The sequence below is a fragment of the Pseudomonas sp. genome (assembly GCF_030150285.1).
Taxonomy (GTDB): Bacteria; Pseudomonadota; Gammaproteobacteria; order Pseudomonadales; family Pseudomonadaceae; genus Aquipseudomonas.
Genome location: NZ_JASLGE010000086.1, coordinates 1 through 57,671 on the forward strand (window position 1 = coordinate 1; position 57,671 = coordinate 57,671).

Annotated in this window: 52 protein-coding genes, 1 other RNA gene and 3 pseudogenes (1 of these 56 running past the window's edge); 27 read left to right on the forward strand and 29 right to left on the reverse strand. The window is 53.8% G+C overall.

The features are described 5' to 3' along the window. Both Q1W15_RS20340 and Q1W15_RS20345 read right to left on the reverse strand, forming a co-directional pair. A pseudogene (locus Q1W15_RS20340) lies at positions 1 to 1,392 on the reverse strand (hypothetical protein); the annotation flags it as partial. A gap of 160 nt (positions 1,393 to 1,552) precedes the next feature. Further along, entirely contained in the window at positions 1,553 to 2,269 is a 717-nt protein-coding gene (locus Q1W15_RS20345; protein WP_300731473.1) for an alpha/beta family hydrolase, read from the reverse strand. A 73-nt stretch (positions 2,270 to 2,342) separates the two neighbouring features. Here Q1W15_RS20345 and ccoN (Q1W15_RS20350) point away from each other — a divergent pair, with 73 nt between their 5' ends. The 16 genes and pseudogenes from ccoN (Q1W15_RS20350) (at position 2,343) to fnr (ending at position 17,903) form a co-directional block, all read left to right on the forward strand. Beyond that, the gene (ccoN, locus tag Q1W15_RS20350; protein WP_300731476.1) at positions 2,343 to 3,767 is read left to right on the forward strand and encodes a cytochrome-c oxidase, cbb3-type subunit I; all 1,425 of its coding nucleotides are present in this window, start codon (positions 2,343 to 2,345) and stop codon (positions 3,765 to 3,767) included. Between the two features lie 10 nt (positions 3,768 to 3,777). Continuing rightward, on the forward strand, positions 3,778 to 4,386 hold the full coding sequence (gene ccoO / locus Q1W15_RS20355) for a cytochrome-c oxidase, cbb3-type subunit II (protein WP_300731479.1): 609 nt from the start codon (positions 3,778 to 3,780) through the stop codon (positions 4,384 to 4,386). Positions 4,387 to 4,398: 12 nt separating this feature from the next. Further along, the gene (locus Q1W15_RS20360) at positions 4,399 to 4,590 is read left to right on the forward strand and encodes a cbb3-type cytochrome c oxidase subunit 3 (protein WP_300731618.1); all 192 of its coding nucleotides are present in this window, start codon (positions 4,399 to 4,401) and stop codon (positions 4,588 to 4,590) included. Continuing rightward, the gene (gene ccoP, locus Q1W15_RS20365; RefSeq protein WP_300731481.1) at positions 4,587 to 5,525 is read left to right on the forward strand and encodes a cytochrome-c oxidase, cbb3-type subunit III; all 939 of its coding nucleotides are present in this window, start codon (positions 4,587 to 4,589) and stop codon (positions 5,523 to 5,525) included. Before Q1W15_RS20360 ends, ccoP (Q1W15_RS20365) begins: the two co-directional genes overlap by 4 nt. Positions 5,526 to 6,005: 480 nt before the next feature. Then, a complete protein-coding gene (gene ccoN, locus Q1W15_RS20370) occupies positions 6,006 to 7,448 on the forward strand; it encodes a cytochrome-c oxidase, cbb3-type subunit I (protein WP_300731484.1) in 1,443 nt (480 codons plus the stop codon). After that, positions 7,448 to 8,059: a cytochrome-c oxidase, cbb3-type subunit II gene (gene ccoO, locus Q1W15_RS20375; protein WP_300731487.1), complete on the forward strand. Its 612-nt coding sequence runs from the start codon at positions 7,448 to 7,450 to the stop codon at positions 8,057 to 8,059. The genes ccoN (Q1W15_RS20370) and ccoO (Q1W15_RS20375) overlap by 1 nt, the downstream gene beginning before the upstream one ends. A 6-nt stretch (positions 8,060 to 8,065) precedes the next feature. Continuing rightward, a complete protein-coding gene (locus Q1W15_RS20380; RefSeq protein ID WP_300731490.1) occupies positions 8,066 to 8,257 on the forward strand; it encodes a cbb3-type cytochrome c oxidase subunit 3 in 192 nt (63 codons plus the stop codon). Continuing rightward, positions 8,254 to 9,234 (forward strand): cytochrome-c oxidase, cbb3-type subunit III, encoded by a 981-nt coding sequence (gene ccoP / locus Q1W15_RS20385; protein WP_300731492.1) that lies wholly within the window; start codon positions 8,254 to 8,256, stop codon positions 9,232 to 9,234. Before Q1W15_RS20380 ends, ccoP (Q1W15_RS20385) begins: the two co-directional genes overlap by 4 nt. A 206-nt stretch (positions 9,235 to 9,440) precedes the next feature. After that, positions 9,441 to 9,852, forward strand: a pseudogene (locus tag Q1W15_RS20390) (type II toxin-antitoxin system VapC family toxin). A gap of 217 nt (positions 9,853 to 10,069) precedes the next feature. Continuing rightward, complete coding sequence (ccoG, locus tag Q1W15_RS20395; RefSeq protein WP_300731495.1) at positions 10,070 to 11,485, forward strand: cytochrome c oxidase accessory protein CcoG; 1,416 nt, start codon at positions 10,070 to 10,072, stop codon at positions 11,483 to 11,485. A 12-nt stretch (positions 11,486 to 11,497) separates the two neighbouring features. Continuing rightward, a complete protein-coding gene (locus Q1W15_RS20400) occupies positions 11,498 to 12,040 on the forward strand; it encodes a FixH family protein (RefSeq protein WP_300731498.1) in 543 nt (180 codons plus the stop codon). A 105-nt stretch (positions 12,041 to 12,145) separates the two neighbouring features. Continuing rightward, positions 12,146 to 14,596, forward strand: coding sequence for a heavy metal translocating P-type ATPase (locus Q1W15_RS20405; RefSeq protein WP_300731501.1), 2,451 nt, complete (start codon positions 12,146 to 12,148; stop codon positions 14,594 to 14,596). A 20-nt stretch (positions 14,597 to 14,616) separates the two neighbouring features. Continuing rightward, entirely contained in the window at positions 14,617 to 14,847 is a 231-nt protein-coding gene (gene ccoS / locus Q1W15_RS20410) for a cbb3-type cytochrome oxidase assembly protein CcoS (protein ID WP_300731503.1), read from the forward strand. After that, positions 14,840 to 15,523: a sulfite exporter TauE/SafE family protein gene (locus Q1W15_RS20415; RefSeq protein WP_300731506.1), complete on the forward strand. Its 684-nt coding sequence runs from the start codon at positions 14,840 to 14,842 to the stop codon at positions 15,521 to 15,523. The genes ccoS and Q1W15_RS20415 overlap by 8 nt, the downstream gene beginning before the upstream one ends. A 96-nt stretch (positions 15,524 to 15,619) precedes the next feature. Beyond that, entirely contained in the window at positions 15,620 to 17,002 is a 1,383-nt protein-coding gene (gene hemN / locus Q1W15_RS20420) for an oxygen-independent coproporphyrinogen III oxidase (protein ID WP_300731509.1), read from the forward strand. 166 nt (positions 17,003 to 17,168) lie between these two features. Beyond that, a complete protein-coding gene (fnr, locus tag Q1W15_RS20425; protein WP_300731511.1) occupies positions 17,169 to 17,903 on the forward strand; it encodes a fumarate/nitrate reduction transcriptional regulator Fnr in 735 nt (244 codons plus the stop codon). A 55-nt stretch (positions 17,904 to 17,958) separates the two neighbouring features. On the opposite strand, the gene recR is transcribed toward fnr, so the two are convergent. From recR to Q1W15_RS20445, 4 genes are all read right to left on the reverse strand, one after another. Beyond that, on the reverse strand, positions 17,959 to 18,561 hold the full coding sequence (gene recR, locus Q1W15_RS20430) for a recombination mediator RecR (protein WP_300731514.1): 603 nt from the start codon (positions 18,559 to 18,561) through the stop codon (positions 17,959 to 17,961). Between the two features lie 118 nt (positions 18,562 to 18,679). Further along, a complete protein-coding gene (locus Q1W15_RS20435; RefSeq protein WP_016780291.1) occupies positions 18,680 to 19,018 on the reverse strand; it encodes a YbaB/EbfC family nucleoid-associated protein in 339 nt (112 codons plus the stop codon). Between the two features lie 77 nt (positions 19,019 to 19,095). Then, positions 19,096 to 21,141, reverse strand: coding sequence for a DNA polymerase III subunit gamma/tau (dnaX, locus tag Q1W15_RS20440; RefSeq protein ID WP_300731521.1), 2,046 nt, complete (start codon positions 21,139 to 21,141; stop codon positions 19,096 to 19,098). A gap of 236 nt (positions 21,142 to 21,377) precedes the next feature. Beyond that, positions 21,378 to 21,770 (reverse strand): hypothetical protein, encoded by a 393-nt coding sequence (locus Q1W15_RS20445; RefSeq protein WP_300731526.1) that lies wholly within the window; start codon positions 21,768 to 21,770, stop codon positions 21,378 to 21,380. A 475-nt stretch (positions 21,771 to 22,245) separates the two neighbouring features. On the opposite strand from Q1W15_RS20445, the gene Q1W15_RS20450 reads away from it, so the two are divergent. From Q1W15_RS20450 to Q1W15_RS20470, 5 genes are all read left to right on the forward strand, one after another. Further along, the gene (locus Q1W15_RS20450; protein WP_300731528.1) at positions 22,246 to 23,544 is read left to right on the forward strand and encodes a site-specific integrase; all 1,299 of its coding nucleotides are present in this window, start codon (positions 22,246 to 22,248) and stop codon (positions 23,542 to 23,544) included. 202 nt (positions 23,545 to 23,746) lie between these two features. Next, the gene (locus tag Q1W15_RS20455; RefSeq protein ID WP_300731531.1) at positions 23,747 to 24,631 is read left to right on the forward strand and encodes a hypothetical protein; all 885 of its coding nucleotides are present in this window, start codon (positions 23,747 to 23,749) and stop codon (positions 24,629 to 24,631) included. A gap of 982 nt (positions 24,632 to 25,613) precedes the next feature. Then, positions 25,614 to 25,853, forward strand: a complete 240-nt coding sequence (locus Q1W15_RS20460; protein ID WP_300731533.1) for a hypothetical protein — start codon at positions 25,614 to 25,616, stop codon at positions 25,851 to 25,853. Positions 25,854 to 25,977: 124 nt separating this feature from the next. After that, positions 25,978 to 26,142, forward strand: a complete 165-nt coding sequence (locus Q1W15_RS20465) for a hypothetical protein (RefSeq protein WP_300731536.1) — start codon at positions 25,978 to 25,980, stop codon at positions 26,140 to 26,142. After that, a complete protein-coding gene (locus tag Q1W15_RS20470) occupies positions 26,142 to 26,627 on the forward strand; it encodes a hypothetical protein (RefSeq protein WP_300731539.1) in 486 nt (161 codons plus the stop codon). The genes Q1W15_RS20465 and Q1W15_RS20470 overlap by 1 nt, the downstream gene beginning before the upstream one ends. 182 nt (positions 26,628 to 26,809) lie before the next feature. On the opposite strand, the gene Q1W15_RS20475 is transcribed toward Q1W15_RS20470, so the two are convergent. Continuing rightward, the gene (locus Q1W15_RS20475) at positions 26,810 to 27,265 is read right to left on the reverse strand and encodes a hypothetical protein (protein ID WP_300731542.1); all 456 of its coding nucleotides are present in this window, start codon (positions 27,263 to 27,265) and stop codon (positions 26,810 to 26,812) included. A gap of 162 nt (positions 27,266 to 27,427) precedes the next feature. Between Q1W15_RS20475 and Q1W15_RS20480 the strand changes: the two genes are divergently transcribed. Together Q1W15_RS20480 and Q1W15_RS20485 are read left to right on the forward strand one after the other, a co-directional pair. Continuing rightward, entirely contained in the window at positions 27,428 to 27,658 is a 231-nt protein-coding gene (locus Q1W15_RS20480; protein WP_300731621.1) for a helix-turn-helix transcriptional regulator, read from the forward strand. A 267-nt stretch (positions 27,659 to 27,925) separates the two neighbouring features. Further along, the gene (locus tag Q1W15_RS20485) at positions 27,926 to 28,567 is read left to right on the forward strand and encodes a recombinase family protein (RefSeq protein ID WP_300731545.1); all 642 of its coding nucleotides are present in this window, start codon (positions 27,926 to 27,928) and stop codon (positions 28,565 to 28,567) included. Between the two features lie 335 nt (positions 28,568 to 28,902). On the opposite strand, the gene Q1W15_RS20490 is transcribed toward Q1W15_RS20485, so the two are convergent. From Q1W15_RS20490 to Q1W15_RS20520, 7 genes are all read right to left on the reverse strand, one after another. Further along, the gene (locus Q1W15_RS20490; protein ID WP_300731548.1) at positions 28,903 to 29,643 is read right to left on the reverse strand and encodes a macro domain-containing protein; all 741 of its coding nucleotides are present in this window, start codon (positions 29,641 to 29,643) and stop codon (positions 28,903 to 28,905) included. Between the two features lie 132 nt (positions 29,644 to 29,775). Beyond that, on the reverse strand, positions 29,776 to 30,339 hold the full coding sequence (locus Q1W15_RS20495; RefSeq protein ID WP_300731551.1) for a TIR domain-containing protein: 564 nt from the start codon (positions 30,337 to 30,339) through the stop codon (positions 29,776 to 29,778). Positions 30,340 to 30,797: 458 nt separating this feature from the next. Then, positions 30,798 to 30,894: signal recognition particle sRNA small type (gene ffs / locus Q1W15_RS20500), an RNA gene on the reverse strand. Positions 30,895 to 31,175: 281 nt separating this feature from the next. Continuing rightward, a complete protein-coding gene (ligA, locus tag Q1W15_RS20505; RefSeq protein ID WP_300731554.1) occupies positions 31,176 to 33,533 on the reverse strand; it encodes an NAD-dependent DNA ligase LigA in 2,358 nt (785 codons plus the stop codon). A gap of 100 nt (positions 33,534 to 33,633) precedes the next feature. Continuing rightward, positions 33,634 to 34,518: a cell division protein ZipA gene (gene zipA, locus Q1W15_RS20510; RefSeq protein WP_300731556.1), complete on the reverse strand. Its 885-nt coding sequence runs from the start codon at positions 34,516 to 34,518 to the stop codon at positions 33,634 to 33,636. Positions 34,519 to 34,772: 254 nt separating this feature from the next. After that, positions 34,773 to 38,261, reverse strand: a complete 3,489-nt coding sequence (smc, locus tag Q1W15_RS20515; protein ID WP_300731559.1) for a chromosome segregation protein SMC — start codon at positions 38,259 to 38,261, stop codon at positions 34,773 to 34,775. 2 nt (positions 38,262 to 38,263) lie between these two features. Next, on the reverse strand, positions 38,264 to 38,923 hold the full coding sequence (locus Q1W15_RS20520; RefSeq protein WP_300731562.1) for a GntR family transcriptional regulator: 660 nt from the start codon (positions 38,921 to 38,923) through the stop codon (positions 38,264 to 38,266). Positions 38,924 to 39,453: 530 nt separating this feature from the next. Here Q1W15_RS20520 and guaD point away from each other — a divergent pair. Continuing rightward, the gene (gene guaD, locus Q1W15_RS20525) at positions 39,454 to 40,752 is read left to right on the forward strand and encodes a guanine deaminase (protein WP_300731565.1); all 1,299 of its coding nucleotides are present in this window, start codon (positions 39,454 to 39,456) and stop codon (positions 40,750 to 40,752) included. A 101-nt stretch (positions 40,753 to 40,853) separates the two neighbouring features. On the opposite strand, the gene Q1W15_RS20530 is transcribed toward guaD, so the two are convergent. Next, positions 40,854 to 41,621: a GntR family transcriptional regulator gene (locus Q1W15_RS20530; protein WP_300731567.1), complete on the reverse strand. Its 768-nt coding sequence runs from the start codon at positions 41,619 to 41,621 to the stop codon at positions 40,854 to 40,856. A 237-nt stretch (positions 41,622 to 41,858) separates the two neighbouring features. On the opposite strand from Q1W15_RS20530, the gene Q1W15_RS20535 reads away from it, so the two are divergent. Then, the gene (locus tag Q1W15_RS20535) at positions 41,859 to 43,049 is read left to right on the forward strand and encodes a benzoate/H(+) symporter BenE family transporter (protein WP_300731570.1); all 1,191 of its coding nucleotides are present in this window, start codon (positions 41,859 to 41,861) and stop codon (positions 43,047 to 43,049) included. A gap of 53 nt (positions 43,050 to 43,102) precedes the next feature. Here Q1W15_RS20535 and pyrF read toward each other — a convergent pair whose 3' ends face one another. Continuing rightward, the gene (gene pyrF / locus Q1W15_RS20540; protein ID WP_300731623.1) at positions 43,103 to 43,801 is read right to left on the reverse strand and encodes an orotidine-5'-phosphate decarboxylase; all 699 of its coding nucleotides are present in this window, start codon (positions 43,799 to 43,801) and stop codon (positions 43,103 to 43,105) included. Positions 43,802 to 43,999: 198 nt separating this feature from the next. On the opposite strand from pyrF, the gene Q1W15_RS20545 reads away from it, so the two are divergent. Further along, positions 44,000 to 44,167, forward strand: coding sequence for a DUF2897 family protein (locus tag Q1W15_RS20545; protein WP_300731572.1), 168 nt, complete (start codon positions 44,000 to 44,002; stop codon positions 44,165 to 44,167). 229 nt (positions 44,168 to 44,396) lie between these two features. On the opposite strand, the gene Q1W15_RS20550 is transcribed toward Q1W15_RS20545, so the two are convergent. The 13 genes and pseudogenes from Q1W15_RS20550 to rfaH form a co-directional block, all read right to left on the reverse strand. Next, entirely contained in the window at positions 44,397 to 44,726 is a 330-nt protein-coding gene (locus Q1W15_RS20550) for a helix-hairpin-helix domain-containing protein (RefSeq protein ID WP_300731575.1), read from the reverse strand. Positions 44,727 to 44,835: 109 nt separating this feature from the next. Then, positions 44,836 to 46,833, reverse strand: coding sequence for a nucleoside-diphosphate sugar epimerase/dehydratase (locus tag Q1W15_RS20555; protein ID WP_300731578.1), 1,998 nt, complete (start codon positions 46,831 to 46,833; stop codon positions 44,836 to 44,838). An 80-nt stretch (positions 46,834 to 46,913) separates the two neighbouring features. Continuing rightward, positions 46,914 to 48,092 carry a DegT/DnrJ/EryC1/StrS aminotransferase family protein gene (locus tag Q1W15_RS20560; RefSeq protein ID WP_300731580.1) on the reverse strand — a complete coding sequence of 393 codons (1,179 nt, stop codon included), beginning with the start codon at positions 48,090 to 48,092 and terminating at the stop codon, positions 46,914 to 46,916. An 89-nt stretch (positions 48,093 to 48,181) separates the two neighbouring features. Further along, complete coding sequence (locus Q1W15_RS20565; RefSeq protein ID WP_300731626.1) at positions 48,182 to 48,835, reverse strand: acetyltransferase; 654 nt, start codon at positions 48,833 to 48,835, stop codon at positions 48,182 to 48,184. Further along, positions 48,812 to 49,402, reverse strand: a pseudogene (locus Q1W15_RS20570) (sugar transferase); the annotation flags it as partial. The gene Q1W15_RS20565 and the pseudogene Q1W15_RS20570, both read right to left, overlap by 24 nt. Beyond that, a complete protein-coding gene (locus Q1W15_RS20575) occupies positions 49,395 to 50,534 on the reverse strand; it encodes a glycosyltransferase family 4 protein (RefSeq protein ID WP_300731583.1) in 1,140 nt (379 codons plus the stop codon). The pseudogene Q1W15_RS20570 and the gene Q1W15_RS20575, both read right to left, overlap by 8 nt. Positions 50,535 to 50,565: 31 nt before the next feature. After that, positions 50,566 to 51,657, reverse strand: coding sequence for an EpsG family protein (locus Q1W15_RS20580; protein ID WP_300731586.1), 1,092 nt, complete (start codon positions 51,655 to 51,657; stop codon positions 50,566 to 50,568). Between the two features lie 11 nt (positions 51,658 to 51,668). Beyond that, positions 51,669 to 52,682: a UDP-glucose 4-epimerase GalE gene (galE, locus tag Q1W15_RS20585; RefSeq protein ID WP_300731589.1), complete on the reverse strand. Its 1,014-nt coding sequence runs from the start codon at positions 52,680 to 52,682 to the stop codon at positions 51,669 to 51,671. 33 nt (positions 52,683 to 52,715) lie between these two features. Next, a complete protein-coding gene (locus tag Q1W15_RS20590; RefSeq protein WP_300731592.1) occupies positions 52,716 to 53,447 on the reverse strand; it encodes a glycosyltransferase in 732 nt (243 codons plus the stop codon). A 142-nt stretch (positions 53,448 to 53,589) separates the two neighbouring features. Further along, positions 53,590 to 54,846, reverse strand: a complete 1,257-nt coding sequence (locus Q1W15_RS20595; RefSeq protein ID WP_300731595.1) for an O-antigen translocase — start codon at positions 54,844 to 54,846, stop codon at positions 53,590 to 53,592. 143 nt (positions 54,847 to 54,989) lie between these two features. Next, positions 54,990 to 55,550, reverse strand: coding sequence for a dTDP-4-dehydrorhamnose 3,5-epimerase (rfbC, locus tag Q1W15_RS20600; protein WP_300731597.1), 561 nt, complete (start codon positions 55,548 to 55,550; stop codon positions 54,990 to 54,992). Next, on the reverse strand, positions 55,547 to 56,440 hold the full coding sequence (rfbA, locus tag Q1W15_RS20605; RefSeq protein WP_300731600.1) for a glucose-1-phosphate thymidylyltransferase RfbA: 894 nt from the start codon (positions 56,438 to 56,440) through the stop codon (positions 55,547 to 55,549). Before rfbA ends, rfbC begins: the two co-directional genes overlap by 4 nt. Positions 56,441 to 56,594: 154 nt before the next feature. Continuing rightward, positions 56,595 to 57,122, reverse strand: a complete 528-nt coding sequence (rfaH, locus tag Q1W15_RS20610) for a transcription/translation regulatory transformer protein RfaH (RefSeq protein WP_300731603.1) — start codon at positions 57,120 to 57,122, stop codon at positions 56,595 to 56,597. Between the two features lie 331 nt (positions 57,123 to 57,453). On the opposite strand from rfaH, the gene Q1W15_RS20615 reads away from it, so the two are divergent. Then, positions 57,454 to 57,671 carry the 5' portion of a hypothetical protein gene (locus Q1W15_RS20615; RefSeq protein ID WP_300731606.1) on the forward strand. The gene runs 202 nt beyond the window's last position, so only the first 218 of its 420 coding nucleotides appear in the window; the start codon lies at positions 57,454 to 57,456; its stop codon lies beyond the right edge, outside the window.

The window sequence follows — 57,671 nt, forward strand, 5'->3', positions numbered from 1 at the left end:
AAACGTGCCATTACCCGACAGCTCGCCCATGGATAACCGATGGAACGCCTCGGAACGGCTGAAATCGACACGCCCACCGGCCAGCACCAATGACTCGACATTGCTGTCGCCTTTGACATCCCACGTGACGTCTTTATCGAGCTGGAGCTTTTCAACATCGCTCATCTGACCGGTAAAGCGCGTGCCATTTTGCAGCCGGACATTGACCAGTGCGCCTTCAGGAATGGTCAGGTTGCCGTTCAGGAAACTGCCATCCACCACCAGGTCCAGTTCGCTGTCGGACTGCAAGTCCAGCAACTCACCCTTGCCGTTATTGGAAGATAGGGTAGAGCCGTTACTGACGTTGATAGTGGCTTGGGCACCGGAATCCACTTTGATCGCAGGGCCGTTTGTGCTGCCGACATAAGCGCCATCAATCTCGACGGTGTTATCGCGGCCGCTGATATTCAACGCGGCAGCGTTTTCAGACTGAATCGAGCCGCCCTTGACCAACAGGCTGCCGCCACTGAGCTGTGCGCCGACTGCACCGGCACCGTGGGCTTTGACGTGAGTGTTGTTCAGTTCGACTCGGCCGCCATGGTCCACCATAGCGCCCGCAGCACCTTCACCGAAGGTCTCGATAAAACTGTCGGTGAGTTTCACGAGCGCGTTTGAGCCAGAGGCGTATGCGCCATGCGCCTGCTTTCCAAGAGTGGTAATCGATGAGCCCGCACTTAAAAAAATAGACGTCCCGCTCAACGCTTGAGCCCCATACGCGCGCTCACCTTCGGTGGACACCGCGCTGGCGCTTAAGTCTATAAAAGCACCCTGGTCAAATGCCGGGTGCCTCCATGCCTGTAACCCGACAGCTTCCTTGCCCAACGTTTTGATCTGAAGGCCAGCCCCGTTCACACGCCCCATATAACTCCAGATGCCAGCGCTGCCTTCGCCCTTGGTCATGATAGAGCCCGAGCCAAGGCTGACCTCGCCGCTACCGGCAAAAACCCCAGCGGCAAAATCCCCGCTGGTCGCAACATCGATTTTTTCAACATTGGCTTTACCGCCATAGGTCGCCACCAGCCCGATGCTGCCGTCTCCTGTCGTGCTGATTGAAAGTTCACCCGAGGAATTGAATTCACTGCCAAACCCATGTACCTGCACACCATGGGCGCTTAGACCAGATGTCGTCACAGCCATATCCGATGACTGGATTTTGCCCCCTGAGTCTGCATACATGGCAGAGACGCCGTAGCCTGTCGTCTCAATCAACTGACCAGTGACACTGGCCTCTGCACCATTTTGTGCAACGACCCGATCAGCATCGGCAGCCTGCACTTGCACACTTTGAAACATCAAGGCCTGAGCGACCGCCAGTACAAGAAGGGACTGCTGCGTTGTAGGAAATTGAGGCATAGCGATTATTTCTCTTATTGCGATGGCTTCCTACGGTCCTCAACGATATTGCTGAGCCCGCCTACAGAAAGGGCTAACAGCATGGAAATAATCGGCCTTTCAACATAGAGGGCTTGTCTCTCAACGCCGTAGGACTGAACCTTTTTTATGCAGCGCTACTTCAAACAAGGCACAGCCCACTCGTCTGCGCGGTGAGCCACGCTGCAACCCTGGCGGCCGCAACATCCAGATGCTGCTCGTGGGTAAACCCTGAAGCCTTCAAGGGTTTCAAATCGTGATCCCCCGTCACCATCCAGCACAGCTCAATAGTGGCTGCCAACGTATACGTCTCAACCGTACCGCGATTGCCCAAGGCATCGCGTTCGCCTTGCACAATCAGCGTCGGCGTTGTTAATTCGGCCAGATGCGCCACACGGGGCTTTTGCGGTTTACCGCTCGCGTAAAACGGGTACCCCAAACACACCAGCCAGTCCGCACCCAATTCATCCGCCACCAGGCTGGCCATGCGCCCGCCCATTGATTTGCCTCCCACAGCCAATGGCCCAGCGACATGCCGTCGCACCTCGGCATACACCGCGCGCCAGCTGTCGAGCAGTTGGGGTTGCGGATTGGGTGGCCTTTTGCGGCCATCGAGACGGCGCTGAGCCATATAGGGAAATTCGAAGCGCAGCACGTTAACCCCGCGCGCGGCAAGGCGCTCAGCCATGGCGGTCATCCATTCACTGTCCATCGGCGCACCTGCGCCGTGGGCCAGGATCAAGGTCCCGTCACCCGTGTTTTCTGGCCTCGGTACCGCACCATTCCACACCCACCCCCGGTCCCGTACGCACTGCGCCCATTGATCCCCGTCAATACCGACCGTCGCCGCTACGCCCATGCTTGCCTCGCTTTTAGTCTGCCAATAACTCCAGGCGTACGTTTGTATTCGCCTGAACCGTGGATGGGGAACCATGAACACTTCTATAAGTACCGCCTACAACTATAAGGTGGTCCGCCAATTTGCCATTATGACGGTGGTTTGGGGCATCGTCGGTATGGGGCTCGGCGTTTTTCTCGCTGCGCAGTTGGTCTGGCCAGAACTCAATTTCGATTTACCCTGGACCAGTTTTGGGCGCCTGCGCCCACTGCACACCAACGCCGTGATTTTCGCTTTCGGCGGCTGCGCACTGTTTGCCGCCTCGTTCTACGCGGTGCAACGCACCTGCCAGGCGACATTGTTCGCCCCTAAAATTGCCACGTTCACGTTCTGGGGCTGGCAATTGGTGATTGTGCTAGCGGCTATCAGCTTGCCGCTGGGCTACACCAGCTCCAAGGAATACGCCGAGCTGGAATGGCCGATCGACATTTTGATCACCATCGTTTGGGTCGCCTACGCCATCGTGTTTTTCGGCACGATCATGAAGCGCAAGACCAAACATATTTACGTGGGTAACTGGTTCTTCGGCGCATTTATCGTGACCGTGGCCATTTTGCACATCGTCAATAACCTGGAAATCCCGGTCAGCTTTACCAAGTCGTACTCGCTTTACGGCGGCGCGACAGATGCCATGGTGCAGTGGTGGTACGGGCACAACGCCGTGGGCTTTTTCCTGACGGCGGGCTTTTTAGGGATGATGTACTACTTCGTGCCGAAACAGGCCGAACGCCCCATCTACTCCTATCGCCTGTCCATCGTTCACTTTTGGGCACTGATCACCCTCTACATCTGGGCCGGCCCGCACCACTTGCACTACACCGCGCTGCCGGACTGGGCTCAATCGTTGGGCATGGTGATGTCGTTGATTTTGCTGGCACCGAGCTGGGGCGGCATGATCAACGGCATGATGACCCTCTCAGGGGCCTGGCATAAGCTGCGCAGCGACCCGATCCTGCGCTTCCTGGTCGTGTCACTGGCGTTCTACGGCATGTCGACCTTCGAAGGCCCGATGATGGCCATCAAGACCGTCAACGCCCTCTCTCACTACACCGACTGGACCATCGGCCACGTGCACGCCGGGGCCCTGGGTTGGGTGGCGATGATTTCGATCGGCGCGCTGTACCACATGATCCCCAAAGTCTTTGGTCGCCCGCAGATGTACAGCCTGGGGCTGATCAACGCGCACTTCTGGCTGGCCACTATCGGCACCGTGCTCTATATCGCCTCGATGTGGGTCAACGGTATCGCCCAAGGCCTCATGTGGCGCGCCGTCAACGAAGACGGCACGCTGACCTACTCCTTTGTCGAAACACTGGTCGCCAGCCACCCGGGCTATGTCGTACGCCTGATTGGCGGCGCGATCTTCTTCAGCGGCATGTTGCTGATGGCTTACAACACCTGGCGCACCGTGCGTAACGCCGAGCCCGCCGAAGTTGTAGCTGCGGCGCAGATGGCCTGAGGAGCTGACCATGAAACACGAAATCATTGAAAAAAATATCGGCCTGATGCTGTTGCTGATGATCCTGTGCGTGAGCGTCGGCGGCCTGACTCAAATCGTGCCGCTGTTCTTTGAGGATGTGACCAACACCCCGGTCGAAGGCATGAAGCCTTACACCGCGCTGCAACTGGAAGGCCGCGACGTCTACATCCGCGAAGGCTGTGTGCAATGCCACTCGCAGATGATTCGCCCGTTCCGGGCCGAGACCGAACGCTATGGCCACTACTCGGTTGCCGGTGAAAGTGTTTGGGATCACCCGTTTCTGTGGGGCTCCAAGCGCACCGGCCCGGACCTGGCCCGGGTGGGCGGCCGTTACTCCGATGACTGGCACCGCGCTCACCTTTACAACCCGCGCAACGTGGTGCCCGAGTCGAAAATGCCAGCGTACCCGTGGCTGGTCGAGGCACCGGTGGATAGCAGCCATACCCGCAAAAAGCTGGAAGTGATGCGCACGTTGGGCGTGCCTTACACCGACGAAGACATCGCCAACGCCAAGCAATCGGTGCAAGGCAAGACCGAAATGGACGCCCTGGTGGCCTACCTGCAAGTGCTCGGCACTGCCATCAAAAGCAAGAGGTGAGCCATGTTTGAGATGAGCAGTGGAATGATCCGTGGTCTTGGAACCGTGGTTGTGGCAGTGGCTTTTATCGGCCTGGCGCTGTGGGTATTCAGCCCACGCCGCAAGTCCGAGTTCGAAGACGCAACCTTACTGCCCTTCAAGGACGACCCGCAGGCCATTCAACACGTCGAGCAAGAACAAGCGTCTAGGAGTAAAAAAGCATGACCACCTTCTGGAGTCTCTATATCAGTGTGTTGACCATCGGCACATTGATAGGCCTGACCTGGCTGCTGTTTAGCACGCGCAAAGGGGAGAAAAAGGGTGAAACCGTCGAAACCATGGGCCACAGCTTTGACGGCATCGAGGAGTACGACAACCCGCTGCCACGCTGGTGGTTCATGCTGTTCATCGGCACACTGGTATTCGGCGTAGGTTACTTGATCCTCTACCCGGGCCTGGGCAATTGGAAAGGCCTGCTGCCCGGTTATGAGAATGGCTGGACCGGTGCCCACGAATGGGAAAAGGAAATGGATAAGGCTGACGCTAAATTTGGGCCTATTTTCGCCAAATTTGCAGCCATGCCCGTAGAACAAGTCGCCCAGGACCCCCAAGCGCTGAAGATGGGCGGCCGTCTGTTTGCCTCTAACTGCTCGGTGTGCCATGGCTCGGACGCCAAGGGTGCATTCGGCTTTCCAAACCTGGCTGACACTTCATGGCGCTGGGGCGGCGATGCCGACACCATCAAGACCACCATCATGGAAGGGCGTATCGCCGCCATGCCGGGCTGGGGCCCGGTGCTCGGTGAAGAAGGTATCAAGAACGTAGCCGCGTATGTGCGCCACGACCTGGCAGGGCTGCCGCTTGCGCAGGGTACAGCCGTAGACCTGGTCGCCGGTAAACAGGCGTTCGACACCACGTGTGTTGCCTGCCACGGAGCCAACGGCAAGGGCATGCCCATGCTGGGCGCACCGGACTTGACCGCACCGGCAGGCTTTATCTACGGCACCAGCCTGGCGCAATTGCAGCAAACCATTCGCCATGGTCGGCAAGGCCATATGCCAGCGCAAAAGGAATTGCTGGGGAACGATAAGGTCCAGTTACTGGCCGCTTACGTATTCAGCTTGTCGCATGCCAATCAAGGGGAAAAGACAGCAGAATAGTTTCTTAATATTTCATGCCGCACCGTTATGGTGCGGCATTCCTCTTTCTCGAACGCGACCAAGTGTCGCACCTCTTCTGGCCGCCTTTCTTGCGCTTGCACCGCTCAAGACAGCAGCCTCGCGTGTCGCTGACAGGCTTTTGTCAGCTCGGGTCAAGTGAAATTAATGACTCGGTTAAATCGCACGGGCCTGCGCCACACCGCAGGGTTTACCCCAACTACCGTCGATTACAGCCATCATCGTACTGTCATCGTGCCTTGATTGCGCCTCGCCGGACCTCTCCTGCCCCCTTCATTTACCCCCCCAACAACCCATCGTGAGCCACGTTGCTTTAACCTTACTCCGCGCATGGAAAGGCCGCAGAATAAGCGTTGGAACGTATTGACCGAGGTCAAGCTGCGTTGCAATAACCCTACGTTCTATCCATACTTACGACCGTTTTTTACTCCTAATAAAATACCAAAACCGTGGAACCTTAGAATGAGCACTGCAATCAGTCCGACTGCTTATAACTATAAGGTAGTCCGCCAGTTCGCCATCATGACGGTGGTCTGGGGGATCCTTGGCATGGGGCTTGGGGTTTTTATCGCGTCACAGCTCGTGTGGCCTGATTTGAACCTTGGCCTTGAATGGACGACCTTTGGCCGTCTGCGCCCTCTGCATACCAACCTTGTGATTTTTGCCTTCGGTGGCTGTGCACTGTTTGGCACCTCGTATTACGTCGTACAGCGCACCTGCCAGACGCGACTGATTTCCGACGCCGTCGCTTCGTTTACCTTCTGGGGTTGGCAAGCGGTCATTGTGGGGGCACTTGTCACGCTGCCGATGGGTTACACCACCAGCAAGGAATACGCTGAACTCGAATTGCCGGTGGCTATCCTGCTGGCGATCGTCTGGGTGGCGTATGGCATTGTGTTCTTTGGCACGATCATGAAGCGCAAAACCAGGCACATTTATGTCGGCAACTGGTTCTACGGTGCCTTTATTATCGTGACCGCCATGCTGCACATTGTTAACCATGCCTCGTTGCCCGTGAGCTTCTTCAAGTCCTACTCCGCCTATGCCGGTGCGACGGACGCCATGGTTCAGTGGTGGTATGGCCATAACGCGGTTGGCTTTTTCCTGACCACAGGCTTCTTGGGCATGATGTATTACTTCGTGCCGAAACAGGCCGAACGCCCGATCTACTCCTATCGCCTGTCCATCGTCCACTTTTGGGCGTTGATCACCCTCTACATCTGGGCCGGCCCGCACCACCTGCACTACACCGCGCTGCCGGACTGGGCTCAGTCGCTGGGCATGGCGATGTCGATCATCCTGCTGGCCCCAAGCTGGGGTGGCATGATCAACGGCATGATGACCCTCTCGGGTGCCTGGTATAAGTTGCGCACCGATCCAATTCTGCGCTTCCTCGTGGTATCGCTGGCGTTCTACGGCATGTCGACCTTCGAGGGCCCGATGATGGCCATCAAGACCGTCAACGCCCTCTCCCACTACACCGACTGGACCATCGGCCACGTACACGCCGGCGCTCTGGGCTGGGTGGCGATGATTTCGATCGGGGCCATGTACCACATGATTCCGCGTGTTTATGGTCAAAAACAGATGTACAGCACCGGTCTCATCAACGTTCACTTCTGGCTGGCCACCATCGGCACCGTGCTCTACATCGCCTCGATGTGGGTCAACGGCATCACGCAAGGTTTGATGTGGCGCGCCATCAACGATGACGGCACCCTGACCTATTCGTTCGTCGAATCGCTGCAAGCGAGCCATCCGGGCTTTATCGTTCGCGCCCTGGGCGGGGCCATCTTCGCCAGCGGTATGTTGTTCATGGCCTACAACGTGTTCCGCACCGTGCGTGCCTCGAACCCGGTAGAAGCTGAAGCGGCGACCAAGATCGCCGTCGTGGGAGCCCACTGATGATCAAGCACGACACTATTGAGAAGAACATCGGCCTGATGGCCTTCTTCATGGTCATTGCCGTCAGCATTGGCGGCTTGACTCAAATCGTTCCGCTGTTCTTTCAGGAAGTGACCAACACCCCGGTTGAAGGCATGAAGCCACGCACCGCACTGGAACTGGAAGGCCGTGACATTTACATCGCCAACGGCTGTGTCGGCTGCCACTCGCAGATGATTCGCCCGTTCCGTGCCGAAACCGAACGCTACGGCCACTACTCGGTCGCCGGTGAAAGCGTGTGGGACCACCCGTTCCTGTGGGGCTCCAAACGTACCGGCCCGGACTTGGCCCGCGTGGGCGGTCGTTACTCCGATGACTGGCAGCGTGCGCATTTGTACAACCCGCGCAACGTCGTTCCCGAGTCGATCATGCCAGCGTATCCGTTCCTGGTTGAGCGCAAGCTCGACGGCAAGGACACGGCCAGAAAGATGGAAGTCTTGCGCGTGCTCGGCGTTCCTTATACCGACGAAGACATCGCCGGGGCCAAGGATGCGGTCAAAGGCAAAACCGAAATGGACGCACTGGTGGCTTACCTCCAGGGCTTGGGCACCATCATCAAAAGCAAACGGTGATTCTTCATGGATATCGGGATGATTCGCGGCCTGGGCACTGTCGTCGTGATGGTGGCTTTTATCGGCTTGGCATTGTGGGTATTCAGCCCGCGGCGCAAGTCCGAGTTTGATGACGCAACCCTGTTGCCCTTCAAGGATGATCTCGAAGCCATTAAGCACGTCGAGCAAGAGCAAGCGTCTAGGAGTAACAAAGAATGACTACATTCTGGAGTCTGTACGTCACAGTCCTCACTCTGGGTACCATCTTCGCTTTGACCTGGTTGCTGCTGGCCACCCGCAAGGGCCAACGCAGCGAGCAGACAGAAGAGAAAGTTGGACACTCGTTCGACGGGATTGAAGAGTACGACAACCCCATGCCCAAATGGTGGTTCATGCTGTTTGTGGGCACCGTGATCTTCGCCCTTGGCTATCTGGTGCTTTACCCTGGCCTGGGTAACTGGAAAGGCCTGTTGCCGGGCTATCAGTACCTGGACTTGCAAAACCAGACGCAGTTTGCCAACGGCGAAACAGGCTGGACCGGGGTTCACGAGTGGGAAAAGGAAATGGCCAAGTCGGATGCACGATTTGGACCGATCTTCGCCAAGTTTGCGGCCATGCCTATCGAAGAAGTGGCCAAAGATCCGCAAGCACTGAAAATGGGCGGTCGTTTGTTCGCCTCCAACTGTTCGGTGTGCCACGGTTCTGACGCCAAGGGTGCCTACGGCTTCCCCAACCTGACCGACAGCGACTGGCGCTGGGGCGGTACGCCCGCCGATATCAAGGCCAGCATCATGAACGGCCGTCATGCCATTATGCCTGGCTGGTCCGAAGTGCTTGGTGAGCAAGGCGTGAGCGACGTTGCCGCTTATGTACTGACCAGCCTGGACGGCCGCAAACTGCCCGAAAGCGCAAAAGCTGACCCGGCCAAGGGTAAAGAGCTCTTCGCCACCAATTGTGCCGTGTGCCACGGCGCGGAAGGTAAAGGCAACCCACTGATGGGTGCGCCCGACCTGACTCACCCGGGTGCGTTTATCTACGGTTCGAGCTTCGCTCAACTGCAGCAAACCATCCGTCACGGCCGTCAGGGCCAGATGCCTGCACAGGCTGAGTTGCAAGGGAACGACAAGGTTCACTTATTGGCCGCCTACGTCTACAGCCTGTCCCATGGCGAAGAAGACGCCAAAGCCGCTGACTGACGCTATTACCTGGCACCTGACAAGGCCCCTCCATTAACCATGGCGGGGCCTTTTTTTGAGCATTTTCTTTGGGTTGCTATCGCATCTTATTTAGTAGCAATGTTGCTACATTAGTTTTTTGGGAGATCGCCCCCATCACCACCCTTTCCAGCCGTGAATTCAATCAGGACACAAGTGGTGATCTCACCGCGCCCCGTGGACTTCTAATGTTTCTGCTCGATACCAACGTGGTCTCAGAACTTCGCAAACCCCAAGCTGACCCGGCCGTGGTCGCTTGGGCGAACAGCGTCCCCGCCAGCAAACTGTATGTTTGCACCATTACCTTGCTTGAACTTGAAACCGGCATCCTGCGCCTGGAGCAGCGCGACCCCGCGCAAGGCGTACCCGCTGCGAAACTGGCTTGAAGCGCATGTTCTGCCCGCTTTTGCAGGTCGCATTCTGTCGATTGATGGTGCCGTTGCCAGACGCTGCGCCCGCCTGCATGTGCTCGACCGCAGCAACGAGTGCGATGCCCTGATCGCAGCAACCGCGCTGGTGCATGGCATGACCGTTGTCACCCGCAACACCAAGGACTTCGCCTTCAGCGGCGCACACGTCCTGAACCCTTGGCAAGCCTGATTCAGAGCGATTGCGCACCCTACGCCCGCCCCGAAGTCAATTGATCTGAGTCACGACTTGTTACAACTACTATACCAAGTTGCGCTTTTCAGGAACGCGACCAAAGGTCGCACCCTTGAGCTAGAGTCACAGGGGTATCATTACGCCATTGCATCACCTTCTGACCGCGGTTGGCACGTACTGACCGAGGCATTTTCCACTGCCGTGGGACGCCCTAATGAGCAATCAGATTCCTGTTAACGACGTGACACCACCTGCCAAGAAACCCACTGAAAACGTTGACCTCTATGCGGCCCGGGAAAAAATCCATACCCGCGCCTTCACCGGCTTTTTCCGCAACCTGCGCATGGCCGGAGGAGCCCTTTTGTTCTTGCTGTACTTCGGTACGGTCTGGCTAAACTGGGGTGGCCATCAGGCCGTCTGGTGGAACCTGCCCGAGCGTAAATTCTTTATTTTTGGTGCCACCTTCTGGCCACAGGATTTTATCCTGCTGTCCGGCTTGCTGATCGTTGCTGCCTTTGGCCTGTTCTTTATTACCGTGTACGCGGGTCGAGTCTGGTGTGGCTACACCTGCCCCCAAAGCGTGTGGACCTGGGTGTTTATGTGGTGCGAGAAAGTCACTGAAGGTGACCGCAACCAGCGCATCAAACTCGACAAGGCTCCCATGGGGCCGAACAAGTTCTTACGCAAACTCAGCAAGCACCTGCTGTGGTTACTGATAGCCCTTGTCACCGGCCTGACCTTTGTCGGGTACTTCTCACCGATACGCGAACTGGTCGTCGATTTTTTCACCGGCCAGGCCGATGGCTGGGGTTATTTCTGGGTCGGTTTCATCACCCTCGCCACCTATGGTAACGCCGGGTGGTTGCGCGAGCAGGTATGCATTTACATGTGCCCTTATGCACGTTTTCAGAGCGTGATGTTCGACAAGGACACGCTCATTGTTTCCTACGACCCCCGTCGCGGTGAAGTCCGTGGCCCGCGCAAGAAAGACGCCGACTACAAAGCTCAAGGCCTGGGTGACTGCATCGATTGCACGATGTGCGTACAAGTCTGCCCGACCGGAATCGACATCCGCGACGGATTGCAAATTGAATGCATCGGTTGCGCGGCCTGTATCGATGCTTGCGACAGCATCATGGACAAAATGAACTACCCGCGCGGCTTGATCAGCTATACCACCGAACACAACCTCTCAGGCCAGAAAACCCATAAATTGCGCCCGCGCCTGATCGGCTATGCCCTGGTGTTGCTGACCATGATGGGCCTGCTGGCAGCGGCCTTCTTTACCCGCAGCCTGGTAGGCTTCGACGTCAGCAAAGACCGCGTGTTGTACCGGGAAAACGCTGAAGGTCGAATTGAAAACGTCTACAGTCTGAAAATCATGAACAAGGACCAGCACGATCACACCTACGTGCTCGACGCCATCGGCCTGCCCGACTTGAAACTGCAAGGCAAGCGCGAAATCAAGGTCGCGGCAGGCGATATTGTCAGCCTGCCGGTTGAGCTGTCGATTGCTCCCGAGCAACTGCCAGCCAGCACCAACGAGGTGTTCTTTATCCTCAAGGACGCCGACAACAGCGACATCAACGTCAAAGCCAAGAGCCGTTTCATCGGCCCACACATCAGATAAGAGATACTGCCCATGCCCGCCGATAAAAATGCCAACCCGTGGTACAAGCAACTATGGCCGTGGATCATCATTGCCATTCTCGCCTGTTCGGTCACCCTGACCCTGTCAATGGTCACGATTGCCGTCAACAACCCTGACCACCTGGTTAACGACAACTATTACGAGGCAGGCAAGGGTATCAATCGCTCACTGGACCGTGAACTGCTGGGCCAGACCCTGCAATTGAAAGCCACACTGCGCCTGGATGAAATGACGGGTGAAGTGGTGTTGCTGCTGGAAGGCAAGAGCCAACCAAAAACGCTGGAACTGAACCTGATATCACCGACCCAGCCCGATAAGGACCGCACGATACTCCTGAGCCTGAGCGATTCAGCCCCAGGCCGCTATATCGGCCAACTGGATGACAAGGTCGAAGGCCGGCGTTTTGTCGAGCTACTGGGCGTTGAAGATGGCAAGACCTGGCGCCTGTTTGAAGAGGAGCTGGTCGGTCACGACGTTGACTTGCTGCTGGGTGACGAACCGCTTCAGGGTGCCGAAGACCACACGGCGAAATAACCTCATCGCGAGCAGGACCGCACCTTTAGGTACGCGCGAACCCTGAAGGCCGAGCCTGCCCGCGATGGCGTACTTTTTGGCAACACCTGCTCGCGAAAGACCGTCATGACCTCTCCCGTTCCCTGCTATCACTGCGCCCTGCCCGTGCCACCGGGGAGCCGGTTCACCGCCGTTGTCCTGGGTGAAACCCGCGAACTCTGCTGCCCCGGCTGCCAGGCCGTGGCAGAGGCCATTGTGGCCGGCGGCCTTGAGCATTATTACCAGCACCGCAGTGAAGCGTCTGCCAACCCCGAAGCATTGCCCGTGCAACTGGTTGAAGAACTGGCCCTGTATGACCGTGCCGACGTACAAAAGCCCTTCGTGCGCCATGAAGGCGAGCAGGCCGAAACAACGCTGTTGATCGAAGGCATCAGTTGTGCCGCGTGCGGCTGGCTGATCGAAAAACACCTGCGCCGCCTACCGGCGGTCAGCGAAGCCCGCCTCAACCTCTCCAATCACCGCTTGCACGTGCGTTGGGCTGATAGCCAATTGCCACTGAGTGAAGTGCTGAGCGAGCTCCGCCATATCGGCTACGCCGCTCATCCTTATCAGCCGGATCGCGCCACCGAGCAATTGGCCCGCGAAAACCGCCTGGCGCTGCGCCAACTCGGTGTCGCAGGGCTGTTGTGGTTTCAGGCAATGATGGCAACGATGGCCACCTGGCCGGAATTCAATATCGACCTGAGCGCAGAGATGCACACCATCCTGCGCTGGGTGGCACTGTTTCTGACGACACCTATCGTGTTTTACAGTTGCGCACCGTTTTTTAAAGGTGCCATGCGCGACTTGCGCACTCGCCATCTCACCATGGATGTTTCGGTGTCATTGGCGATTGGCGGTGCCTATACGGCCGGGATCTGGACCGCAATCACCGGTGTCGGCGAGCTGTATTTCGACGCCGTCGGCATGTTCGCCCTGTTGTTGCTGGCAGGGCGCTACCTTGAGCGCAGAGCCCGCGAGCGCACCGCTGCCGCTACCGCGCAATTGGTCAATCTGCTGCCCGCCTCTTGCTTGCGACTGATGGATGACGGTCAAAGCGAACGCATCCTGCTGACCGAACTCAAAGTCGGTGACAAGGTACTCGTCCATCCTGGGGCGATTCTGCCTGCTGACGGTAAAATCATTGAGGGACAGTCCAGCATTGATGAGTCCCTGTTGACCGGAGAGTACCTGCCGCAAACCCGCATGGCCGGTGATGCCGTGACAGCCGGTACCTTGAACGTCGAAGGCGCGCTGACCGTCGAGGTGCTGGCTCTGGGGCAGGACACGCGACTGTCCGCCATTGTCCGCTTGCTGGATCGCGCCCAAACCGAAAAACCCCGCTTGGCCGAAATTGCCGACAAGGCGGCCCAGTGGTTTCTGTTGTTCTCCCTGGTAGCCGCAGCCGGCATCGGCCTGCTGTGGTGGCAGCTTGACCCCACACGAGCTTTCTGGATCGTGCTGGCCATGCTGGTCGCTACCTGCCCTTGTGCCCTTTCTCTGGCAACCCCGACCGCGCTGACTGCAGCCACCGGCACCCTGCATAAGCTGGGGCTGCTGTTGACCAGAGGCCACGTTATCGAAGGGCTGAACCAGATCGACACGGTGATTTTCGATAAAACCGGCACCCTCACCGAGGGCCGTCTGGCGTTACGCGCGATTCGCCCCTTGGCTGACCTGAACAGCGATGATTGCCTGAGCCTGGCCGCTGCTCTCGAAAACCGCTCGGAACACCCGATCGCCCGCGCCTTCGGCCGTGCGCCCCAAGCCGCCGATGACGTACACAGCACACCCGGGCTAGGCCTTGAGGGGAACATCGGCCAGCAGCGCTTGCGCATCGGCCAGCCCGGCTTCGTGTGTGCGCTGAGCGGTTGTGAAGTGCCCGACATGCCTGACGAACCTGGTCAATGGCTGCTCTTGGGCGATAGCCAAGGTGCCCTCGCCTGGCTGGTACTTGACGACCGCCTGCGCGCCGACGCCCCAGCCTTGTTGGCCGCCTGCAAGGCTCGCGGGTGGCGCACGCTACTGCTCTCGGGTGACAGCTCGCCGATGGTGGCCAGCGTTGCCGCCGAACTGGGCATCGATGAAGCCCAGGGAGGGTTACGCCCGGATGACAAGCTGCGAGTGCTGAAGCAATTACACGCCCAGGGCCGCAAGGTGCTGATGCTGGGCGACGGCGTCAACGATGTACCGGTGCTGGCCGCCGCCGACATCAGCATCGCCATGGGCTCGGCCACAGACCTGGCCAAAACCAGTGCAGATGCGGTACTGCTGTCCAACCGCCTGGACGCGCTGGTTCACGCTTTTAGCCTGGCGCGTCGCACGCGCCGGGTGATCATTGAAAACCTCTTGTGGGCCGGCCTGTACAATGGCCTGATGCTGCCTTTTGCGGCACTGGGCTGGATCACACCGATCTGGGCCGCCATTGGCATGTCAGTCTCTTCGCTCACAGTGGTGCTGAACGCGTTGCGCCTCACCCGCATGCCGGCTCAGGTGCCAGCCCGACTGACGCCAGAAACCCGCCCGCTACCGGCCTGAACCGGTCGCATGGAGTTGATATGCCAGCACTTTACGTCATGATTCCTGCGGCTCTACTGATCGTCGCCATTGCCATTTTTATCTTTTTTTGGGCCGTGGACAGTGGCCAGTACGATGACCTTGACAGCCCGGCCCACAGCATCCTGTTTGACGATCAGGATCCGCAGCACACGGCAGCCGTCGAAGAAGCCAGACACCCGCACGCCGAGCCGGCCAAAGACACCGACCCTAAAGCGCCACCTCATGTTTGAGTTGGCACCGCTGCTGGTCAGCGCCGTCATCCTGGGGCTGCTGGGTGGCGGCCACTGCCTGGGCATGTGCGGCGGCCTGATGGGCGCGCTGACCCTCGCCATCCCCAAAGAACAGCGCAGTCGACGCTTCAGGCTGCTGCTGGCCTACAACCTGGGCCGCGTGCTGAGCTACGCCACGGCAGGCTTGCTGCTGGGGCTGGCGGGCTGGGCAGTGGCCAACAGCCCGGCTGCGCTGTTTATGCGCGTACTGGCAGGCTTGCTATTGATTGGCATGGGGCTGTACCTGGCGGGCTGGTGGAGCGGTTTAACCCGTATAGAAGGTCTGGGCCGTGGTCTATGGCGTCATATTCAGCCCGTGGCCACCCGCCTGCTGCCGGTGTCGAGCCTGCCCCGCGCCCTGTTATTGGGCAGCCTGTGGGGCTGGTTGCCGTGCGGGCTGGTGTACAGCACGTTGATCTGGTCCGCCAGCCAGGGCAGTGCAATCGACAGCGCCTTGCTGATGCTGGCCTTCGGTCTTGGTACCTGGCCGGTACTGCTGGCCACAGGCTTGGCCGCTGAGCGCGTCACGGCCCTGCTGCGCAAACGCAGCGTCAGAATGAGCGGCGGGGTACTGGTGATTCTGTTTGGCCTCTGGACCCTGCCCGGCCCGCATCAGCACTGGCTCATGGGGCATTGACCCGCCGCCCCGCCCACCGTTGATGCAAATCAAGGCGTTGCAAATTCTGAGCCCCTAGACTCCTGCGCATTGTCAGTCTTTTAGGGGAGTACCCGCATGCTCGACGCCATTCGTTGGGACTCAGATTTAATTCGCCGTTACGATCTGGCGGGGCCGCGCTACACCTCGTATCCGACAGCGATGCAATTCAATGATCAGGTCAGCCCATTCGACCTGCTCTACGCCTTGCGCGAGAGCCGCAAGGCCCTGCGCTCACTGTCGCTGTATGTGCATGTGCCGTTTTGCGCCAATATTTGCTACTACTGCGCCTGCAACAAGGTCATCACCAAAGACCGCGGACGGGCCCAGCCCTATTTGCAGCGCCTGGAAGAAGAAATCAAGCGTGTAGCCTGCCATCTCGACCCTCGGCAACAGGTCGAGCAGCTGCATTTCGGGGGCGGCACGCCGACATTCCTCAGCCACGATGAACTGCGACACCTGATGGCCACACTGCGCGAGCACTTCAATCTGCTGGACGACGACTCGGGCGATTACGGGATCGAAATTGACCCGCGCGAAGCTGACTGGTCGACCATGGGGTTGTTACGCGAACTGGGCTTCAATCGCGTGAGTATCGGCCTGCAAGACCTCGACCCGACCGTTCAACGCGCAGTCAATCGCCTGCAAAGCCTGGAAGAAACCCGCGCCGTCATTGATGCAGCCCGCACATTGCAATTTCGCTCCATCAACATCGACCTGATCTATGGCTTGCCCAAGCAAACACCTGAGGCTTTTTCCCGCACGGTAGAAGAGGTCATCAGCCTGCAACCGGATCGCCTGTCCGTCTTCAATTACGCGCACCTGCCAGAGCGCTTTATGCCTCAACGCCGCATCAACACGAGCGACCTGCCCTCGCCTGCGGAAAAGCTCGAAATGCTTGAACGCACCATCAATCAGCTCACCGCCGCCGGTTATCGGTACATCGGCATGGACCACTTTGCCCTGCCAGACGATGAACTGGCCATAGCCCAAGAAGAGTCAACATTGCAGCGCAATTTCCAGGGCTATACCACCCACGGTCATTGCGACCTGATCGGGCTCGGCGTGTCGGCCATCAGCCAAATCGGTGATCTGTACTGCCAGAACAACAGTGACCTGACGCAATACCAGCAAGTGATAGCCAGCGGCCAGCTCGCGACGGTTCGCGGTGTACTGTGCAGTGCCGACGATACGATCAAACGCGAGGTTATCCAGCAAATCATCTGCCATTTACACCTGTCATTTGCAGACATCGAGCAGGCTTTCAATATCGACTTCCGGGACTATTTTGCAGCGCAATGGCCCACACTGCTGACCATGGCTGAGCACGGCCTGATTACACTGGACAACGAGCAACTGACCGTACTGCCAGCAGGCCGTCTACTGGTGCGCTCCGTGTGCATGGTGTTCGATGCCTATCTCGAGCAACAAAACCGGCAACGGTTTTCACGTGTGATCTAACCGTTATCCTCGGCGACGAAAAAACGGTGATGCTCTTTTTAACGCCCCTTAACGCCCTGCTCAAGCGGGTGGCCGGGGCGGCTGCGCCTGTTTCGCGCGCTGGCCTCGACTCCTTTGCTGAGTTACCCTTGCATCTTATGTGTGTTTTCCCACAAGGATCGAAGAAATGCCCGAGCCAGTAAAAGTGCGCGCCCATAGCCAGGCCCAATGCAAGGACTGCAGCCTGGCCCCTCTGTGTTTGCCACTTTCGTTGAATCTGGAAGACATGGATGCGCTGGATGAAATCGTTAAGCGCGGTCGCCCTTTGAAAAAAGGTGAGTTTCTGTTCCGCCAGGGCGACAAATTCGGTTCGGTCTATGCAGTCCGTTCAGGCGCACTCAAAACCTTCAGCTTGAGCGGTGCCGGCGAAGAACAAATTACGGGATTCCACTTGCCAAGTGAGCTGGTGGGTTTGTCCGGCATGGACACCGAAAGCTATCCCGTATCAGCTCAAGCGCTGGAGACCACGCCCGTTTGCGAAATCCCCTTCGAACGGCTGGACGAACTTTCCGTACAGTTGCCGCAACTTCGTCGCCAGTTAATGCGCATCATGAGCCGGGAAATTCGCGATGATCAGCAAATGATGCTGTTGCTGTCGAAAAAGACCGCCGATGAGCGCATCGCGACCTTTCTGGTGAACCTGTCAGCGCGGTTCCGTGCACGGGGCTTCTCGGCCAATCAGTACCGCCTGAGCATGTCGCGCAATGAAATCGGCAACTATCTGGGGCTGGCGGTTGAAACCGTTTCCCGTGTGTTCACCCGGCTGCAAGCGGATGGCTTGATCACCGCTGAAGGCAAGGAAGTGCACATTATTGATCCCATAAAGCTGTGCGCCCTGGCTGGCGGCTCGCAAGAAGCCTAAGCGCAACTTGCCGCTGTACGGGGGCGCGGGGTGCGGCCCCCGTACAGCGCGGGCATTACAACACGATGGGTTTGCGCCCGGCGAACGAATGAGCAAGGGTACCGCCGTCCACAAGCTCCAGCTCCCCGCCCAATGGCACGCCGTGAGCAATACGCGAAGCAATCAGCCCCTTGCTGCTCAGCAACTGGGCAATGTAGTGCGCAGTGGCCTCGCCCTCGACCGTCGGGTTGGTCGCCAGAATCACTTCGCGAAAGGTGCCTTGAGTGGCAATCCGCTCCATTAATTGCGGAATACCAATAGCATCAGGGCCAAGGCCATCAAGCGGCGACAAATGCCCCTTGAGTACAAAGTAACGGCCACGATAGCCGGTCTGCTCCACGGCATACACATCCATCGGCCCCTCCACCACGCAAAGCAACGTGTCATCGCGCTTCACATCCAGGCACTGCGGGCATAAATCATTTTCGGTCAAGGTTCTGCACAGACGACAATGCCCCACCCCCTCCATTGCTTGGCTCAGCGCCAGCGCCAACCGTGAGCCGCCACTGCGATCACGTTCCAGCAGTTGCAGGGCCATGCGTTGTGCCGTCTTTTGGCCTACGCCCGGTAAAGTGCGCAAGGCATCGATCAATTGGCGAATAAGGGGGCTAAAGCTCATAGGGAAAGGTCCGACAAAACAACGAGAGGCGGTTTATACCCGTGGGCCGGGTCAGCGTCAAATGCCCGGCAAACAGACAAAAAAATGCCAGGCTCTCACCTGGCATTTGATACGCGCTTTAGAAAGGCAACTTCATGCCCGGCGGCAGTTGCATGCCGGCGGTCACGCCAGACATTTTGTCCTGGCTGTTAGCTTCGATCTTACGCACAGCGTCATTCACGGCGGCCGCGAACAGGTCTTCCAGTACTTCGCGATCATCCTCACTCACGCCTTCCAGCAGTGTCGGGTCGATGCTGACGCGTTTGACGTCATGACGACCGGTCATGACCACCGTCACCATATCGCCACCGGCTTTGCCGGTCACTTCTGCATTGGCCAGTTCTTCCTGCATCTTGGCCATCTTTTCTTGCATCTGCTGCGCCTGCTTCATCAGGCCGGCCATGCCACCTTTCATCATGGGAATCACCTCAAACGTTATTTGGACAATGCACCCGCGATCACGATAACCCCGGGCTGTAAGTTTCCAGGTTGACGCTACGAAGCCTGAGCTTGAGCAACGTCAACCGGTTGAATGGTGTCGTCACGCACCACCGCGCCGAACTGCTGCATCATGTGCTGAACCCTTGGGTCAGCGTAAATGGACGCTTCGGCCTGGCGCTGGCGCTCGGCCCGCCAACGGGAGGCAGCCTGTGCAGGCGTTTCCTGCTCCGGCTGGACCAGTTCGATCGTCACTTTCAGTGTGCGCTGCAAGTACTGGTTCAGCGCATCATTAAGACGGCGTTGCTGGGTCGGGTTAAACAGTGCGCTATGGGCCGGGTCAAGGTGCAGTAACCAATCATCACCTTCGGCAGCGATCAGGGTGCAGTTGGCACCAATGCTTGCCGTCATGCCCGACACCGGTAATTTGGGGAACATGTTCAGCCATTCAAGGGCCAGCCCCGTTGCCGGCATTGCCGCCGGTAGCGGCTCGGGCTCAGGCGCGGGCTCAGCGGTGTGCTCACTGGCCAGATCGTCCAGGTAGCTATACGCCGCCGAGTCCATGTCGGGCTCGATGTAGTCTTCATCCAGTGGCGGTTCGTCATCGCGATCCATCCCGCTCGCAGCGGCATCGACTTGCGCGGGCGCGGGCTCAACCTCCGGTGCTGCCACCCATTCCGGGGCATCTGGCACCACGCTGTCAGGGACCGGCAGCGGCATCGGCGCAAGCGCTGGCGGCTCGCCCAGGGTATCCAGCACCGGCTCAGCTACGGCGTTAGCGTCAACACGCGGCGCAGCGGGCTCGTTCCAGGGCAAGTCCACCTCAGGTGGCTCCGGCGCAGGCGCAGGAGCAGCCTGAAGCGCCGGCGGCCTGGCCACTTCAACGACAGGCGCTGGCTGCGGGAGCGATTCGAGCACTGGCGCAACCGCCGTTGGAGCAGCCACGGTGCGGGCGGAATCAACTGTGGCCTGGCTGATCCCCACCGACTTTAGCGGCTGACTCGGCGCATCTGCCGTGTCTGCTGGGCGGAAAGCCAGCATCCTCAGCAGGACCATCTCGAAGCCGCCTCGCGGGTCGGGGGCCAACGGTAAATCACGGCGGCCAATCAGACCCATCTGGTAATAAAACTGCACGTCTTCAGCAGGCAACGCGTTAGCAAGTGCCAGCACCCGGTCCCGATCCCCGTGACCGTTATCCACACCCTCAGGCAGCGCCTGCGCAATCGCCACGCGGTGGAACACGTTAAGGATTTCGGACAGCACGCCATTCCAGTCAGGGCCTTGCTCAGCCAAATGAGCCACGGCTTCCAGCAACCCTCGCGCATCGCCCTGAATCAAGGCATGCAGCAGGTCGAACACCTGGCCGTGATCCAGAGTACCCAACATGGCCCGCACATCCGAGGCCAGTACCTTGCCTTCACCGAACGCAATCGCCTGATCGGTCAGGCTCATCGCATCCCGCATCGAGCCGTCGGCAGCGCGCCCCAGCAGCCACAATGCATCATCTTCAAACGGTACATTTTCAACACTCAACACATGGGTCAAGTGCTCGACCACACGCTCAGGCGTCATATTCTTCAACGAGAACTGCAAGCACCGAGACAGAATGGTTGCCGGCAACTTCTGCGGGTCAGTGGTCGCCAGGATGAACTTGACGTAGGGCGGTGGTTCTTCAAGGGTTTTAAGCAGCGCATTGAACGAATGGCTGGACAGCATGTGCACTTCGTCGATCAGGTAGACCTTAAAGCGCCCACGGCTTGGCGCGTACTGCACATTGTCGAGCAGTTCCCGCGTGTCTTCGACCTTGGTACGGCTCGCGGCGTCGATTTCGATCAAGTCGACAAAACGCCCCTCATCGATTTCGCGGCACACCGAACACGTCCCGCACGGGGTCGAGGTGATACCTGTTTCACAATTCAGGCATTTGGCAATGATGCGCGCAATGGTGGTCTTACCGACGCCGCGCGTGCCCGTGAACAAGTACGCGTGGTGCAGGCGCTGACTGTCCAGAGCATTGATCAAAGCCTTGAGCACATGGGTCTGGCCGACCATTTCGCGGAACGAGCGCGGACGCCATTTACGTGCAAGAACCTGATAACTCATTGATAACCGTCGCGTCTGAAAAGCAGAGGGGGCTAATGCTAGCGGAGCAGGGGCAAAATTGCATCCGATGCGCTCGCCTAATCTGACGTGCCACGCGTTGAAGCGCTAAATGGGGCAAAAAACGTGTAGACGCAGGTCGGCTCCCAAAGCCGTCAGTTTAAGTTGGAACTGGAGGGGCGGCAGTCGCATGGATCTGAGCTACCGCGTCGTACAAAGGAACAGATTCTCGGAGTGCCCTATTGTGGCAATGGCCCACAGGCCTCAATAAGCCTGCCATCAGTACGGCTATCGACATCACCCGCTGCCCCGATGTACACATCGGTATTCGGCCACTTCGGTTTAACCCGAATGCAGTGCGACTTTCCACCGTTAGTCCAGTCGAACTCCATAAAAAATTGCTTGCTGGGGAAGATGTGCCCTGCGCCACCCGTGGCTTCACCCGGGTAAATCTCACCTTTTGAGATATCGTGCTGAACATTCAGAATGTAACCGAGACGCCCCTGCCCCTTTTCAGAGAAATGGAAGCTCACTTGAGGAGTGGCGACAAGCCAAAAGACGAAGGGGGCGAGCAATAGCGCCATCACCCAGCGCCAGAAATACCGCTTCGGTTTATTGGCAGGCGTGGTCACGTGTGCCGTCTCCCCAGCTTGAACGCGGCAAGGCTAAAACTTCGTCCATTAGTATCTTCTACTACTGCAGCAGTACTTTTTTCAGGAGGATTATCGATGTGAGGTGTACGACAAGCTTTAAGGCTTGGAGTATCGTCGATTGTGGTACCCAGCACAGCACTTAGGTGTCCTGAACGCTGTCACATATCGAGATTATTTACTGATAAATCCTTGTAGAATCAAGGAGTTATAGAATGGAGGCAACCCCATCAGCCACACCCCGGCACACAATGTTCCCGCTGTGGCTGCTTCCTTCCGGATCTGACCATGTGGCATGCAAGCATGCTCGGTAATCGTTGCAAGCCATATGGGGTAAGGGTTTCAGGCTTTTGAGGTTGCTTCCAATCACCCGTGCCAACACGTCACACGGGCAGTCAAACATCCGGGGTGCAGTCAGCATTGTTCCACTCGACTGTTCCACTTTGGTGTACCACTTATGGCCTACATCGTCCGCCGCAACTCCATTTACTACATGAATCTGCGGCTGCCCAAGCACCTATTCCCCAAACGCCACACCTTGCGCTTCAGCCTCAACTTGCGAGAGCGTCAGTCCGCATTATTCACAGCAAGCCACATTGCTCAGAAGGTGCACGAGCATTTGCTCGAACATCCCCTAGCAGACCTTCAGACGCTCCGTACGCTGTGTGTCGGGTGGCGAGACGCTACACCTGCACCAGCAATTCAATCTGTCATACAGCGCCCCTCAGCCATTACACCCAAGCAAGTCAGCGGCAGCCCTACCCTTGGCACCCTATCCAAGCGATACATCGAGGAAGGTAAACGTGGTGGCACATGGCGTGAAGTGAGCACACACGAAGTGGAACGCTCACTGCGAGATTTGTTTGAGTTGATGGGCGACATGCCAATAGCTGCATTTGATGTTCACCAAGCCCGGCTGTTGAAAGATCGCTTGAGCCGTTGCCCGCAATACTTCGGACTAAAGCCCGAGTTCGCTGGTAAAACTTTGCTTCAGGTGGTTGAGTCTGGTGGCACTTACAAAGCTGTCACCGCAGTTACGGTGAACAATCGTCTGCGCAAACTCTCAGCATTTATGAACTGGTGCAAAACCAACGGGTACATTCAAGACAATCCCTTGACCGGGCTCAAGATGATGACGGGCTCTGCAAAGGAAGCACGTTTATCATTTGAACAGCGTGACCTGACCGCCCTTCTCGACCTGAATGCACTGAAAACTGAAGCTCGCAAACATCCTTGGCGCTACTGGATACCATTGCTGGGCCGCTACACCGGCGCTCGACTGGAAGAGTTGTGTCAGCTACGAGTCGATGACTTTGTTGAGCAACAAGGCATTCAATGCATCCGCGTAGATGACAGCAGCGAAGGTCAGAAGCTGAAGAATGCAAGCAGCCGACGCATGCTGCCAGTACACCCGCTTCTGGTTGAGTTGGGGTTACTGCGGCATGTTGAGTCAGCCAAAGCCACTGGAACCCATAGATTGTTCCCTGAGCTTGAACCTGTACGGGGAAAGCTGGGGCATGCTCCCTCCAAGTGGTTTGGGAGGTACAAGGTTAAGCGCGGGATTGATGACAGCAAGAAGACATTCCACAGTTTTCGACACACGCTTATTGATGATCTGCGGGATGCTGGCGTGCAAGACTCGCTGATCAAAAGAATCGTTGGGCATGAGGACAATGCCGTCACTTTCGGCGTCTACGGCAGCAGGACTCCACTGAAAGCTATGAAAGAAGCCTTGCAGCACATCGGCAAACCTTAAATAGTTGTTGCCAAGAGAATAATTATCACATATAGTTATTGATCGCATTAAACTGCGACAGACATCCTTAAGCCTCCCCCGCGACCACTGCTCAAACAGTGCCTTGCCAGTTGAGGCTTTTTTTATGTCTGCGATTTGCCCAAATAATCGGCAATGCCACGAGGTAACGCCAATGAACTGAACTTGAACAGGAGATTTTCCAATGCAGCACGCACTCGCCTTAAATTTGACCGACACCACCAACCACGCTGCAAATGATGATGCCCCCTGCAAGGCGACAGCCCTACTAGATCCGCGCGAAAACAAAGTCCTCGTTCTCCATGCGATGGGCATGTCTCGCCGAAAGATCATGGAGGCTGCGGGTGAAACCGAGCACTTCGTTCGTCGAGTCACCAAGGGCGTACCTGTAACTGACAAACTCCCAACATCTCCCTTCGAGCGAGCAGTCGCACAGTGCTACCCATTAGCGATTCGTCGCACCGGAATCATGGACCACCAGCTTCGATCGGTAATGAATGAATGCTATGGCGTTGAGTGGGACACCGAAAAAGGCAAGTACAAAGGACGATATACTGCCGACCATCTCAAGCGAGTGAGGGAAAAGATTCGTGAGCGCGCTACAGCAGAAGGACATTCGGTTATCTTCGTGATGGACTGGATCAATGCTGACGCACCATTTGAGTCGAACACGAAAATCACGCAATGCGCCTTGAATCTACAAGATGCTATTCAAGATGCTGTCGATGATTTCATGCTGGCATTTGGAATGCAGCATGCTGAAGAAGGAGTTGATCTTGCAGTGGCTAGGAACAAGCAAGAGTTTGCAGCACGTCGGCACATCCTTAAGCTGGCAGTCAAAGGGCTATCCAATGAACCTGTTGCAAGATTACAGGAGCGAACCTTGGATCAGGTCAATAAGCTCGCAGGAACTCCAGATGCTCCCGGCGTGAGGGTTACAGTGATCAAGCTCCACCATCCCGAACCAAAAGGGAATGATGCATTCTTGGATTACTGCGAAGGACAGGGTTGGTTGCACCCTGATCATTATCCAGAAGTTGAGCTCGCGATTTCATCGGCTGGGTACTGATAGAGGGATCACCCAGTCACGCCCACCATATATATACAGCGGGAGCGGGTGGGCGTTTGGCCCGCGTTACCCTTACACCATGTATTACATGCTATAGCATGTGAGCCCATGCCCTTACGGGCCACCCCACCACCACCGACCTGACGGTCGAACACAGTAACAATCAATGATTAACACAAATCAAAGCTTCGCTTTTAAGCCCTGATTCTACTTATGTGCCGAGCACATGTATGCCATACACTATCAAGCAAAGAGCAAAAGCTTAAAAGCCTTCTGTCTGTATCGACAGATGATTGGTAAAGCGCAAGAGCTTAAGAGCGGTGGTGGTTTTACTGACGTCAGATCACGAGCATTATCTTCCTGTGCACTATGCACAGAATATACATACAGTGTTCAATCAATTATAAATGTACTGCACTTGATCCAGATTGTTGTGTTCGGCAAGAGTTTTCTATCGACAAATCGACAACTATTTATTGACTTTTATTTGCAGATTTGATTGACAAAACAGCGATTATTTTGTATACTTAACACATTAGAGAAGAAACTAACCACGCAGCGCTTTCTAGTTCGCTGCTTGATTAGTTGAGGTTGATATTTCTCCTTAAGCTTTATCATCCACTTCACTAATCCCTCTTGAATAAGCCCACCTAAAATCGTGGGCTTTTTTTTCGCCTGTAAGAAAATCTAATCGAAAAACCAAACAATCACCTATCCAAAGGAGGTAATTTATCGTGTCGAATACACATATTTGTAAACAATGTGGAAAGAGTCTAGCTGGCAAATACGGCAATGCAAGGCATTGTTCGCATAGTTGTAGATCGAAAACATGGAGGGCAATGCAAACCCCGTCAATCTCGGTAAAGTTGAAACTAACAAAACCTCAGTTTGACACTCTCAAGAGTCAAGCTGACAGCACCAACCTATTGATCAATCAGTTCATTATCAGCAAAGCTATGAGTGCTTCTGGTGGCTTGAGTTTATGAACTTCATTGTTATCGATAAGCAGAGCAATTTGATCAAGGGAGTAGTTACAACGCCAGTACAACCCACCGATACAGGCAAGACATTATTCATCAAGGTTGGTGAGCCAACAATCAATAAGTACTACAGGCTGCTGAGTAAAGCTCACAAGAAAGGCTTATTGGTGGATGTTGGCGAACTGGCAGCAATCTCCCACGCCTTCTTGGATTCATTGATCGAGAACGATAAAAAACGCTGAACCCTGGCTACCCTATCAGGTCGCACTTTCATCGGCCTGAAACCCGCGTGCTAGAGCCGTAAATTATCGTAATTTCGCCTTATCTCAGCCTGCATTAAAACAATCTCACATATGGAGTTAATCAATGAACTTTCAAGAAATGATGGCGCAAGCCATTGCACGCAACAAACTCAACATCACCACCACAACCAATACGAAGCCCAAACAACAAATTTCGATGACTCAATACCAAGCAAGCATCATTGCATTGGCTTTGACAAAACTCAAACAGAAGAAGGAGCTTATCTAATGACCAGTACTAAAATCACCAGCATCCAAGGCATCCCAGCGAAGTTTGATCCAAACGAGCTGGAACGTCGCCAACAACAGTCACAATACGCATATACCCAGACCAGCCAATGCTGTGAACTAGTCAGAGCTGCAATTCCATTTAACTTCCTTTCTGTCATAGCAGAAAAGATTAACGCCGGATACGAACTCAGCTCAAAATACCCAATCACTATGGAATCTTTAAATTACTCGGCTCACTTGGTGAAGCCCCCAGCAATGCAGAAAGCTGATATTGCCATCATCAACAATGATGTAAGGGCTGCTTACAAAGCTGAACTTGAGACTGATCACGCCAAGTATCAAAACCTCCTGCTTGAGCAGCTACTTCAAGCTGAGGAACAGAAGCAGGCCAAAGCGGCAGATGCAGCGAAGGAGAAGTTACTGGCACGCTTACAGAAAGAAGTGGCCAATTGCTATAATCCGCTGGAGTTCCCTGAAGAATAAGAGTGACCGTAAGCACGGCGTAAGCAGGCACGACTTTACTGTAAGCTTTTCGAGTTCCAGTGAATGGCCTACTCAAGCCCTGATTTTCATTAGGGCTCAAGCGTTATTGGTTAGTCCTGCCTTTTGCTCCCACACAATCTATCAATATTGTGCGGATGCTTTAGTGAAGACATTCACCCATATCAATCAGCTACAGTTAAAGCAGGATGATTCGCATCAACACAAAACTGATTCCAGTAAACACTCTCAAATCCCGACAACCTGCTCACACTTCTCGCATCAGCTGTATTGGCTGGGTTTTCAAGCTCTACTGTGTAGGTATCAAAGACACCTAACTCCGTATTTGAAACGCTCATAGATGCGAACTTCATCCCGCCAGCATAACCACCAAAGCTATTTCGCCCATCAACTATCCCGCAAATAGATATTTCCGTCCGATCCCCTACCACCCTTTTTACAACGTAAGAGGATCGAATCACCATAGAATCCGGATCTTTCATCTTCCCCCTAAGGGCTTTTTCAACATCATCCCGAGCCCAGCCCTCAGGGCCAACTGCCTTATTTCTAATGAAAGAACTCACCATAATCACAACCGGAATAAGCACTATCACAACAAGAATCCACTTAACAGCCTTCATAAATACTCCATATACGATCCCGAAAAGCCATCATGGCACCTCTCTCAAACCAGCCAGATGATGCCATGCCAGCCGCAATATTCATAATATACTGTGAAGACGTGAGAAGCTCTACAGCAGACATTCCCCTATTTCAAAGAGGGATGGGGTTTGGATACGGGGTTGGCATTCGGAAAGGCTCTTCGCCAGAGGCGAAAGGAAGCAGGATTCACCCAAGAACAGCTGGCACTGGAGGCTGAGATACAGCGGAATTATGTCAGCTTGATCGAGCGAGGCATAAATCAACCCACCATAACGATAATATTCAAGCTCGCCAAAGCATTGGGATGCACCCCCTCAGCCCTCGTCAGCGACGTAGAAAGTCTAGTTAACACTGAATCCCCCCACTCCTAGCACCAGCCCACGCTATCCCCGTACAGCACCCTTTCCATATACGTCAGTTACGACATTGGCAATCAGCCAATAGCCCTCCCTGAATTCCAGCGCCAGCAAATGAGCGTCCTGCCCCTACCTTTGACCTGTACCGATTTGGGTATAGGCCATCGAGTACAACAACAAGCCCCCTACAGATGACCCAGACTGTACCGATATAAATAGATTTACAACCCTATCGAGTACACATACAATCGGTACACCCAAACGAGCACAGGCATCGCCATCATGTTTATCAGAGCTTACCTTCGCGCCAGTACAGACTCACAAGACGCCAGCCGTGCCAAGCAATCGCTAATCGACTTCGCTGCTAAGCATGACCACAAGATTGCCGCCTTCTACATTGAGAATGAGTCAGGCAGTAAGTTGGATCGCCCTGAGCTGTTCCGGCTGCTAGAAGACAGCCACGAAGGTGACGTGCTGCTGATTGAAGGCGTGGATCGTTTGTCTCGCCTGTCACAAGAGGACTGGGCCAGCCTCAAGGCCATCATTGCAGCCAAGAAGGTGACAGTTGTATCGCTCGACCTATCTACCAGCCATGCAGCATTGAAGGCCACAGACGGCATGGATGACTTCACCAGAGGAATGATTGCCGCTGTCAACGGAATGCTACTCGACATGTTGGCTGTGGTAGCTCGTAAGGACTACGAGGATCGCCGCCGTCGCCAGACACAAGGCATTGAGAGAGAAAAGGCCAAGGACAAGTCGCTGGACAAGGCAGGTAGAACTTACAAAGGCCGACAGACTGACCACGAACTACACGCTCGCATTAGGGCATGTGTGGCATCAGGCAACAGCCTTCGCAAGACAAAAACAATTGTTGGTTGCGCATTGAGTACAGTACAGCGAGCCATGAAAGAGGCAGTGTAAGGCTACAACTCTCATCTAGCCTCGATAAGGCCTAGGCAATGGGTCAGCCTAGGCTGGATGGCGAACGTCGCTCCTAGTGTGTACAGCAGAGGGAACGGCGGGTATTGAGCTGCTATCAGGGGGATTTCTGCGATCCTGCGGTTTCCAATACCCAAAATATGACGTAGGGGTTCGACAAGGTTCCTATCCCGCAGGGATTCTGCCCTGACGATACACAAGACTGATTGGAGAGTGCCAACTGGAAAAATAAACGGGGGGGGGTATTAAGTACTGAGACACCCAGAACAGCGCCTCAGACTGGACCTAAAAATCTAAAACCTCAATCCCAGCCAAAACTAAAGACCATTCTTAGCCATCCTGAAATCTAGTAGGTTTACTTGATCTATCTTGTCTTCATGGACAACAATAGTAAGTTTGGCAGGGTAATTGAAGCGCATCTCACTAATTCTAAAAGTCCAAAGCATAATTTTTAGCAAATCTTCGTCAGTAATATGCCTATGCTCTTTTATGCGAGTAATACCCGAACCAAACACCGGGACGGAAACGCTCTTCTGAGCATAAACAACGTTAATTTTATCCCAGAATCTTATTAGAAACCCCAGATACTCTGGCATTGTGAGCACAGCCTTATTGGTATCATCAAACTTAGCAAATGCCGCCAAGATAAAATCTTCGTAAACACACAATGTACCTAGTTCGTACTTTTGCTTCTTACCTGCACGCCTACCTTCATTAAGCTGGGCCAGATCGGCATCCTCGAACTGAGCTTCTTCCAAGCACCGCTCTAGATCATCCAGCGTCCCCGGAAGATGCTCTTTAATGAATATTCCGTTTAGCGACTTGTCGGATATGATTTTGTTATCTACCTGAGTATCAAAATACTCATTAAACGCAATAACTTTAAAGTCCGGTTCTTTAAATAAATCCCCCGCCTTCACTGTAACAGTACTACCCTCAATATCTAGGTCAACCACCTTCAGGCGATTCGCCGCATACCAACTAATAAGATAATATATAAGAAGACTGAGCAGAAACAAAAAGCCTGCAATATATTTGCACTGCTCTGGAATGTTCACAAATATCAGCACTAACGAAACAATCGTACTGACCCACGAGACCCTCTCCTTAAACCTCACCCATAAATTTCTGTCAGTAAATTTTACCTTCACCACTCACCCCCCAGTCACACCAACACCTTCTACGAAAAATCAGACTGAATACCAGTAATTAGAAGGAGCAATCTTTCCTCCGAGCGTGAGATCACTATCTTCCAGTGCTTTCTTTATAAGAAACTTATTCATTGGAACATGCAAAACAGGAACTTCACCCTTTAACAATTTAAAGGTAGGAAGTTTATCCCACATACTCTTTACTTGCGCTCTCAGCTTACCATCCGCAACCAAGTCCGACTTTTCGCTGTACTCAGGATAAATCACAATAACTGGTAAACCCTGATTACTAATTCCGTACTCGATTTCTTCCTTGACCGCCCTCGACTCAATAGTCTTGCTACTGAGAATAAGAACGATGTTCTTTGAACACTGCAAACGCTCACGCAACCTTGGTTTCAGCGTTGTTTCCCAGTTGCTATCATCTCGAACGTTATATGTTTTGGCATGCGAGTCGTTAAAGGGATAGGACGCATCCTGTGCCTTCCATGCCTTTAGTAAATTGTAATAATTAAAATCTCTTGTCGCATTTGCACCTAGCGCACTAGCATTGAAGGGTTCAGAGACATAAAACGCGCAGTAATTTCCGTTTCTATATGCCACAAGCATCTCTCCTAAATAATACTTTAAGCTATGATCCTTCGCTCGTTTAATTCATGCGAAGGCGCGACTGACATCTACTAGGAACCGTTAGCTCTGCAAAAACAGCCGTGATGGCATATTAACAGTACTGACTACCCTATTGGCAACTCTGCCGGACGACGCTCATCACCCACTCTTACCGCAGTCGCCATAGGCATACGACATCCGAGACGTCTCCTGCTGCGCCTCTATCTGCGACGAGTGGTGAATTTGATCACGAGATGAACCACTATGCAGGAGTCCGCACCCCACCAGCATCGATGGCGAAGCAGCCTGAATGGCTTTGATAGCGAGAGAAAAATTAACGATGTAAGATTGCCAGCACAGCGCACCACTTTGGTGTCACTAAGAGCTGTCACACTTCGAGATTTTTGACGCGAAAATCCTTGTAGAATCAAGGACTTAAAGAATGGAGGCAACCCCATCAGCCACACCCCGGCACACAATGTTCCCGCTGTGGCTGCTTCCTTCCGGATCTGACCAGGTTAACGGGTAATCGTTGCGGAGGGACCGATAGGGTCACCATAACAACATCCGCCTAGCAGCGAACGGCGCTATTGTACCTGTCTGAGGAAAAGTTACAACCGCCGCGACAAGAAAAAAATATGAGCAGGGTCAAGCACTTGGATTCTTGGAAAGGACCCACCTTGTGTCGATGCTCTGTATGCCGGCCAGGGCGGAAGGCGTCGTAAACCTGAATCCTGGATCAGGCAGCGACACCCCAGGACCAGACTTCACGACGACTTCGTCGGCGTGCCGCGTCACGCCTGACGCAGCCTCGTTCTACTCGTCAGCGACTACAGAGCAATGCCCTGCTGCGCCAAGAAAGCCACAAAGGCTTCTTCGTCCAGCACTTTAAGCCCCAACTCGTTGGCTTTGACCAGTTTTGAGCCGGCACCCGGCCCAGCCACGACGCAGTGGGTCTTGCCCGACACCGAGCCCGACACCTTGGCACCCAGGCTTTCGAGCTTTTCCTTGGCCACATCGCGGCTCATCAGTTCCAACGACCCGGTCAGAACCCAGGTCTGGCCCGCCAGTGGTAGACCTTCAACAATCTTTATCTCACTTTGCCAATGCATGCCGAAGTCACGCAGTTGCGCCTCGACCGCTAACGCAGCTTGTGCATTCTCAGGGTTGTCGAAGAAGTCGCGCACTGCCTTGGCCTGTTTTTCAGGCAGGGCCTGGCGCATATCGAGCCAGTCCGCACTGATGACTCGCGCCAGCGTGTCGAATTTATCAGCCAGTTTCTGCGCCCCACCCGGCCCAACCGAGGGAATGTGCAGCTTATCGATCAGGCTACCCAGGGTCGTACTGGCGGCAAACTCCGCCCCCAACTCGCCTTGATCCTGCAACGCCAACCCGCGCTCCAGCAATTGCGCGATCACCTGCTGGTTGTGCGCATCACTGAAGAAGCTGTGAATCTCATGCGCGACTTCCAGGCCGACATCCGGCAGGTAGGTGAGCACTTGCGGCAAGGCGCGCTGAATGCGCTCCAGGGATGCCAATGAGCGTGCCAGCACCTTGGCGGTCTCCTCCCCTACATCAGGAATACCCAATGCGTAAATGAAACGCGCCAATGTCGGGCGCTTGCTGTCAGCAATCGCTTGCAGCAGGTTCTTGCTCGACAGCTCGGCAAACCCTTCCAAAGCGACGATATCGTCAAACTTGAGGGTGTAGAGGTCGGCCGGCGAACTCACCAACCCTTCATCCACCAACTGTTCAACACTTTTTTCGCCCAGGCCTTCGATGTCCATCGCGCGGCGCGAAACGAAGTGAATAATCGCCTGTTTGAGCTGCGCCCCGCAGGCCAGCCGCCCTACACAGCGGTATACAGCCCCTTCGCTAACTGTTTCGCGGCCCTTGCTGCGCTTGATCAACTGCGTGCGCTCAACGTGTGAACCGCACACCGGGCAGCTCTGCGGGATGTGTACCGGCCGCGCATCTTGCGGGCGACGCTCCAGCACGACCTGAACCACTTGCGGGATGACATCGCCAGCGCGACGAATGATCACGGTGTCGCCAATCATCAAGCCCAGGCGTGCCACTTCATCCATGTTGTGCAACGTGGCATTGGACACCGTAACACCGGCTACCTTGACCGGCTTAAGGCGCGCCACCGGCGTAACCGCCCCCGTGCGCCCGACCTGAAACTCAACGTCCAGCAGTTCGGTCAGTTCTTCCATGGCCGGGAACTTATGGGCAATGGCCCAGCGCGGCTCACGCGCGCGAAAGCCCAGTATGGCCTGCGACTCAAGGCTGTTGACCTTAAACACAACACCGTCGATCTCGTATGGCAACGAGGCGCGACGCTCTCCAATATCGCGGTAATAATCCAGACACTCCGCGATGCCCTTGGCCAGTTTCAACTCATGGCTGATCGGCATACCCCATTGCTGCAACTGCTTGAGGTTGCCGATGTGCGTCGGCGCAATTTCCGCCGACACTCGCCCCAGGCCATAGCAACAAAATTCCAGGGGACGGCTGGCCGTAATTTTTGAGTCCAACTGCCGCAAACTACCCGCCGCCGCGTTACGCGGGTTCGCAAAGGTTTTACCGCCAGCAGCCAGTTGAGCTTCGTTGAGCCGCTCAAAACCGGCCTTGGACATAAAGACCTCGCCTCGCACTTCCAATATGGAAGGCCAACCGCTGCCACTGAGTTTGAGCGGAATGTTACGCACAGTCCGAACATTGACACTGATATCTTCGCCCGTGGTGCCGTCCCCCCGCGTGGCACCGCGCACCAGGTGACCGTCCTGATACAGCAAACTGACTGCCAGCCCGTCCAGCTTGGGCTCGCAGCTGTATTCAACCTCTGCGCCAGCGCCAAACAGATCGCCCACCGGCAAATCCAGCCCTTCGGTCACACGCCGGTCAAACTCGCGCATATCTGTTTCATCAAAGGCGTTGCCCAAGCTCAACATCGGCACTTCATGACGCACTTGTGTGAAGGCCGTCAGCGCAGCACTGCCGACACGCTGGGTCGGAGAGTCGGCACTGACCAGCTCCGGGTGCTGCGCTTCCAGCGCTTTCAACTCACGAAACAAGCGATCGTACTCGGCATCCGGGATGCTCGGCTCGTCGAGTACGTGGTAACGATAGTTGTGCTGATCCAGTTCAGCGCGCAGCGCTAGAATGCGGGTATTGGCGGCAGTCATGGGGGGTGTTCTCTCACAAAGCAAAAGAGCAGCCGAGGCTGCTCCACATGTTAGTTCGTCTTGCATTCAGCGCAGGCAAGCCTAGTTGCCAGCACTGTTATCAGCGTTTCTGAGTCAGGGCACGACGCTCGAACTCGACAATGCGTTGACGATAATGCTCGATCGTCTGGGCCGTCAAAACGCTACGCTGGTCATCCTTCAACTCACCATTGAGTTCCTGGGACAACTTGCGCGCCGCCGCCACCATCACATCAAAGGCTTGCTTGGGATGGCGCGGGCCCGGCAGGCCCAGGAAGAAGCTCACGGCAGGCGTGGTGAACAGGTCGATATCATCCAGATCAAACACTCCCGGTTTCACGGCGTTGGCCATGGAGAACAACACTTCACCATTACCCGCCATGCTCTCGTGGCGATGGAAAATATCCATTTCACCGAAGCGCAAACCGCTTTCAAGAATGTTTTGCAGCAGCGCCGGGCCTTTGAAGCCATTCGGATCACGGCTGATCACACTGATGACCAACACTTCCTGTGCCGCTTGCGGCTCTTTGTCTTCGGCAGTCGTAATCGCGGCGCTGGCATTTGAGCGGCCACGCGGTGGTTTGCTTTCGGCAGGGAAATCGTCGTCACGCGCACTGAGGCTCGGTACGTTGTCGTCAAGATCAAGGTTGAGGTTCAAGTCACCCTGGCTTGGCTCACCAGCACGTTTGCCGCGCTTGGACCCTTTGTCCCGCGCCGGCATGCTCACCGACGGCAAATCATGTTCGTCCAGTTGTGGCTCTTTGTGCGCAGGCGTATCCAGAACACGTGAGGGGCCCAACAGCTCCGCACTGGTCTCTTCCTCATCGGACGCGTTGGAAAAGCTGCGATCAAGGCGAAACTTGAGCTTGCCCTTGCCACCGCGCATACGGCGCCAGCCATCAAAAAGAATACCGGCGATAACCACTATGCCGATGACTATCAGCCACTCGCGCAGACCGATTTCCATGTAATCCCTTGCCCCTAAAAAATGATTCTATAAAGAAGAGCCTAAAGCCCTTTAAAACGCGGCACCAACTCTATGTTCTGAATGGCGTTTTTCCACGTACAAAAAAATTAGACGTTAAATTAACACGACCAAAGATAACTTTACACCGTCTGTCGCATTGAGCTAGGCCTTAAGGCCTCATGACTCGCAAGTCATTTCCTACAATCACCAGAGTTTTTTCTTACGAAAGAAAAAAGCTCCTAATTGCTTATAGCTCATGCATCGACCATTGCCATTGCCTCCTCCACATCAACCGCAACAAGACGTGAACAGCCCGGCTCATGCATGGTCACCCCCATCAGCTGATCCGCCATTTCCATGGCGATCTTGTTGTGCGTGATGTAGATGAATTGCACCGTCTGCGACATCTCTTTCACCAGGCGCGCATAACGGCCTACGTTAGCGTCATCAAGCGGCGCATCAACCTCATCGAGCATGCAGAACGGTGCGGGGTTGAGCTTGAAAATGGCAAATACCAGTGCCAGGGCAGTCAATGCTTTCTCGCCACCGGACAGCAAATGGATCGTGCTGTTTTTCTTGCCCGGTGGGCGCGCCATGATCGTCACCCCTGTATCGAGTAAATCTTCGCCCGTCAGTTCCAAATAAGCGCTTCCTCCCCCGAAAACTTTTGGGAAAAGCGCCTGTAATCCATCATTTATCTGATCAAAGGTGTCCTTGAAACGGCTGCGGGTCTCTTTGTCGATCTTGCGAATCACGTTTTCCAGCGTCTCAAGCGCCTCAACAAGATCAGCATCCTGGGCATCCAGATAACGCTTGCGCTCTGACTGCTGTTGATACTCATCAATCGCCGCGAGGTTGATCGCACCCAGACGCTGAATCCGCGCTGCGATGCGCTCAAGCTCTTCTTCAGCTTGCTGCTCGTTGAGTTCAGCACTCAAGGTGGCAAGCACGCCGTGCAAGTCATAGCCATCGGCAAGCAACTGATCCTGCAACGCCGTGCGACGGACCGTTAGTGCCTGCCACTCCATACGCTGCTGCTCGAGTTGGCCGCGTATCAATTGGGACTGCTGCTCGGCCTGATTACGTCGTTTTTCAGCATCACGCAACTCACGGTCCGCATCTTCCAGAGCGACCTGTGCGATCTTGAGTTCTTCATCCACGCTCATGCGCTTGTCGAGTAACTCCTCAAGCTTGAGTCGCAGCTCTTCGAGCGGAGCCTCGCCCTCTTCCAGGTTCAAGGTGAGCTGTTCACGCTTTTCAGCCAGACGCTCGGCCTGCAACTCCAACCGCTCAAGCGCCTGGCGGGTCGAGTCGTGCTGGGCCCTGAGCGAGCCCAGACGAACGGCCAATTGATGCGCGTGATCCTGGTGCTGGCGCGCCTCCTGGCGCACGCGATCCAGTCGCTCACGCAAGCTGTCACGCCGAGCCAATAACAGCTCACGCTGTTCGGTATCGGTGGCCATGGCATCCAGCGCCTCTTGCAAGTTCAGGCGCGACTCACCGACCTGCTCGTGCTCCAGTGCCCGCTGCTCACCCAACTCGGCCAACTCTTCATCCAGACGACGTCGGCGCAAGGTCAATTGTTCGACTTTGGCTTTGCTGGCCGAGAGCCGAGCTTTGATCTCACCCTGCTGACGCGCTTCGTCCTGCAAACGACGACGAACCTGCTCGCGTGACTCTTCCTGCGTCAACTGTTGCTCACGCAAAACCTGTAATTGTTCTTCCAGTGTCGCCAGTATCGCGTCGTGCTCATCGCGCTCTTCAGCCAGCCGCTGAATTTCCTGGCCTCGGGCAAGGACGCCACTTTGCGCTTCACTGGCGCGGCACACACGCAAAAAGTTACGCCCTACCCAATAGCCCTCGCGACAGATGAAACTGCCGCCTTCGGGCAATTGAGCGCGCATCGCCAGCGCCTGCTCAAGGGACTCAACCGGCTTGACCTGCCCCAACCATGGCGACAGGTCAACATCAGCCTGGACCTTACTCAACAGGCTGTCACCAGGATGACCCACTTGAGCGGCGCAGCTATACAGGCGCAAGTCACCCTGAGTAAACCCGGCCAGGTCCAGCGTTGCAAAATCGTCGACCAGCACCGCCTGCAAATCGGCACCGAGCACGGTTTCTACTGCAAGCTCCCAACCCGCCTCTACGCGCAACCCCTCTGCCAAGCGCGGACGCTCGGACAGGTGCTGATCGCGTAGCCACTCGGCAGCCCCCGTACCCGGATCGAGGGCGGCCTGCTGTAGCGCTTCAAGCGAGGCCAACCGGCCATTGAGGCGCTGTAATTGACCTTGCGCCTGCTGTTGATGTTGAGTGGCTGTTTGCAAGTCATGACGCACTTGCTCAAGCGCCTCAACCAACTGTTCTTCACTGGACTGCAGTGCTTCTTGCGTCAACTCACGGGTAGCCAGCTCTTCGCTCAGCGCCAGAATGGCGGCATCTTCCGGGTCTGCCGCCAGCAAGGTGTGCTCTTCAGCCAACCGGCGCTGGCGTTCAGCCAGGCGCTCCATACTGGTTTCCAGCTGTTGGATACGGGCTTGCAGGACCTCAGACTGGCGCTGCGGCTCGGCCGAGCGCAGGTTGAAGGCGTCCCACTGCTCTTGCCAGCCGCGCATGGTCTGTTCGGATTCTTCCAGTGCCGCCGCTGACTCTTCGGCCGCCGCCTGGGTCAGCTCCTGCTCAGGCACCAGCATTTCAAGCTCTTCACCCAGGGTGGCGAGCAAGGTTCGGTCGTGCCCCAGGTGCGATTCGGTTTCAAGGCGCGAGCGTTCAGCTTCGCGCAGGTCGTCCTGCAACTGTCGCAAACGCTGCTGGCCGTGCTGAATGCTTTGCTCTACGCGGGCAATGTCACCGCCGACCGAATAGAAACGCCCCTGCACCAGATTGAAACGCTCGGACAGGTCATGGTGCCCGTCACGCAAGCGCTCAATACTGGCATCGGCGTTACGCTGCTCGGCAACCAATGCCTCGAAACTGACTTCCTGATTACCGATAACGGCTTCGCGCTGCCCCACTTGCTCGTTCAATGTCTGCCAGCGCAAGGCTGACAACTGAGCCTTGAGCTGGCGCTCTTCGCCCTTGTATTCCTGGAACTTCTCGGCAGCCTGTGCCTGGCGGTGCAGACGCTCAAGCTGACGCCCCAACTCCTCGCGCAAATCGGTCAGCCGTGCAAGGTTTTCATGGGTACGACGGATCCGGCTCTCGGTCTCGCGGCGACGCTCCTTGTATTTGGAGATGCCCGCCGCCTCTTCGATAAAGTTACGCAGGTCTTCAGGCTTGGACTCGATCAGCTTGGAGATCATGCCCTGCTCGATGATCGAATAACTGCGCGGCCCAAGCCCTGTGCCGAGAAAGATATCGGTGATATCACGACGGCGGCACTTGGTGCCATTCAGGTAGTAAGTGGTCTGACTCTCGCGGGTGACCTTGCGGCGGATAGAGATTTCAGCATAAGCCGCATACTCACCCAGCAGCGTGCCATCCGAATTATCGAACACCAGCTCAATGCTCGCCTGGCTGACGGGCTTACGGCTCGTGGAACCGTTGAAGATAACGTCCGTCATTGACTCGCCGCGCAGGTTTTTGGCGGAGCTTTCGCCCATCACCCAGCGTACGGCGTCAATGATGTTCGACTTGCCGCAGCCATTCGGCCCCACGACCGCCGCCATGTTGCTCGGAAAGTTAACGGTTGTCGGATCAACGAAAGACTTGAAGCCTGCGAGTTTGATGCACTTGAGCCGCACGCTTAGGCAACCGCCAGGGCAGACAGCACCAGTTCACAACTGCGTTGAGCGTAGCGGCTCAACACCACACGAATTTCAGGCAGATCACGCGCCAGCACTGCGTCGAGCAGTTGCGCAAACAAGGTCAGAAATTCACTCATTTCAGCCTTGCGTTGCTCCAGGGCAAGGTAATAGGCGCGACTCATGGCCGGGTGAAGGTTCTCGACGGTTTCCTGCAAGTAGGGGTTATCCGCAAACGGATAAGCAGCGCGCATGACATTGAAGCTGTCTTCTACGAAGGCACTGATGTCCTGGCGTTCATAGCTGGCGATCAGGCGTTGCTGAATTTGCAGGAACGGCCCCAGATCGGCCTGTACCGCCCAGCGCTGGGCAACCGCATTGCCGAGCAGAATGTACATCTCGCTCATCAGCGTGCACAGGCTCTGCACCTTGTGCGCGGTGAGCTCAGTCACATGTGCGCCCCGCCGTGGAAGAATGGCGATCAGGTGTCGGCGCTCGAGAATCAACAGGGCTTCGCGTACTGACCCGCGGCTGACATTGAGTGCCAGCGTCACTTTTTGTTCCTGAATGCGCTCCCCGGGCTTGAGCTCGCCACGAATGATGCGTTCGGCGAGGTGGTGAGCGATTTGCTCGGCGAGACTATCCGGCGCCTTGAACGTCATGTTTTACCTTCAAAATCTTTGATCAGTACAGGCGGTGCAGTGTAACGCACTTGATCGGTACAGATAGATGCCTCCAGTGCAGAATTTGGCACAACTCAAGCAAAAAAATCACGGATGCTGTCGCAAGGGCATCAAGGACTGGCCCCCTTTACTTTCGGCTCGCTCATGACGCTCATTATCGAGCAAGGATTTACTCAAAAAACCGCCATACAGGCCGACAACGACGGCTCCAGCCCCAGGCAATTTAGAAAAGTACATTGCGAGCGGTCGCCCTCCGAATGCCATCCCTGCACACGCAGCAGGGTTGCCACGGCATCAGCATGACGCATAATTGCTCACTGGATCTTGAACACAGCCTGGGCTGGCTCAATCCCGCTTGCTGGGTTCTGCTGGCAGGCACTTGGGTTTGAGCATGACTAGCCAATCGCCACCTGTCGCACTCACGCTGGCCAACACGGCGCTGGTGCGCCTCCCATTATCCGATGGCGGCTGTCCTCACGACGCCGCCACGCTACGAGTTGAGAACCCTGATGACCTGTAAAGCCTACCGTGCCGCAATCTTGCACAGCATCGCCGACCCTGCCGAAGTGGGTGTCGAGGCTTCGTATGAGTACTTTGAAGACGGCTTGCTGGTGGTCGATAACGGCCAGATCAAAGCGGTAGGGCCGGCCAGTGAACTGCTCACGACCCTGGCCGCCGAGACTGAAATCACGACATACAGTGACGCTCTGATCACGCCCGGTTTTATCGACACGCATATCCATTTCCCGCAGACCGGTATGATTGGTGCCTACGGCGAACAACTGCTGGATTGGCTGAACACCTACACATTCCCGTGCGAAAGCCAGTTTGCCGACAAATCACATGCTGACGAAGTCGCCGCTATTTTCGTCAAGGAACTGCTACGCAACGGCACCACCACAGCGCTGGTGTTCGGCAGTGTCCACCCACAGTCGGTCGACGCCCTGTTCGAAGCCGCCGAACGCCTTGATCTGTGCCTGATTGCGGGCAAGGTGATGATGGATCGCAACGCTCCCGACTACCTGACCGACACCGCCGAGACCGGCTACAACGAGAGCAAGGCCCTGATTGAACGCTGGCACGGCAAGGGCCGCCTGCACTATGCCGTCACCCCACGTTTCGCCCCTACCAGCACCCCCGAGCAACTCACCCTCGCAGGCCAGTTACTGCGTGAATACCCGGACGTGTATCTACATACCCACATCAGCGAAAACCTTCAGGAGATCGCATGGGTCAAGTCACTGTTTCCAGAGCGCAAGGGCTATCTGGACGTGTACGACCATTACCAACTGCTGGGTGAGCGCTCGGTCTTTGCCCACGGCGTGCATCTGTGTGATGACGAATGCGCCCGTTTGGCCGAGACCGGCTCAGCAGTGGCTTTCTGCCCTACGTCCAACTTGTTTCTGGGCAGCGGCCTGTTTAATTTGCCAATGGCCGAAAAGCACAAACTCAATGTCGGCCTGGGAACAGATGTGGGAGCGGGGACCAGTTTTTCACTGCTTAATACGCTGAACGAAGCCTACAAGGTGATGCAACTGCAAGGCGCTCGCCTCAATCCGTTCAAGTCGTTGTATTTGGCGACGCTGGGCGGCGCGCGCGCGCTGCGCCTTGAGGACAGGATCGGCACATTGCAACCGGGCAGTGATGCCGACTTTGTGGTGCTCGACTATACCGCGACACCCTTGATGAACTATCGCATCAAGCAGTCCAGGGACATTGCTGAAACACTGTTTGTACTGATGACTCTAGGTGATGACCGCACAATCCTGGAGACCTATGCGGCGGGCCATAGCGTTCATCAGCGCTGATCGGCAAGGGCATCTGCGCGATGCTCGCGAAGACTTCAACCTATGGACACTATGATCTTCGCGAGCCCGGGTAGAAGCTGCCAGCACAATGAAAGCGAACATTAAATCTTTGCAGGCAACCTCGGGCTTTTGCCCTTGGTCTGCAGCAAATGAGAGAACACGGCATGCAGATCGTCTGAGGCGCTTTCTTCGTCCAGGTTGAGCTTGCTGTCGATATGATCCATGTGATGCATCATCAGGTGTACAGCAAGCGTGGCATCACGCGCCTCAATGGCATCAATCAATTGCATATGCTCGTCATAGGAGCAGTGCGAGCGGTTGCCGCTTTCATACTGGGCGATGATCAGCGACGTTTGCGACACAAGGCTGCGCTGGAAGCTTATCAAGGGTGCATTCTTGGCGGCTTCGGCCAACTTCAGGTGGAACTCGCCGGACAAACGAATCCCAGCCCCACGATCCCCCCGCGAAAAACTGTCGCGTTCGTCTTGCACCATTTTGCGCAATTGTGCGAGGTCGTCAGCTCCGGCATTCACAACGGCCAACTCAGTGATGGCCTTTTCAACCAGGCGGCGGGCAAAAAACACCTGACGCGCTTCCTCTACGCTCGGGCTCGCCACCACCGCTCCGCGATTAGGGCGAAGCAGCACAACCCCCTCATGAGCGAGGCGCGACAAGGCGCGGCGGATGATAGTGCGGCTGACCCCAAAAATTTCACCCAGCGCTTCTTCGCTCAGTTTTGTACCAGGCGCTAGCCGCTGCTCCAGGATCGCCTCGAAAATATGCGCGTAGACAATATCGTCCTGGGTTCCACTGCGCCCAGCGTTAGTGGGGCGAGATTGTTTCTTGAGAGGCTGCAACTGTTCGTTCATGGGAACTCGTGTGGGGAAACGGCCGTGCTGTAAGGTTAATACGTTAACGACCAGCGCTGACAAAGAGTTAATGCAATAGAAACAGTTCGCATTGTACACAAAGCAGAATGCCAGTACGACTGTACGGTCGTTTGCGCTGACTGCTGTATAGCAATGAAATGTAACGTTTGCGTTTAGGCTTTATGTCCGAAGAGAGACTTTTTGTAGAACGCCCTTCAGTACAAGGAACAGTGTTTCATGACCGATGCCACCCAGCCCCGCTTGCACCCGCTGGCCGATACCTCGCCATCAGCAGTGGTTGCAGGTTTTATTTCGATGATGACCGGCTACACCAGTTCGCTGGTGCTGATGTTTCAGGCCGGACAGGCCGCCGGCTTGACCAGTGGGCAAATTTCGTCGTGGATCTGGGCGTTGTCCATTGGCATGGCTATTTGCAGCATCGGACTCTCATTGCGCTACCGCACACCGATCACCATTGCCTGGTCAACCCCCGGGGCTGCCTTGTTGATCACCAGCCTGGGGACGGTCAGTTACGGCGAAGCCATTGGAGCGTACATCACGTGCGCCGTGCTGGTGATCATTTGCGGTATGACCGGCAGTTTCGAGCGATTGGTCAAGCGCATTCCAGCATCATTGGCAGCCGCTTTGTTGGCAGGGATTCTATTCAAGATCGGCAGTGAAATTTTTGTCGCCGCCCAGCATCGAATGGGGTTGGTGGTAGGGATGTTCCTGACCTACCTGATCGTCAAGCGCCTGTCCCCGCGCTATGCCGTACTCGGGGCGCTGCTGGTAGGGACTGCACTCTCGGCCCTGCTCGGGCTGCTGGACTTCAGCGGCTTCGCACTTGAAGTGGCAGTGCCTGTGTGGACCACACCGTCTTTTTCAGTGGCCGCCACTATCAGCATTGGCATCCCGCTCTTTGTGGTCGCCATGACCTCGCAAAACATGCCGGGCATCGCCGTACTCCGAGCCGATGGTTACAACGTGCCTGCATCGCCGCTCATTACAACCACCGGCGTGGCCTCGATGCTGCTTGCCCCTTTCGGCTCCCATGGCATTAACCTGGCAGCGATCAGTGCGGCCATCTGTTCGGGCCCACATGCCCACGAAGACCCGAAAAAACGCTATACGGCAGCCATGTGGTGCGGCATTTTCTATGGTATTGCCGGCACCTTTGGGGCCACCCTGGCGGCCTTGTTCGCCGCCTTTCCCAAAGAGTTGGTGCTGTCGATTGCCGCTCTGGCTTTGTTTGGCTCAATCATCAACGGCTTGAGCCTTGCCATGAACGAGCCCAAGGAGCGTGAAGCCGCACTCATCACTTTTATGGTCACAGCCTCGGGCATGACCCTGTTCTCGGTCGGTTCGGCTTTTTGGGGCATTGTGGCGGGGGTGCTGACGTTAATCGTTTTGAACTACAAGGCCAGGTAGCCAGGCATATGCATGCGCGCTCTTGCAGAGGGCTGCAAGAGCGCCGCCAGGCCTCACGCCAACTCAGCAACCACGTCTGCCAACGCCTTGGCCGGATCAGCAGCCTGGCTGATCGGACGACCAATCACCAAATAGTCGGAACCTGCTTGCAGCGCCTGACGCGGGGTCAGAATACGGCGCTGATCATCCAGCGCGCTGCCTGCAGGGCGAATACCCGGTGTTACCAGTTGCAACGAAGGGTGCGCCTGCTTCAACGCTTGCGCTTCCAGAGCTGAACACACCAGACCATCCATACCGGCCTTCTGCGCCAAGGCTGCAAGGCGCAAAACCTGCTCTTGCGGCTCGATGTCCAGGCCAATCCCGGCAAGGTCCTCACGCTCCATACTGGTCAGCACCGTCACACCGATCAGCAGCGGCTGCGGGCCTGTGCGCTGGTCAAGCACCTCACGGCACGCAGCCATCATGCGCAGTCCTCCTGAGCAATGCACGTTGACCATCCACACGCCCATTTCGGCTGCGGCTTTAACGGCCATCGCCGTGGTGTTGGGAATGTCATGGAATTTAAGGTCCAGAAACACATCGAACCCTTTATCACGCAGGGTTCCCACGATCTCTGAAGCACAACTGGTGAACAGTTCCTTACCCACTTTCACGCGGCACAGCTTGGGGTCCAACTGATCAGCCAATTTCAGTGCGGCATCGCGTGTCGGGAAATCCAGGGCGACGATGATGGGAGTCTGGCAATCGGACATTAGTGGGTTCTCAGGCTGGTCGAAATCGGCGCGCATTGTAGCGGAACCAGCTGCCTCCCGGCACCCGATGATCGCAATTTCATATTTTTGGGGTGATTGAAGCTTATAAATCACGGGCAGAAATAACCGGCCTACAATAGGATCACTGATATCCCTGCAAAAATCCTTCACCGGAATATGCTCAATAAGGAGAACATTATGCCTTGGTATGCTTGGCTAATTTTGATTGTTGCCATTGGTGCCATTTTGGGTGCGCTGATGACCCTGCGTGACACCGCCCATAAAGTTGAACTCACTGATGAAGAGCGCCGGCGAATCGCAGAAAGAAATGCCGAGATGGATGCTAAAGAGTCCAAGGATCGATAATTGAGCCCATCAAGTAGCAAAGCGGGGGGGGGGGGGCTCACTACGGCTGTGGCCAGGGCCGCCCGGCTTAAACTCTTAAACCTATACGAGAGGCCGCGCCCGTCAGCAGGATGAACGGGTATTCCCAGGCGCGGAAGATGCAGCGGCAATATGAGCGCCAACGTTTTTTCTCGCCTGAAACACAAAAGCCAGTCAACGACGACTGGCTTTTCACTGTTAACGCTAATAATCAGTTAACCGCAATCTTGTCGCGATTCCTGTCGAAAATGGCTTTGCCTATGCCTTTCACTTCAAGCAGTTCATCGGCCGAGGCAAAGTCCCCATTTGATTCACGGTAAGCCACTATGGCCTTTGCTTTGGCCTCACCTACACCAGACAGCTCACGCTGCAGTGTGGCCTCATCTGCCGTATTGAGGTTGATGGTAAGCACTTGCGCATCGGCTGCGATTTGCCCACTACCGCCGGGCTCAACATTACTCGCCACGGGCACCGCATGAGCAACATTCGACACGCCCACCAATAAAGCCAAAAACAACGAAGAAAGAAAGGCAAAACGCATAAGTAGTACTCCAAAACATCGTTAAGTGAAAACAGCTTTCCTGAGCTGTATTCAAAACCTAGGCGATGGCGGAGCACTGTCAAAAATCACTGCATTTCTGAGTGTGTACTCATGACCGGTCAGTTCGACGCTGCTGATGAATCCAATCAACGATCTCACCTTCGGGGGTATACCCACTGACGGTATCTCGCAGCAATTGGCGAACCCGCAAATAGTCATCCCGCTCAACAGCTTCCAGCAACTGCGAGAGCCTGACTTTGAATTCCGCCCAGGTGAGCATGTCCTCATTGGCGCTCATGATCATGGGATGGCGGGTTGCCACAACGTTGTCACCAATCAGCAACTCTTCGTAAAGCTTTTCACCCGGGCGCAATCCCGTAAACTCTATCTCGATGTCTCCATGTACATTTTTGTCGGAACGCACACTCAACCCAGAGAGGTGAATCATCTTCTCTGCCAACTCGACAATACGCACTGGCTCCCCCATGTCCAGTACAAAGACATCACCGCCCTGCCCCATGGAGCCGGCCTGAATGACCAACTGCGCAGCCTCCGGGATGGTCATGAAGTAACGGGTGATTTTAGGGTGCGTGACGGTCAGCGGACCGCCTGCCTTGATCTGTTTGTGGAACAGTGGAATAACGGACCCCGACGAGCCCAGCACATTGCCAAAACGAACCATCGTGAAACGGGTTGTATTAACCCGCGGTACGTTAGTCGTATCACCAAACAGCACCGGTGCCGCTTCACGACTTAATGCCTGAAGCGACATTTCGGCCAGACGCTTGGTGCTACCCATCACATTCGTTGGGCGTACGGCCTTGTCTGTGGAGATTAAGACAAAGTTGGCTACGCCTGCCTGCAGAGCCGCCTGGGCGGTATTCAACGTGCCCATGACGTTATTGAGTACGCCTTCGGCGATATTGTGCTCAACCATGGGCACATGCTTATAAGCAGCCGCATGATAGACCGTGTCAACCTGCCAGGTTTTCATCAAATCCAGCAGTTTCTGCGGATTACGAACCGACCCCAGGATCGGTATAGTCTTCACGTTAAGCGACGCACGCTGGACCTGCTGTTCTAGCTCGCTAGTAATATTGTAAAGATTGAACTCACTGTGTTCGTACAACAACAACGTCGTCGGTTTCAACGACACTATCTGGCGGCATAACTCCGAACCAATAGAACCACCCGCCCCGGTGACCAACACGCACTGCCCTTTAATGCAGAGTTCCAACAACTCCTCTTGCGCAGGCACGGCATCGCGCCCCAGCAAATCCGCAATATCCACTTCCTGAATATCGTCTACCTTGACGCGCCCACTGGCCAAATCCATGAAGCCAGGCACGCTGCGCACATGAAGCGCAAACCCTTCCAGAAGCGAAAGGATTTCACGGCGTCGACCACGGGACGACGAGGGAATAGCCAGTAGCAGTTCCTGCGCACCCGTTTTGTCAATCATCTGCTGCATGTGTTCCGGCTTGAATACCTGAAGCCCGGAAATAACACGATCGGAAATACTTTCGTCGTCATCAATAAAAGCCACAGGCCGCATGATCCGACCCATGCGCAATGCCGCTACCAACTGATTACCAGCGGAGCCGGCACCGTAAATAGCAACGCGCGCCAAGTGATCATCACGACTGGCGAATGGCACATGCTGGACCGCGTCAAACCAGTCGCCCAAGAAGTACTGGCGCATCGCGAGCCGCAGACCGCCCAGCATAATCAAGCTCAGCCACCAGTAGTTAAAGATAATAGAACGAGGTACCACATTCTCATGATTGCTATAGAGATAGACAAAGAGCCCCAGAAAAAGCGAAGACATGCTGACTGCTTTAATAATTGCAATCAGCGCATCGTTGCCAAAATACCGCATCACCGCACGGTACATACCAAAGCGAACAAAAAAAGGAATAGAAATGAGTGGCGCAGCCAAAAATAACCAGGCATGCGCTCTGATGGGGTTAACCATATCTTCTATACCCAACCGAACGACAAACGCCAGCCAGAGAGCAAACCACACAAGGACGACATCGGTCGCGACCTGAAGAATGCGCTTTTTGCGACGCGAAAGGTTGAGCAAGAACGATCGAGTTTTATCCATAAACTTTATGACACCCAGTACACTAAAACCATTACCGTCTGAATACTTTGCACACAACACTATGGCGCAAAGGTCACACCCTAAGCCAATGAAGCTTCTTTAATGACGTCAAAAAGCACCTGACACGTCAAATCAATTTCAGATTCGGTCAGGGTCGGGTGAACTAAAAACATCAGGCTCGTTTCACCTAATTCCTTAGCAGTTTCAAGACGCTGTGCGGGCCGCCAGCCAGTATTATCAAAGGCTTTCTCAAGATAGACCTCCGAGCATGAGCCAGAAAATGCAGGCACGCCGCGGGACACTATTTCAGTCAGAATACGGTCACGAGACCAGTCTGGTTTCAAACACTCTGGGCGCACAAACACATAGCACTTGTACGCTGCGTGCACTTGATCGGCCGCAAGCGCAGGTACACGAAGAGAGGGGAGTTGTGAAGCTGTGTCCCAGATCCGCGCTGCATTTACTAGACGTTTAGCGTGCCACTGCTGCATACGGCGCAATTGAATTCTGCCAATAACTGCCTGAACTTCGAGCATTCTCCAATTGGTTCCAAAGCTCTCATGCAGCCAGCGGAAACCCGGCGCATGCTCGCGCTCATAAACAGCCTCCCAGCTCTTGCCGTGATCCTTGTAGGCCCACATATCAGCCCAGAGTTGACGGTCGTTGGTGGTGACCATGCCGCCCTCGCCTCCCGTGGTCATGATTTTATCCTGGCAAAAGGACCAGGCACCCACATGACCAATAGAGCCCACCGGACGCCCTTTATATTGAGCGCCGTGAGCCTGAGCACAATCTTCGATGACCTTGAGGCCTCTAGCATTTGCCAACGTCATGATGGGATCCATATCACATGGCCAACCCGCCAAATGAACACAAATCAATGCTTTAGTACGAGAGGTCAGAACAGCGCGGATGGTTTCAACCGTGAAATTTTGCGAGTCAGGATCGACATCTGCGAAAACAGGCACTGCACCCGCGTTAACAATGCTCGAAACCGAAGCAAGAAAAGTGCGCGATGTAACAACAACTTCGTCACCCGGCCCCACACCCAGCGCTTTAAGTGCCAGATCGAGCGCTACCGTACCATTGGCCAGCGCAACGGCGAACTGCGTACCTGACCATTGCGCAAACTCTTTTTCAAAAGTGCGAGCCTCCTGCCCTGTCCAATAATTAACTTTATTGGATAAAATGACAGCACGAACAGCATCGGCCTCTTCTTCCGTGAAGGAGGGCCAAGAAGAAAATGGCGTATTCAGCACAATTGATTACCTGAGGTTTTAATCATAAAAAATAGCCCATGTACGTCAGACAATAAAAGCTCTTTGGCACCAAGTAGGCGGCACATACGTTAGCGAAGAGCGATATCTCTTGCAGGAACACCAATAACGGTCATGTCGTCAGCAATATTATTTACGACGGCTGCGCCCGTGCCTACTGTGACATTCCTGCCAATACTAAGTGATTGTTTCACACATGCCCCTATCCCGATCCAACTCAAGCGACCGATTTGTACACTGCCAGCGATTCTGGCTCCGGGACAGATATGAACATAATCATCCAGCAAACAATCATGATCAATGCTACATCCCGTGTTGAGAATAGCCCCAACACCAATAACAGCCCCCATATTCACGATCGCACCTGCAAACACAACGCACCCGGTGCCTATCGAGGCGTACTGACTGATAGTTGCCGCCGGGTGAACCAACGAGACCAACGGAGCACCGATCTCGGCCAACTCGGTCAGTTTAGAGCGACGAATATCATTACGCCCAATAGCGACGACGACACCCTCAAACTCCGCTAGACGCGCTATCAAGGCGTTTGTATCGCCGACCACAGCCCAGTGGCCAATAGAGTGGGTCACTGGCCAGCTATCATCAAAGAACTCTATATGGCTCCAGCCACAGCATTGCGCAGTGTCCGCTACCACTTTCGCATGCCCACCCGCCCCAAGAATGGCAAGCTTGCTAACCGGTTTCTCACCCAAGAATCTGGACATGGTCGCCTCGCCCGCAGCACTGATGCCTTCGCGGACGAACACCTTTTTGACCGTAAGAGCGAGAATCTTTATATCTAACCAAAATGATTGGTTATCGACATACCAGGTGTCGTACTGAAATTTCTGTTCCCAACTTATGGCATTTCGCCCATTCACTTGAGCCCAGCCCGTAATACCAGGCCTGACATCATGTCGACGCTGTTGCTCAGGACTGTAAAGCGGTAAGTATTCCACTAACAGCGGCCGGGGGCCGACCAGGCTCATATCGCCTTTGAGCACATTCCACAGCCCAGGCAGTTCATCCAGGCTAGATGCGCGCAGGAACGAGCCGAATGAAGTCATCCGCAGCGCATCAGGCAAAGGCTCCCCCTGAGCATTCACGGCATCTCTCATGGAGCGAAACTTGTACATCTTGAAAGGGCGCCCATGAAGTCCGGGGCGTACCTGAGAAAATAAGATGGGCCGTCCCAAACGTATGGCAACCAGAACCGCTACGGCAGCCATAACAGGCATTAGTATCAAGCAAGCGAAAAATGACAGGCACGCATCAAACAAACGCTTAAACATCGAGTGCTTCCTTGTAAAATTGCACCATCCTCGCCAAATGGTCCTTGCGATCAAAACGACTGGTAACGCGCTTCCTGGCGTTAACACCCATCTGCACCCGTGTCTCTGGAGGTAAAGTCATGATGCGCAGCATAGCTGCGGTTAAATCATGATGTTGTCGTGGGGGGACCAACCATCCGTTTATGTCAGGCTGGATAATTTCATTGCAGCCACTAATGTCCGTTACCAAGGCTGGAAGTTTCATCGCCCCGGCCTGGAGGACCACATTCGGAAACCCTTCACGATAACTGGGTAGTACTAAAACATCAGCACAAGATAAAGCAGGACGTATATCGCCTTGGAAGCCCAGCATGTGAACTCTGCAATTGGACTCAAGAAGCATCATGGACGCGGTGTCGACGGGCGCGCTTGTGTCAGTATCGCCTACGATAACAAGGTGAGTTGAATCAGGCATTTGTGAAAAAGATATCACCAATTCCTTAAGCCCTTTATCTTTGTTTAATCGGCCCACAAAACAAAAGACAAAACTATTAGCTGGAATATTCAACTGTTCGAATAGTGACACTGAAGTCTGTTTGACCTCCAGCAGATCCGGGTCGAAGTAGGACACGTCTACACCCGCAACATTCCCATGACCAATGACGGACAATGCTTTTTTGGTGATACCGGCTTTTATCAAATCATTCTTAACACCTTCACCCTCAGGTACTATCCGCGTCGCACAAGCGCATATCAGGCGATCAATCCCGATCAACAGCGCTTTTTTGAACCCCGTCTGGGTTGGAAAAATCAGCCCTGTAAATGTGTGAACCCTCACCGGTACACGACAGATCCAGGCGGCCAACATGGATACCAGCCCCGCTTTAGGAGTATACGAATGAACAGCAAAAGGAGACTCCTTGTACAACAGAGCAACCATTTTCATAACGGAGATCATATCGCGAAACACATTGATACCGCGAACCATCGGCACCCGATGGACTTTAACACCCTCATCAATAGCTCTAGCGCCCTCATCGGGTGATGTCACAATCTCTACATTGTAGTGTTCATTAAGACTACGGGGCTGCCCTTTAAGAATACTCGTAAACGTTTCCGGGACAGTAGTTACGATAAAGATTTTTTTACGCACACGAGAATCCTGAATTTTATAAAGCCCTGCATCAGGGAGCATCGACAGACACTACGCCGACCTTATGGGTGCCTCTTAGTCTTTCAACCAAAACACGAACGATCAAAGCTACAATTACCGGATAGTAAAACCACGCATATATACCAAAGCGATCATTAAAGGCAATATCAAAAAGAGCTATATGAACGACCCCTAAGAACGCTATGAAATTGATAAATGTTTTAGCCTTGTCAGAGGGCATCACTGAAATTTTCATATAGAGCAAAATACACATCACGGGAAAAGATGAGAACAGCCAAAACTTCCACCTAAATCCAGTCACGTAGGCTTCTTCTGCAAAATTACTATAATTTGCAGCAATATTAAACTCTGCGAGCTGACCGAAGATAAAACCTAATAATGCGCTAAACATACCTGTAAATGAGAGCAATGATACGACGACCCACATTGCACACACCTTGAAGAATGAGATGCTTGCAAACATGGGAAGAAAGATGACGCATGGTAGAAATATCAGTGCTGACTTATGAAACAAACAAGCTAAAACAAGACACAAACACGCAACCCATTGCCTACCAAGCAAAAGCGCTGAAAAAGACAACGACAAAAATGAAACTGCAAATCCTTGCCTGAGTATATTTGCAGAAAACGACCAAAAGAAAGGGTAGAAAATAAGTACAGACACCAAAATAACAGGAACAATAGATTCTTTACCGAAAACAACTTTAGCCAGCACGTAGTAACTAAGAATAACGACGAATGGGACAATCCAAAAAAGAGCGGTATACGTGAAGTCCGAATAAATAAGAAATTTTGAAAGAAGAATAAATGCCGCTTCAAGCCCGTCATCAAAACCACAAGCTGCCAAATCTCGATAAAAATCAAAGTAGGCTGAAGTATCGCCAACAGTAGAAATGGGCCTTATACTAAGATCATAAGCAACCACGCCGGCCAATATCAGTAGGATGCCCACTTCACATGAACAGACAACTCTGCGATGCAGTGAAACGCTATATTCATGCTTGAGAAAAATACCTAGCCAGATAAGCATCAATACAACGTACACTTTTATTGTGTAAAGCCCCACGTAAGACATCACAGATTCCTGTTCCAGAGCACTCAAGAAAAAATTACTTAGCGATAGCCCTCAGGGTTTCGAGTTTGCCATACCCATGCATCCAGAACCATATCATTTAAATCCAGCTGGGCCTTCCAACCCAGTTCGTTGAATGCCTTCTGCGGATCAGCCCAGCACTTGGCTATATCACCGGCTCTTCGAGGTAAAATCTTATAAGGAATCGATCTACCTGACACCTCTTCAAAAGCAGCCACGATTTGCAATACGGAGTAGCCAATACCCGTGCCAAGATTCCATACATGGCACCCTTTATGCGCCTGCAAATATAAGAGTGTCGCCAAATGGCCTTTAGCTAAATCGACGACATGAATGTAATCGCGCACGCCAGTCCCATCAACTGTATTATAGTCATCTCCAAACACTGATAGAAATGGCTGCCTGCCCGTAGCAACCTGACTAATGTAAGGCATTAGATTATTCGGAATACCGCATGGAGACTCACCTATCAGACCTGAGGCGTGGGCACCCACCGGATTGAAGTATCGCAATATTCCAACAGACCAATCACGCCTGCTTGCTACAAGCGAACGCAACATATTTTCCACGACTAACTTTGACTCACCGTAAGGGCTGCAGGGTGGCTTCAAAGGCGATGACTCATTGATCGGCAGTATGTCTGCTTCACCGTATACCGTTGCGGACGAACTGAAGACAATACTTCGAACTGCCATCTCGTCCATAACAGTCAGCAAATTCATACTGCCACCCACGTTCTCCCTGTAATATCGCAGGGGATCTGCTGCACTCTCAGCGACGGATTTCAGGCCAGCAAAATGCATAACACAATCAAATGAATACTTCAGAAATACCTGTTTAAGGCTATCATATGAACCGACATCCGCATTCACAAACACCGGTGCTCGTCCGCACACTTCACTTATATGCTCAAACACCCTTTCAGCACTATTATCAAGATTATCAACGACCACCACTTCGTGACCATCATTGAGCAACTCAACGACTGTGTGTGAACCAATATAGCCTGCACCGCCAGTTACTAAAATATTCACATTATACCTTACGTTTTTATAATACAACCTGCGCTATTTACGCGCTTTGAACAAAGCCTTTAAAATACTTATAAAAACTGATAGAGCATTGGTCAGCGTTTTGGAAAGCAAAAACTCCCTCAGCATTGCACCCGAAGTTTCTGCATACCCCAATAAACGCCCTTGAGTAGCCGCCTGATGCACTCTGTAGTCCAACAATGCAACTGGCATATTGTCCCATTTTGCGTCCAGTCTCTTAAGTCTTAACCAAAGATCATAATCTTCGGAGTTAAATCCGGCATTATACCCTCTGACCTTTATCAATGCCGCCTTGCGGATCATGGTTGACGGATGCACAAATGCATTTTTAAATGGCAATGATTTGTTGATGCTATTTTTTGCTGGTACAGACCTGAAGCCAATTAGCTTACCAGATGAATTTATGATATTAACTGCAGTACCCACAACATCCAAATCATGCTCTAGCAGGTAAGCAAGCTGTCGCTCCAGACGTTCAGGGTGAGCAATATCGTCTGCATCCATCCTGGCTATATAGTCATACTGAGCATGATCAATCCCCAAGTTCAAAGCATAAGATAGCTGCGGAATTATACTCTTAATTATCCTAATTCGCCTTTCCTCAGGAAAGGCCGACCTAACAAAATTTTCTATCTCGTTACTTTCAGGCCCATTCGCAACAAGTAAAATCTCAAAATCAGTAAATGTCTGAGCAATAATACTCTGCAAGGCCAACCTTAAATAATCATTAAAGCTATTGGTTGCCATTAGAACACTGATCATAATAAACCCAAATAATACATGCGATTACAAAACAAACCCATACGATTATAACCTGTAAAAAACAAGTACCTTAGCGCTCACCTAAAAGCCAAGAACTGGCATATACAAACTCCAGACACAAACAGGATCAAGAGGTTTGGCTTTGTATTGCCGGCTTCTTCTTGATATAGAAAAACAGTGCCAAACAACAAACAAAAAAATACAAAAAATATGCCATCGCATAACTTTCAAGAACAGTTTTCAAACCATCACCCTGAGGACCATGAGCATACACAAGCCCAACAAAAAGTGCCGCTTGAAGACATTCAGAGGCGATATAAAGTGACGCCGACCCTTTGGCAATACCCACAAAACTAATTACACAAGCGCAAATCTTAAAGAAATCCCCGATCAACTGATAAACCAAAACATTACCTAACGAACTAAACTCATCTGAGAACAGAAGACTGATAAAATAAAATCGCCCCGCATAAAGAATCACAGCACCCACTACAAACAAACACGCAATCAATGCCATATACTTAACAACAAGCCTAAGAATGACACTTTTCGAAGTCTGTTCCGAAATCATAGGCAAGAATACATAACCTATAAATATAGTAAAAAAACCCAAGTAGGCTGAAGACAACTTGGTCGCACCCTGCCATAAGCCGGCACCAACATAACCCGAATCCTGAATCAACCATTGCCGAACAACCATTTCAACAACGGGAAGCGCGATAGCGCTGCTTACCAGCATCAATGAGTAATTAGGCAATTTCCCAAATCTAAGTTTAGTAATTTTAACAAACGAAAAAGAAAATTTAACAGCCAGTGTTTTGTAAACATAGTACGCTGGTATAACATTCACGAATACTGCAGCCACGACGGCAATCGCCGCCCCTGGAAAACCACCAATATCTACTAGAAAATAGGCTATTGGCAGCGATATCAATGAGCCGGCAATTTGAATGAGCGCATATTTTCTCGTCTGCTTTAAACCGTTAACAACGCCAACTACAAGATAAGTGAACGAATACCCACATTGCAGACAACCTACGACAATAAACACCCAAAAAAGATTTGGATCTTTAAAAAGAAACTCAGCCAGAAGTCTGGAGAAAGAAACACAAACCACCAATATTATGACAGAGCAAAAAACGGTATAAGTTACAGCTTCAACCATGAACTCCTGTAACTTTTTCGTGTCATCCTTGTATTCAGCAACAAACTTAATAACTCCATTTATAATACCCCCTCCTGCCAGCAGAGCAAGAATGGTCGCAAAACTCAGAAACTGTCCTAACTTACCCAAGCCCTCCGGCCCCAAGTAACTGAATATTATCTTAATTAGAACTAGACCGAAGAGCATCCGTACAAGATGCGCAGATGATGTAAGTGCCATGTTACTAAAACTGGACAAATTAGGTACTCAACGCAAATCATGAAACTAATTTATATAACTTACTACAGCTTGAGCAAGCTGTATCATCAACACTAATAACCTATATCTTCACGCAAATTAACAATCAACTCTATGGATGCCACTCAGAAGGCCGAAACGCCATCATATACGGAAGCACTCGCATCTTTCTCGCTAACCTTATAGCCCCCAACATCAGGCCAAGTAATTGCCAAGGCTGGATCATTCCACAGTATGGTACGTTCTGACTCTTTGTGATAATAATCGGTTGTTTTATATAGAAAATTCGTATCATCTTCCAGAGCAACAAAACCATGGGCGAAACCCTCCGGTATCCATAGCATGCGATGATTGGTTGTATTCAACTCCACTCCCAACCAACGCATAAATGTAGGTGAGTCCTTTCGTAGATCAACCGCCACATCATATGCCGCACCTTTCACAACTCTGACCAATTTTCCTTGGGCAAAGGGTTGGGCTTGAAAATGCAGGCCTCTTAGCACACCTTTGGCGGAACACGAGTGGTTGTCCTGTACGAAAGGTTTCGCAAGCGCTAACCCCAAACTCTCCAAGCCCTCTTCGAAGCGCTGCTGGTTAAAACTCTCCATAAACCAACCGCGCTCATCCGCATAGAGACTTGGCTCAATAATCACTACACCCGGTAACTCAGTGGCCTCAAACTTCATAACACCGACCTCTCAGCCAATAACTTGGCCAGGTATTGTCCATAGCCAGTTTTTTTAAATTTATCGGCCTGCCGGGCTAATTCTTGCGGCGTAATCCACCCGCGATTAAATGCAATCTCCTCCAAACATGCGACTTTCAAACCCTGCCGTTGTTCGATGGTATGCACAAAGTGGCTCGCCTCCAACAATGACTCGTGGGTTCCGGTATCCAACCAGGCAAACCCACGGCCCAAGAGTTCAACGGTCAAAGTGTTTTGCTCAAGGTATGCACGGTTAACGTCTGTGATTTCAAGCTCACCCCGCTCCGAGGGCTTGATTTTTTTAGCGATTTCCACAACCTGGTTATCGTAAAAATACAGTCCCGTCACAGCATAATTCGACTTGGGTGTTACGGGCTTTTCTTCGATGCTCAACGCACAACCAGTGCTATCAAATTCAACGACGCCAAAGCGCTCTGGGTCCGAGACGTGATAACCAAAAACAGTAGCACCTGCAGGTTTGGACATAGCCGAACGCAAATTATCCGAGAAATGCTGGCCATAAAAAATATTGTCACCCAGGATCAGGCAGACCGGGTCTTTACCAATAAATTCTTCACCAATGATAAAGGCTTGCGCCAAGCCATCAGGGCTAGGCTGTTCCGCGTAGCTCAACTCAATACCGTACTGACTACCGTCGCCCAGTAATTTCCTGAAGCAAGGCAAATCTTCAGGCGTCGAAATAATCAGAATTTCACGCATGCCCGCTAGCATCAATACGGACAACGGATAGAAAATCATTGGCTTATCGTAAATGGGCAGCATCTGCTTCGACACACCCAAGGTGAGCGGGTGTAAACGCGTACCAGAACCGCCAGCAAGGATGATGCCTTTACGTTTGAGAGTGGTCATGTCGCAATTATTCCTTAACTGTTCAGGTACCACATCCGTAACAACGCCAGATGTAGAACTGTGCGCCCTTTAGGCACGCTACCGCCCCAGGATTTATCGTCAATTTCCCGAGAACAGATTTCATTGATTGCCCTTTACGCGGCCTTCGTGTGGCTCAGACAGGCGTAATACTCGCTAAAGGCATGCTGACCTGTTGCTGACGGTTCATTAAGTTGATCAGCAAAATAACTCGTTCATCACCATCCATCGTCATGAATATCGACTCAATACCAGCAAAGCCCCGATCAAGGATGGTGACTTTATCGCCTGGATTGAATGTTGCGATGACATGGGTACTGGCCCGTTCCTGAAGTTGAGTAATCAACTCACCCCTGACTGCCAAGGGGCGCCCCCCAAATGACACTACCCGCGCAACACCACGAGTAGAGCGCAAAGGGGCCCAATTGGACCCTGGCGGCATATGAATAAATAAATAACCCGGAAACAAAGACTCTTGTACACGTTGCAATTGGCCACGCTGAAGTTTTTCGCGCGCACACAACGGGCGGGAGCACTGATAGCCTTGGCGCAAGAGGTTTTCCTCGGCTCGCTCGTCTTGTCGGGGCTTGCATTGCACCAGGTACCAATCACCCGACCTTGATTCACCGGGCTCTTGGGTTACTGCAGAATCTGTCATATGCATGGATCATTCATTAATGGCTCTTCCGTGTTTTTCCAGCCTGCTCTGTAGGGTGTGGCAGCGAATCACAGGCGGGAGGCTAGGTTCTGTACGATGACAAGCTTTGCAGGGCTTGATATCGCCCTAATGTCACGAATGCCGGTGTGTGTTTACTGTACTTTAAGCCATACGACGCCACCACAACGGTACGAATGATACAGCCCTCACCCTTCATTTCAAGAAGTCTGCTGTACAGCTCGTATTTTTTAGTGCTTCCCCGACGACATGCTGGCCAAAGACGCATCAAAAATACGTTTATATACAGATAGCCACTCTTCACTCTAAAAAATTTACTATGAAACCGCAGTCTCAGCATAAGCTCACTGTATTAACCGCCCTGAACACCGTTGCCAATCGATTGACAAGCTCGCGGAGTGCACAAGTTTATAAAATACTGGAGCGCTTCGAATCAGAATCAGCAGCAAAGAACGCCGACCATCGACTCGCAATACTCTGTTTCATTGCCAATAACAGCATAATTTACGCGGAAGAGGGGCATTTTTACCCGCTGAG

What these genes read in the sequence shown, in the direction of transcription:
- zipA (WP_300731556.1), bottom strand. Translation starts at nt 34,518, where the DNA reads ATGGAAATCGGTCTGCGCGAGTGGCTGATAGTCATCGGCATAGTGGTT.
- pyrF (WP_300731623.1), bottom strand. Translation starts at nt 43,801, where the DNA reads ATGTCCGATTGCCAGACTCCCATCATCGTCGCCCTGGATTTCCCGACA.
- Q1W15_RS20465 (WP_300731536.1), top strand. Translation starts at nt 25,978, where the DNA reads ATGAACTTTCAAGAAATGATGGCGCAAGCCATTGCACGCAACAAACTC.
- Q1W15_RS20530 (WP_300731567.1), bottom strand. Translation starts at nt 41,621, where the DNA reads ATGAACGAACAGTTGCAGCCTCTCAAGAAACAATCTCGCCCCACTAAC.
- Q1W15_RS20520 (WP_300731562.1), bottom strand. Translation starts at nt 38,923, where the DNA reads ATGACGTTCAAGGCGCCGGATAGTCTCGCCGAGCAAATCGCTCACCAC.
- ccoP (WP_300731481.1), top strand. Translation starts at nt 4,587, where the DNA reads ATGACCACCTTCTGGAGTCTCTATATCAGTGTGTTGACCATCGGCACA.
- recR (WP_300731514.1), bottom strand. Translation starts at nt 18,561, where the DNA reads ATGAGCTTTAGCCCCCTTATTCGCCAATTGATCGATGCCTTGCGCACT.
- hemN (WP_300731509.1), top strand. Translation starts at nt 15,620, where the DNA reads ATGCTCGACGCCATTCGTTGGGACTCAGATTTAATTCGCCGTTACGAT.
- Q1W15_RS20435 (WP_016780291.1), bottom strand. Translation starts at nt 19,018, where the DNA reads ATGATGAAAGGTGGCATGGCCGGCCTGATGAAGCAGGCGCAGCAGATG.
- Q1W15_RS20380 (WP_300731490.1), top strand. Translation starts at nt 8,066, where the DNA reads ATGGATATCGGGATGATTCGCGGCCTGGGCACTGTCGTCGTGATGGTG.
- ccoO (WP_300731487.1), top strand. Translation starts at nt 7,448, where the DNA reads ATGATCAAGCACGACACTATTGAGAAGAACATCGGCCTGATGGCCTTC.
- guaD (WP_300731565.1), top strand. Translation starts at nt 39,454, where the DNA reads ATGACCTGTAAAGCCTACCGTGCCGCAATCTTGCACAGCATCGCCGAC.
- Q1W15_RS20415 (WP_300731506.1), top strand. Translation starts at nt 14,840, where the DNA reads ATGTTTGAGTTGGCACCGCTGCTGGTCAGCGCCGTCATCCTGGGGCTG.
- rfbA (WP_300731600.1), bottom strand. Translation starts at nt 56,440, where the DNA reads ATGACCACTCTCAAACGTAAAGGCATCATCCTTGCTGGCGGTTCTGGT.
- dnaX (WP_300731521.1), bottom strand. Translation starts at nt 21,141, where the DNA reads ATGAGTTATCAGGTTCTTGCACGTAAATGGCGTCCGCGCTCGTTCCGC.
- fnr (WP_300731511.1), top strand. Translation starts at nt 17,169, where the DNA reads ATGCCCGAGCCAGTAAAAGTGCGCGCCCATAGCCAGGCCCAATGCAAG.
- ccoN (WP_300731476.1), top strand. Translation starts at nt 2,343, where the DNA reads ATGAACACTTCTATAAGTACCGCCTACAACTATAAGGTGGTCCGCCAA.
- Q1W15_RS20545 (WP_300731572.1), top strand. Translation starts at nt 44,000, where the DNA reads ATGCCTTGGTATGCTTGGCTAATTTTGATTGTTGCCATTGGTGCCATT.
- Q1W15_RS20595 (WP_300731595.1), bottom strand. Translation starts at nt 54,846, where the DNA reads ATGGCACTTACATCATCTGCGCATCTTGTACGGATGCTCTTCGGTCTA.
- Q1W15_RS20475 (WP_300731542.1), bottom strand. Translation starts at nt 27,265, where the DNA reads ATGAAGGCTGTTAAGTGGATTCTTGTTGTGATAGTGCTTATTCCGGTT.
- ccoO (WP_300731479.1), top strand. Translation starts at nt 3,778, where the DNA reads ATGAAACACGAAATCATTGAAAAAAATATCGGCCTGATGCTGTTGCTG.
- Q1W15_RS20470 (WP_300731539.1), top strand. Translation starts at nt 26,142, where the DNA reads ATGACCAGTACTAAAATCACCAGCATCCAAGGCATCCCAGCGAAGTTT.
- ccoG (WP_300731495.1), top strand. Translation starts at nt 10,070, where the DNA reads ATGAGCAATCAGATTCCTGTTAACGACGTGACACCACCTGCCAAGAAA.
- Q1W15_RS20460 (WP_300731533.1), top strand. Translation starts at nt 25,614, where the DNA reads ATGAACTTCATTGTTATCGATAAGCAGAGCAATTTGATCAAGGGAGTA.
- Q1W15_RS20550 (WP_300731575.1), bottom strand. Translation starts at nt 44,726, where the DNA reads ATGCGTTTTGCCTTTCTTTCTTCGTTGTTTTTGGCTTTATTGGTGGGC.
- Q1W15_RS20535 (WP_300731570.1), top strand. Translation starts at nt 41,859, where the DNA reads ATGACCGATGCCACCCAGCCCCGCTTGCACCCGCTGGCCGATACCTCG.
- Q1W15_RS20450 (WP_300731528.1), top strand. Translation starts at nt 22,246, where the DNA reads ATGGCCTACATCGTCCGCCGCAACTCCATTTACTACATGAATCTGCGG.
- Q1W15_RS20455 (WP_300731531.1), top strand. Translation starts at nt 23,747, where the DNA reads ATGCAGCACGCACTCGCCTTAAATTTGACCGACACCACCAACCACGCT.
- Q1W15_RS20485 (WP_300731545.1), top strand. Translation starts at nt 27,926, where the DNA reads ATGTTTATCAGAGCTTACCTTCGCGCCAGTACAGACTCACAAGACGCC.
- rfaH (WP_300731603.1), bottom strand. Translation starts at nt 57,122, where the DNA reads ATGCATATGACAGATTCTGCAGTAACCCAAGAGCCCGGTGAATCAAGG.
- ccoS (WP_300731503.1), top strand. Translation starts at nt 14,617, where the DNA reads ATGCCAGCACTTTACGTCATGATTCCTGCGGCTCTACTGATCGTCGCC.
- Q1W15_RS20405 (WP_300731501.1), top strand. Translation starts at nt 12,146, where the DNA reads ATGACCTCTCCCGTTCCCTGCTATCACTGCGCCCTGCCCGTGCCACCG.
- Q1W15_RS20400 (WP_300731498.1), top strand. Translation starts at nt 11,498, where the DNA reads ATGCCCGCCGATAAAAATGCCAACCCGTGGTACAAGCAACTATGGCCG.
- ligA (WP_300731554.1), bottom strand. Translation starts at nt 33,533, where the DNA reads ATGACTGCCGCCAATACCCGCATTCTAGCGCTGCGCGCTGAACTGGAT.
- rfbC (WP_300731597.1), bottom strand. Translation starts at nt 55,550, where the DNA reads ATGAAGTTTGAGGCCACTGAGTTACCGGGTGTAGTGATTATTGAGCCA.
- Q1W15_RS20345 (WP_300731473.1), bottom strand. Translation starts at nt 2,269, where the DNA reads ATGGGCGTAGCGGCGACGGTCGGTATTGACGGGGATCAATGGGCGCAG.
- ccoP (WP_300731492.1), top strand. Translation starts at nt 8,254, where the DNA reads ATGACTACATTCTGGAGTCTGTACGTCACAGTCCTCACTCTGGGTACC.
- Q1W15_RS20555 (WP_300731578.1), bottom strand. Translation starts at nt 46,833, where the DNA reads ATGGATAAAACTCGATCGTTCTTGCTCAACCTTTCGCGTCGCAAAAAG.
- ccoN (WP_300731484.1), top strand. Translation starts at nt 6,006, where the DNA reads ATGAGCACTGCAATCAGTCCGACTGCTTATAACTATAAGGTAGTCCGC.
- Q1W15_RS20360 (WP_300731618.1), top strand. Translation starts at nt 4,399, where the DNA reads ATGAGCAGTGGAATGATCCGTGGTCTTGGAACCGTGGTTGTGGCAGTG.
- Q1W15_RS20590 (WP_300731592.1), bottom strand. Translation starts at nt 53,447, where the DNA reads ATGGCAACCAATAGCTTTAATGATTATTTAAGGTTGGCCTTGCAGAGT.
- Q1W15_RS20565 (WP_300731626.1), bottom strand. Translation starts at nt 48,835, where the DNA reads ATGTCCAGATTCTTGGGTGAGAAACCGGTTAGCAAGCTTGCCATTCTT.